The organism is Myroides sp. DF42-4-2 (assembly GCF_030326445.1).
Classification (GTDB): Bacteria; Bacteroidota; Bacteroidia; order Flavobacteriales; family Flavobacteriaceae; genus Flavobacterium.
In genome coordinates this window covers 57672-111430 of record NZ_JACAKI010000002.1, presented here as the reverse complement: position 1 = coordinate 111430, position 53759 = coordinate 57672, and the positions used below count along the sequence as shown (strand labels likewise).

Annotated in this window: 50 protein-coding genes, 1 tRNA gene and 1 CRISPR repeat array (1 of these 52 only partly in view); of the genes, 11 read left to right on the top strand and 40 right to left on the bottom strand. The window is 36.8% G+C overall.

The features are described from left to right. The 15 genes from HX062_RS03285 to HX062_RS03215 form a co-directional block, all read right to left on the bottom strand. A partial coding sequence (locus tag HX062_RS03285; protein WP_502888498.1) for a phage tail-like protein occupies window positions 1-848 on the bottom strand: 848 nt, incomplete at its 3' end. A 620-nt stretch (window positions 849-1468) separates the two neighbouring features. Beyond that, entirely contained in the window at window positions 1469-3421 is a 1953-nt protein-coding gene (locus tag HX062_RS03280; protein WP_286466396.1) for an OmpA family protein, read from the bottom strand. A 12-nt stretch (window positions 3422-3433) separates the two neighbouring features. Further along, the gene (locus tag HX062_RS03275) at window positions 3434-4366 is read right to left on the bottom strand and encodes a PorP/SprF family type IX secretion system membrane protein (RefSeq protein WP_286466395.1); all 933 of its coding nucleotides are present in this window, start codon (window positions 4364-4366) and stop codon (window positions 3434-3436) included. Window positions 4367-4377: 11 nt separating this feature from the next. Continuing rightward, entirely contained in the window at window positions 4378-5691 is a 1314-nt protein-coding gene (locus tag HX062_RS03270; RefSeq protein ID WP_286466394.1) for a T9SS type B sorting domain-containing protein, read from the bottom strand. 135 nt (window positions 5692-5826) lie between these two features. Beyond that, window positions 5827-6537 (bottom strand): hypothetical protein, encoded by a 711-nt coding sequence (locus tag HX062_RS03265; protein WP_286466393.1) that lies wholly within the window; start codon window positions 6535-6537, stop codon window positions 5827-5829. A gap of 1 nt (window position 6538) precedes the next feature. Continuing rightward, window positions 6539-7228 carry a hypothetical protein gene (locus HX062_RS03260; protein WP_286466391.1) on the bottom strand — a complete coding sequence of 230 codons (690 nt, stop codon included), beginning with the start codon at window positions 7226-7228 and terminating at the stop codon, window positions 6539-6541. 11 nt (window positions 7229-7239) lie between these two features. Then, entirely contained in the window at window positions 7240-7944 is a 705-nt protein-coding gene (locus HX062_RS03255) for a hypothetical protein (RefSeq protein ID WP_286466390.1), read from the bottom strand. Window positions 7945-8090: 146 nt separating this feature from the next. After that, window positions 8091-9995 carry a phage tail-like protein gene (locus HX062_RS03250; protein ID WP_182626210.1) on the bottom strand — a complete coding sequence of 635 codons (1905 nt, stop codon included), beginning with the start codon at window positions 9993-9995 and terminating at the stop codon, window positions 8091-8093. Window positions 9996-10647: 652 nt separating this feature from the next. After that, the gene (locus HX062_RS03245; RefSeq protein WP_182626211.1) at window positions 10648-11286 is read right to left on the bottom strand and encodes a helix-turn-helix domain-containing protein; all 639 of its coding nucleotides are present in this window, start codon (window positions 11284-11286) and stop codon (window positions 10648-10650) included. 1656 nt (window positions 11287-12942) lie between these two features. After that, entirely contained in the window at window positions 12943-13644 is a 702-nt protein-coding gene (locus HX062_RS03240; protein ID WP_182626212.1) for an SIMPL domain-containing protein, read from the bottom strand. Window positions 13645-13784: 140 nt separating this feature from the next. Next, window positions 13785-14531, bottom strand: a complete 747-nt coding sequence (locus HX062_RS03235; protein WP_182626213.1) for a phage tail-like protein — start codon at window positions 14529-14531, stop codon at window positions 13785-13787. A 26-nt stretch (window positions 14532-14557) separates the two neighbouring features. Beyond that, complete coding sequence (locus HX062_RS03230) at window positions 14558-15292, bottom strand: phage tail-like protein (RefSeq protein WP_286466389.1); 735 nt, start codon at window positions 15290-15292, stop codon at window positions 14558-14560. A 27-nt stretch (window positions 15293-15319) separates the two neighbouring features. Further along, window positions 15320-16936 (bottom strand): hypothetical protein, encoded by a 1617-nt coding sequence (locus HX062_RS03225; protein WP_286466387.1) that lies wholly within the window; start codon window positions 16934-16936, stop codon window positions 15320-15322. A 23-nt stretch (window positions 16937-16959) separates the two neighbouring features. Further along, window positions 16960-17553: a hypothetical protein gene (locus HX062_RS03220; RefSeq protein ID WP_182626216.1), complete on the bottom strand. Its 594-nt coding sequence runs from the start codon at window positions 17551-17553 to the stop codon at window positions 16960-16962. Between the two features lie 699 nt (window positions 17554-18252). After that, window positions 18253-18900, bottom strand: a complete 648-nt coding sequence (locus tag HX062_RS03215) for a rhomboid family intramembrane serine protease (protein ID WP_182626217.1) — start codon at window positions 18898-18900, stop codon at window positions 18253-18255. A gap of 103 nt (window positions 18901-19003) precedes the next feature. Here HX062_RS03215 and HX062_RS03210 point away from each other — a divergent pair, with 103 nt between their 5' ends. Together HX062_RS03210 and HX062_RS03205 are read left to right on the top strand one after the other, a co-directional pair. After that, window positions 19004-19912 (top strand): lysophospholipid acyltransferase family protein, encoded by a 909-nt coding sequence (locus HX062_RS03210; protein WP_182626218.1) that lies wholly within the window; start codon window positions 19004-19006, stop codon window positions 19910-19912. A 66-nt stretch (window positions 19913-19978) separates the two neighbouring features. After that, entirely contained in the window at window positions 19979-21757 is a 1779-nt protein-coding gene (locus HX062_RS03205) for an aminopeptidase P family protein (RefSeq protein ID WP_286466386.1), read from the top strand. A gap of 48 nt (window positions 21758-21805) precedes the next feature. Here the strand turns inward: HX062_RS03205 and ung are convergent, their stop codons facing one another. The 7 genes from ung to HX062_RS03170 all read right to left on the bottom strand — a co-directional run bounded on the left by ung (window position 21806) and on the right by HX062_RS03170 (window position 27092). Beyond that, window positions 21806-22477 carry a uracil-DNA glycosylase gene (gene ung / locus HX062_RS03200; protein WP_286466385.1) on the bottom strand — a complete coding sequence of 224 codons (672 nt, stop codon included), beginning with the start codon at window positions 22475-22477 and terminating at the stop codon, window positions 21806-21808. Then, entirely contained in the window at window positions 22477-23217 is a 741-nt protein-coding gene (locus HX062_RS03195; protein WP_286466384.1) for a hypothetical protein, read from the bottom strand. Before HX062_RS03195 ends, ung begins: the two co-directional genes overlap by 1 nt. A 221-nt stretch (window positions 23218-23438) precedes the next feature. Next, entirely contained in the window at window positions 23439-24332 is an 894-nt protein-coding gene (locus HX062_RS03190; RefSeq protein ID WP_286466383.1) for an endonuclease I family protein, read from the bottom strand. Window positions 24333-24346: 14 nt separating this feature from the next. Continuing rightward, on the bottom strand, window positions 24347-25561 hold the full coding sequence (locus HX062_RS03185) for an RsmB/NOP family class I SAM-dependent RNA methyltransferase (protein ID WP_182626222.1): 1215 nt from the start codon (window positions 25559-25561) through the stop codon (window positions 24347-24349). Between the two features lie 85 nt (window positions 25562-25646). Continuing rightward, window positions 25647-26078, bottom strand: coding sequence for a hypothetical protein (locus HX062_RS03180; protein WP_182626223.1), 432 nt, complete (start codon window positions 26076-26078; stop codon window positions 25647-25649). Between the two features lie 7 nt (window positions 26079-26085). Beyond that, entirely contained in the window at window positions 26086-26499 is a 414-nt protein-coding gene (locus HX062_RS03175) for a hypothetical protein (RefSeq protein WP_182626224.1), read from the bottom strand. A 44-nt stretch (window positions 26500-26543) separates the two neighbouring features. After that, entirely contained in the window at window positions 26544-27092 is a 549-nt protein-coding gene (locus HX062_RS03170) for an RNA polymerase sigma factor (protein ID WP_182626225.1), read from the bottom strand. Between the two features lie 167 nt (window positions 27093-27259). On the opposite strand from HX062_RS03170, the gene HX062_RS03165 reads away from it, so the two are divergent. Both HX062_RS03165 and HX062_RS03160 read left to right on the top strand, forming a co-directional pair. Beyond that, window positions 27260-27928 (top strand): HAD family hydrolase, encoded by a 669-nt coding sequence (locus tag HX062_RS03165; RefSeq protein ID WP_182626226.1) that lies wholly within the window; start codon window positions 27260-27262, stop codon window positions 27926-27928. Between the two features lie 101 nt (window positions 27929-28029). Further along, window positions 28030-28545, top strand: a complete 516-nt coding sequence (locus HX062_RS03160; RefSeq protein WP_182626227.1) for a DUF2892 domain-containing protein — start codon at window positions 28030-28032, stop codon at window positions 28543-28545. A 60-nt stretch (window positions 28546-28605) separates the two neighbouring features. On the opposite strand, the gene HX062_RS03155 is transcribed toward HX062_RS03160, so the two are convergent. Both HX062_RS03155 and HX062_RS03150 read right to left on the bottom strand, forming a co-directional pair. After that, on the bottom strand, window positions 28606-29298 hold the full coding sequence (locus HX062_RS03155; RefSeq protein ID WP_286466380.1) for a sterol desaturase family protein: 693 nt from the start codon (window positions 29296-29298) through the stop codon (window positions 28606-28608). A 36-nt stretch (window positions 29299-29334) separates the two neighbouring features. Next, window positions 29335-30339 carry a 3-oxoacyl-ACP synthase III family protein gene (locus tag HX062_RS03150; RefSeq protein ID WP_182626229.1) on the bottom strand — a complete coding sequence of 335 codons (1005 nt, stop codon included), beginning with the start codon at window positions 30337-30339 and terminating at the stop codon, window positions 29335-29337. Window positions 30340-30469: 130 nt separating this feature from the next. On the opposite strand from HX062_RS03150, the gene HX062_RS03145 reads away from it, so the two are divergent. Continuing rightward, window positions 30470-32893: an alpha/beta hydrolase family protein gene (locus HX062_RS03145; RefSeq protein ID WP_286466379.1), complete on the top strand. Its 2424-nt coding sequence runs from the start codon at window positions 30470-30472 to the stop codon at window positions 32891-32893. Between the two features lie 55 nt (window positions 32894-32948). On the opposite strand, the gene murA is transcribed toward HX062_RS03145, so the two are convergent. The 3 genes from murA to HX062_RS03130 all read right to left on the bottom strand — a co-directional run bounded on the left by murA (window position 32949) and on the right by HX062_RS03130 (window position 35355). Further along, a complete protein-coding gene (murA, locus tag HX062_RS03140) occupies window positions 32949-34262 on the bottom strand; it encodes a UDP-N-acetylglucosamine 1-carboxyvinyltransferase (RefSeq protein WP_182626231.1) in 1314 nt (437 codons plus the stop codon). After that, complete coding sequence (locus HX062_RS03135) at window positions 34262-34996, bottom strand: DUF4290 domain-containing protein (RefSeq protein WP_182626232.1); 735 nt, start codon at window positions 34994-34996, stop codon at window positions 34262-34264. Before HX062_RS03135 ends, murA begins: the two co-directional genes overlap by 1 nt. Before the next feature lie 74 nt (window positions 34997-35070). Continuing rightward, window positions 35071-35355, bottom strand: coding sequence for a DUF493 family protein (locus HX062_RS03130; protein WP_182626233.1), 285 nt, complete (start codon window positions 35353-35355; stop codon window positions 35071-35073). A 196-nt stretch (window positions 35356-35551) separates the two neighbouring features. Between HX062_RS03130 and HX062_RS03125 the strand changes: the two genes are divergently transcribed. From HX062_RS03125 to HX062_RS03105, 5 genes are all read left to right on the top strand, one after another. After that, entirely contained in the window at window positions 35552-36085 is a 534-nt protein-coding gene (locus tag HX062_RS03125; RefSeq protein WP_182626234.1) for an AAA family ATPase, read from the top strand. Window positions 36086-36159: 74 nt separating this feature from the next. After that, window positions 36160-38064, top strand: coding sequence for a RecQ family ATP-dependent DNA helicase (locus HX062_RS03120; RefSeq protein ID WP_286466378.1), 1905 nt, complete (start codon window positions 36160-36162; stop codon window positions 38062-38064). Continuing rightward, on the top strand, window positions 38064-39014 hold the full coding sequence (fmt, locus tag HX062_RS03115) for a methionyl-tRNA formyltransferase (protein WP_286466376.1): 951 nt from the start codon (window positions 38064-38066) through the stop codon (window positions 39012-39014). The genes HX062_RS03120 and fmt overlap by 1 nt, the downstream gene beginning before the upstream one ends. A 155-nt stretch (window positions 39015-39169) precedes the next feature. Next, window positions 39170-39445: an HU family DNA-binding protein gene (locus HX062_RS03110; protein ID WP_002986040.1), complete on the top strand. Its 276-nt coding sequence runs from the start codon at window positions 39170-39172 to the stop codon at window positions 39443-39445. A 97-nt stretch (window positions 39446-39542) separates the two neighbouring features. Continuing rightward, window positions 39543-40106: a YqgE/AlgH family protein gene (locus HX062_RS03105; protein WP_286466375.1), complete on the top strand. Its 564-nt coding sequence runs from the start codon at window positions 39543-39545 to the stop codon at window positions 40104-40106. A 141-nt stretch (window positions 40107-40247) separates the two neighbouring features. On the opposite strand, the gene HX062_RS03100 is transcribed toward HX062_RS03105, so the two are convergent. Further along, window positions 40248-41093 (bottom strand): aminotransferase class IV, encoded by an 846-nt coding sequence (locus HX062_RS03100; RefSeq protein ID WP_286466374.1) that lies wholly within the window; start codon window positions 41091-41093, stop codon window positions 40248-40250. 54 nt (window positions 41094-41147) lie between these two features. Then, window positions 41148-41534 (bottom strand): START-like domain-containing protein, encoded by a 387-nt coding sequence (locus HX062_RS03095; protein WP_182626239.1) that lies wholly within the window; start codon window positions 41532-41534, stop codon window positions 41148-41150. Between the two features lie 149 nt (window positions 41535-41683). Here HX062_RS03095 and HX062_RS03090 point away from each other — a divergent pair. Further along, window positions 41684-41757 (top strand) — tRNA-Met (locus HX062_RS03090). Window positions 41758-41861: 104 nt separating this feature from the next. Beyond that, window positions 41862-43537: direct repeats of the CRISPR family, unit length 30 nt; unit sequence ATTTCAATTCCTGTATGGTACGATTAAAAG. Between the two features lie 58 nt (window positions 43538-43595). Here HX062_RS03090 and HX062_RS03085 read toward each other — a convergent pair. From HX062_RS03085 to HX062_RS03035, 11 genes are all read right to left on the bottom strand, one after another. Further along, window positions 43596-44402 carry a DUF6602 domain-containing protein gene (locus HX062_RS03085; protein ID WP_286466373.1) on the bottom strand — a complete coding sequence of 269 codons (807 nt, stop codon included), beginning with the start codon at window positions 44400-44402 and terminating at the stop codon, window positions 43596-43598. Continuing rightward, the gene (gene csm5, locus HX062_RS03080) at window positions 44399-45784 is read right to left on the bottom strand and encodes a type III-A CRISPR-associated RAMP protein Csm5 (RefSeq protein WP_286466372.1); all 1386 of its coding nucleotides are present in this window, start codon (window positions 45782-45784) and stop codon (window positions 44399-44401) included. Before csm5 ends, HX062_RS03085 begins: the two co-directional genes overlap by 4 nt. Further along, complete coding sequence (csm4, locus tag HX062_RS03075; protein WP_286466371.1) at window positions 45774-46814, bottom strand: type III-A CRISPR-associated RAMP protein Csm4; 1041 nt, start codon at window positions 46812-46814, stop codon at window positions 45774-45776. Before csm4 ends, csm5 begins: the two co-directional genes overlap by 11 nt. Beyond that, a complete protein-coding gene (gene csm3, locus HX062_RS03070; protein ID WP_286466370.1) occupies window positions 46804-47514 on the bottom strand; it encodes a type III-A CRISPR-associated RAMP protein Csm3 in 711 nt (236 codons plus the stop codon). Before csm3 ends, csm4 begins: the two co-directional genes overlap by 11 nt. Before the next feature lie 14 nt (window positions 47515-47528). Continuing rightward, window positions 47529-47939, bottom strand: coding sequence for a type III-A CRISPR-associated protein Csm2 (gene csm2 / locus HX062_RS03065; RefSeq protein ID WP_286466369.1), 411 nt, complete (start codon window positions 47937-47939; stop codon window positions 47529-47531). Continuing rightward, window positions 47923-49503 (bottom strand): type III-A CRISPR-associated protein Cas10/Csm1, encoded by a 1581-nt coding sequence (gene cas10, locus HX062_RS03060; protein ID WP_286466368.1) that lies wholly within the window; start codon window positions 49501-49503, stop codon window positions 47923-47925. The genes csm2 and cas10 overlap by 17 nt, the downstream gene beginning before the upstream one ends. Before the next feature lie 3 nt (window positions 49504-49506). Next, window positions 49507-50298 carry a CRISPR-associated endoribonuclease Cas6 gene (cas6, locus tag HX062_RS03055; protein WP_286466367.1) on the bottom strand — a complete coding sequence of 264 codons (792 nt, stop codon included), beginning with the start codon at window positions 50296-50298 and terminating at the stop codon, window positions 49507-49509. 164 nt (window positions 50299-50462) lie between these two features. After that, window positions 50463-51332, bottom strand: a complete 870-nt coding sequence (locus tag HX062_RS03050) for a DUF3592 domain-containing protein (RefSeq protein ID WP_286466366.1) — start codon at window positions 51330-51332, stop codon at window positions 50463-50465. Window positions 51333-51349: 17 nt separating this feature from the next. Further along, window positions 51350-52162, bottom strand: a complete 813-nt coding sequence (locus HX062_RS03045; protein WP_182626243.1) for a hypothetical protein — start codon at window positions 52160-52162, stop codon at window positions 51350-51352. A gap of 431 nt (window positions 52163-52593) precedes the next feature. Further along, window positions 52594-53325, bottom strand: a complete 732-nt coding sequence (locus HX062_RS03040) for a hypothetical protein (protein WP_182626244.1) — start codon at window positions 53323-53325, stop codon at window positions 52594-52596. 53 nt (window positions 53326-53378) lie between these two features. Continuing rightward, on the bottom strand, window positions 53379-53759 hold the 3' portion of the coding sequence (locus HX062_RS03035; RefSeq protein WP_182626245.1) for an acyl-CoA thioesterase. The gene runs 30 nt beyond the window's last position; 381 of the gene's 411 nt are visible here — the last part of the coding sequence; the start codon falls outside the window, past its right edge; it ends in the stop codon at window positions 53379-53381.

The window sequence follows — 53759 nt, the reverse complement described above, 5'->3', positions numbered from 1 at the left end:
TCAATAAACTCGTTATTATTTGTAATGTGCTCAATAAACTCAATATTGTCACCTAACTTGGTAATAAACTCTTGGTTGTCCACCAAATTCGTAACGAACGTACTGTTGTTGGCAATTTCTGCTACGTCTAAACGAACAGCATTGTTGTCTGAGTCTGTAATAATCAACTGATCGTTGAGCAATTCAAAACGAACGTTGGTCGTATTTAATGTAGACCAATCAATTTCGTGTTCTACGCCATGCTCATCGTAATACACAAATGTATTTGTAGTCGAATTGTAGTTTACATTTCCATAGGCTCCTTTTAGTTCCTTGATAATGTTCTCAATAAACTCGTTATTATTTGTAATGTGCTCAATAAACTCAATATTGTCACCTAACTTGGTAATAAACTCTTGGTTATCTACAAGATTGGTAACGAACGTACTGTTGTTGGCAATATCTGAAACTGCTAAATATACACTGTGACTTTCACTATCCGTAATCACTAAGGATTCCTCTCCATTTTTTGAGGGATTTCCTTCAATTGTAAATGTGTTGTTTTTGCGATCTTTGTATGTATCGCCAGAAAGTAAAGGTGTCCATTCATTAGATTTCCAATAATAAAACCCTGCAGTTAAATTCGCACTACCTGTGTGATATACGAGTAAACTTTCTACTTTTTCCCCTTCGATAGGCGAAAAATCACTTTTGTTTCTCAACTCTACTCGAGGAAGTAAAACTCCTTTTTTCAGCGCCACAATCTCCAATTGTGCAGAACTAGCTGCTTTTCTGGTACCGATACCAACTTGAGCCATTGCTGAACTACTTAACATTAGTACTACTAGTGGGATTAATCTTCTTATCATATCCAATTTTTTTGTTATACAACTCATAAAATCTTGTTATACAAATTTACAGCTATTAAATATATTCTTATAATAAATCTTAATATTTACAAATAAAACAAGCAATAACACAAAATAATTAAATTATCTTCATGTAATTGATTAGAAAACAAAGAAAACGCATAGCGCCAAAAAAGTTAATTATTCGCATATAATCACTTTTTTAATGAATTAAATCTTCTTAGCAGAATAAATTGAAAAACAAGGAATTTTTGAACAAAAACAATCTCAAAACGAGTAGGTCAAAAAATAAAAAAAAAATAAATTTTTCGCATCGCCATTTTTTCTCTTTATAGAGAGAAGTTACACATTATGCATTTAAAAACGTCAGACGTTGATGTTTTTAGAAGAAGTTCACCATATTCGATCTTTAGCTAAAAAACAACGAATTTGCTGTTATGCATGCATATAAAAATATACCTATTACGCTGTGCTTTTCAGCAGGAACAAAGTCGCAAAAAATGAATAGATCAAAAAAAAGGGAGCCTTTTTGGGACTCCCTTTGATCTAAACAAAACTATTTACTACTTTATAAACTTATATTTCGTGTATAAAAATTAAATTCTATGAGGTAAAACTACTTACAGATTCATAATAATGAATTCACTTCGTCTATTGGCTTCATGTTCTTCATCCGAACAATCTACCCCATTGCTACAACGGTTAATTAGTTGACTTTCACCATATCCTCTACCTGTTAATCGGCTCTCCTCAACTCCTTGACTAATCATCCATTTCATTGTTGCTTGTGCACGTCTCTCTGATAAACTCATGTTGTACTCATCATTTCCACGGCTATCGGTGTGGGAACGAACGTCTAACTGAATTTTTGGATGTTGTAGTAATACATCGACTACTTTTCTCAATTCAACTTGCGCATCCGGGCGAATAGTTGCAGAATCAAAATCAAAGTGGATTGGAGATAATTTCAATTTCTTAAATAAGTCATCTCCTTTTTCAATCAATTCAATTTCAATATTTACGCGTTGTTTAACATCGCGATTCGTATCTACCGTAAACTCTTTTGAAAAATAACCTTCTTTGTTCACAAGAACGCGGTATTCCCCTCCACACACTAATTTATCTGTACTATAATACCCCTGTTCATTCGTGTAAACTTTGTCAATTAGCTTGTTGTACATATCGAAAACTTGAATTTCTACCTCTACAATTCCTCCTTTAGAATCGACATCTGACACAAGCCCCTCCATGATTTGATAGCAGGGTTTTTCAACGAAGAGATAGATATCATCTGCGCCGTATCCTCCAGGTCTGTTCGAACTGATGAACCCTTTTTTCGTATTTGCATCAATATAAATTCCAAAATCGTCATAAGGGCTGTTGATGTCTGGTCCTAAATTAACAGGAGTTCCTATCTTTCCATCTGCATTGATCTTAGCTTTATACAAATCTAATCCACCAAATCCAGGATGTCCATCACTGGCAAAATAGAGCACATAATCTTTAGAGATAAACGGTAAAGTTTCTCTTCCACTGGTATTGATTTGTGTTCCCAAATGTTCTATTAAACCAAAGCGACCTGTCTCAAAAACACTTACGCGAAACAAATCTGACTGTCCTAGACCTCCTTTTCGATCTGAGACAAAATACAACCACTTCTCATCTGGAGTTAATGCGGGATGTGCCGTATTGTACTCGTCTAAATTGAAGGGTAACTCTTCTACTGCTCCCCAGCTTCCATCGGCTTGCTTTCTCGCTTTATAAATTTTTAGCAAAGAAGCTTCATCTTCATTGTATTGGGCGCGTTTTCCTCCTTTTGTCGATCCATAATTACTCGTAAAGTACATGGTTTTACCGTCTTTAGTAAAAACAGCGGTCCCCATATTGAGTTCCTTAGACGCTATTTCTTTGGCAAATAACACAGGCGCTTCAAAACTTCCATCTTCACCGATTGTAGTTGCATACAATTTAGTAAAATGTTGATCCGTCCAGGAGTGCACTTTATTCTTCATTTGGTCATTTGCACGAGAGGAAGTAAAAATCAAACGATTCTCAAGCAAGGTAGCTCCATAATCTGTAAAGGCGCTATTAACTGTCAAGTTAGCTATTGTAAAACGAGAAGCTGGCAAAGTTTGATTCACGAGTTCTTCATTGGTAATAAACAATTGAGAACGAGAATCTGAAGCCTTTAATTGGGCAAATTGCTGCAAAATTTCATCCGCTTTTTGAATGAAATTCATCGATTTAAGCGTTTGTCCGTATCGATAGTAGTATTCTTTGTCTAGGCCTGCGAGGTCCTTGTCCTCATAGGTACCATTAAACAATTCGTCATACCATCTGAATGCTTCTTCAAACTTGGCATTGAAGTAATAAGAATCTCCTAATTTACTAAGTATAGAGGCATTCACTTGTCCTCTTGCGATCATCTCTTCATACACTTTGATCGCATCTACATAAGCAAACGTATCAAATTTGTGATCTGCTTTTCGCTCCTTTCTAGTTTGTCCTATACTAGGTAAGCTGAACAAAATAAAAAACAGCACAAAGCTATTGAATATATATTTTCTAACCATAACTGCTTTCGTTTAGAAGAATCGTGGAGCGATTTTTCTCTTATTATTACTAAATAATTCGAACTTCATGAAGATTTCATGAGAACCAGAGTGGTATTTCGCCAATTTACTAGTATCGGCATCATAAGTATAACCAATAAACAAGCCATCTGTTACCTGAAATCCAGCTAATCCACTTACAGAAGCATCCCAACGATAGGCAGCTCCAACGGTAAATTTCTCATAAAGCAGGAAATTGGCTGTTAGATCTACTTGTAGAGGAGATCCTGTCATCACCTTGACTAAGGCAGCAGGTTTAAATTGTATCTCTGGGTTAATCTCAAACACATAGCCCCCCATAAGGTAGAAATGTGCTTTCTCTTTCATTAGTTTGTAATCACTATGGTTGTATATATTACTAGACAAGATCGTTGGTGCTGAGAGTCCTACATAGGCTTTATCTGAATATAGATAAACCCCAGCCCCTACGTTTCCGGAAAATTTACCACTGATATTGTCTGCAGCAACCGGATCTGTACCATCGTAAATTTGTAATTTGTTGTAGTCCACATCTAGTAATGATCCAGTTCCTTTCAATCCAAAAGCCAACTTATAGTGGTAGTTCAATTCTACGGTATACGCTAAATCAACTGCAAAACTATTTTGATCAACAATCCCTAAGCGGTCATTCTTAAAGTGAAAGCCCATCCCTAGGCCCGAATCATTCAATGGAGTCGTTCCTGATAAATACGCTGTTTTTGGTGCACCATCAAGTCCTACCCATTGGGTGCGATACAAACCAAAAAGCTGTAAATTACTCACACTACCCGAATAAGCAGGGTTGATCGCCCCAGGGTTATACATGTACTGTGTATATTGAGGGTCTTGTTGTGCAAAAGCGGAAGGAACAGAAATCAAACCTAAAATTGCAAAAATTACACTGTATATTTTATTTTCTATTTTCATCTCTTGCCCGTTTAATTATTTTCCAAATGGAGGTTAGCGGCTTTCTTTATCATGCGACTGCCATTAGCATCAGTGTACTCATAGGTAAGTACATAATAGTACGTCCCACTAGGTAGTTTACTCCCTTTGTCTATCGTAACATTTCCTTCAGAATAGCCTCTAAATACGTTACTACTTCCATCTCCATTAGGATCATACCCCTTAGTTTCATAAACGCGTGCTCCCCAACGATTGAAAATTTCAACTTTACTATTCGGGTAATGCTGGATATTGTCGATAATAAAATAATCGTTTTTACCATCTCCATTTGGACTAACCATATTGTAAATCACAATACCTCCATCTAATACCCAATCTTTCTTCACTGTTGCTAAAGTGAAAAATCCATACCCTTTCACAGTCGCTACAGTGGTTACTTCGCGCGATGACATATCTACAACTCCTCCTTCATCTACCCAAATCTGTTGCTTGTCGTCCCAACGCACAATGTGCAAATCTTCTTCTGGTGTTTTCAAAACATCAGCATCTGTAGTTGATTCATCCCAACTTAAAGTTAACAACACATCACTTGTATTGTCTTTTCCTTGGTCAATCAACCAATATTCCTTTGTATTCAGTGCTTTTATCACCCCTACTTTAGTCGTACGGGACTCGAAAAATGCCTGATCATTATAGATATATTCGCCAATAAACGCATCTTTACTGCTCTTAGGAGCCGAGATACGCGCATAGCGATATTTACCCTGATCTCCAATTGGATAGGTAAATATGTCTTGCCCTATTTTTTCAATAACTCCATCAACATGTGCCTCATTGCGGACATTCAATGTGGTAGATCCATTTTGAAAGGTCATCATACCATAAGATACCCCTGTTAGTGGATTTACTGCAGGATCAACTTTAACAATGCCCTCTTGAAAATCTGCAGCCCCATATATATCTATATTCTGCTTTAAATCAAAAGCAACACCTTGAACAGGATTGTTAAACTCCACATCGTAAAAAGATGCTATTCCGTTACCTGTCAGTTGTTTTACCACATTAGTTGTGCTATTTACGGTAAAAATAGTTCTTGACGTTTTATTGTTTTCAGTAATTCCATACCAACCATCGTTGATGAAATGTTGAAAATAAACCACAGTTCCGTCGTTGGTGACGTCCCCTGATTCTTGATTTTCAAATGTCCCCTCAAAAGAAATCAGATCTCCTGAAGACACAGACAGAATCCCTTGGTTGCTAATCAACAACGGGTCTTCTTGCCCATACATTATTAAACCACTACAAAATGCGGTTAATACTGTATATAAAATTTTTCTTTTTTTCATGCTTTTCTTTTTTGGTTCGTTAGTTTAGTTACACCGTAACCAATACTTACCTATCATATAAAGTAATCTGTAGTAGGAGTCATCGATGGTTATAGCGCAGGTACATGACTTGTCCTATTCCTGCTCCTTTTCAGTTTACTTTATTTTTTTTTCGTATACTTGAACAAGTAAAATACCTGTTCCGAAATTTTCTCTTCCATCTGTAAAGTCTCCAAAGTAAACTATTCCAGCACCTCCTTCGATATAGGGTAAAGTGGAATAAGTAAACGACATGGTATTGGCCGTTTTATTGACTACGATATCAGTAGCCTTACCCGTAACTGGCATAGAAGCAATGTAGTATCCATCAAAAGTAGTTCTTGTGTCAAAACTGGTATATTTTCTAGATCCTTCATCAAGCTCCTCCCTTCTGTTGTTAGCATTGTTTGTTTTCATCAACGTAATGCCCGCATAACTTGGAGCCGACCTCCACATGGTTACCGGAATATTGTATTCAATAGCTATGGCCACTTCAGTAAAAGGTTCTACCTCAACTGTAATATCTAAACCTAAACGGGAATAGCCCGCATTGCTTCCCCCGGCATTTACCACCTCAGGGTCTATCATCTTGTAAAAGATATCTTTTGCTTCATAGTTATCCGCCCCTTTAGGGATATACCCTAAATCGCCATTTTCATTGGCTACTACTACTTTGGTTGAAGGTAGTGTAGTGTTAATGGCACGAAGGCGAACTTCTCCGTCTACATCCAAATCCGCTTTAGGTTGCTTTACGCTAATTCCCACTTGCGCATAGGTCATTCCTGTACACAATAAAAAGCATACTACTTGTAAGAGTTCTTTTACCATCTTAATAATCAAAAACATTAATATTCATTGATCCTCTTCCCCAATTGTAATTATTTCCTGTTCCGCCAGCAAACATTCCAAATTGGGTTGGTGTACCTTTGGTTTCCCCATACATGCGGTAGGTTATCTTTATCGGAGTATTAGAGGGATTCTCAATCGCGTCATAATAGGTGTTGGCAACAGCTCTACCATTGGCGGTACCTGTTCCGATATAGGCGCTAGGTGGACTATAACCGCGACTTGCTTCATTTATAAAGGCTTCCGTAGCGGTATTGATTTGACGGCTTACATGTACCATCAAATTACCATTAGTACCAGTCATAACCGGAACACTATAGTGAAGTTCAATCAGAAATTTTGCATAAGGAGGAACCTCAATCGTAATATCTGCATTTAAATTTATCCGATTGGGTGCTCGAGCAACTATTCGCGCAGGCATTTTTGAGAAGTAACTCGTGCGATAAATAAAATTTCCCTCTTCTTTTACTTTTGCTCCTACATATCCTTCTTGATCCAAAAAAAGAAAATGATTGTATTCTTCTTGGCGATCACTTACATCAGGCAATCCACTAAACTTAGTTTGTACGTTGATGTCGAGGGCCGCTTCTGGCTGGGCCACCCCAATTCCCACCTGAGCAAAAGTTAAGGTAGACATAAGCAATAGGATTGCTAAACTATATTTATATTTCATCTTGATTCGTTCTACAGTGCTTTAAAAAATACCATGCTTGAGAATACACCTACACCAAAATTTTGGGCTGTAGCGGTATCACTAAAATAAAAGGAAGCCACATTTGCATTCTTACTTTCGATAAAACCTTGGAGTGAATAGGTCACACTTTCGGTAGCAGAAGTAGTATTTTTAACAACATCTACGTATTTCCCATCGATGTAAGAACCGCCATGAGAAGTAGCATTTGGAACACTATAGGTGGAAGGAAAAGTAAATTTTCTCGCCCCCAACGGCAGATGTCCTTCTTTACTAGAGATCAATTTGATTCCCGCATAGTCGGGCAACGTAGCTATTGTATTGGGTAGTTTATATACCGGAATATTATAGGTGAGCACCACGATGATCTCACTAAAAGGGGGAACATCAACAGTTAAACCTACCCCTAAATCAACACTTTGATTCGGTTCCACCAACACTGGAGGTACGAATTGCTTTTTCAAACCATCATAGTAAAAGCGTTCTTTAACTACTTCTGAAGCGGTTAAATTACCCGCATCATCACTTGAAAGTTGTCGCGATAACGCTCTATTATTGTCTAGATTTTGAAAGCGAACTGTTCCTTTTACTTCGAATTCTTGCGTTGGCTTACTAATTCCAATTCCAACTTGTGCATGTGAACACATGCCTATCAGTAGAAAAAAGGAAAAAATGGTCGTGTTTAATTTTTTGCTCATAATCCTATTCGGTATAGAAGAAAACCTATTTACTGCCTTGTAAAATAAAAGAGAAGTCTCTTTTTTAACACAAACTAGCATCCCTTGTACAAAACAATAAATAGGTCTCTTTATTTCAGTCAATTTGTTCGTATACGTTGTTTCTCTTATTTGATATATTCTAAGATCAAATAGTAAGATCCTTCAGGATACACTGTAGTTAAAGAGTTAGCTACACCAATAGTTATCAAAGTCTGACTACCAATGATTTCTTTACTTACAATTCCTTCGTTAATTGCATTAGTCGCTTTATTGATTAGACGAACTTGCAAAATAACCTCGTTAAGCACTTCATTAATTAGCACTTCATTTGTTTTTTCAGCCAATGTAATATCCCATACGCGTTGTGCAATTTTCTTATTTGTGCCCAACCATTTTTCTTCTTTGATAGTCTCATCATAAGTATAGTCAACGATTGCTGCTGATGTTGCCTCATTAACAATTGTTTTAAATACTTGGTTGTCTCCTAATTTGGTAACAAACTCATTGTTCTGTGCTAAATGAGTAACAAACTCACTGTTCTCTGCTAAATTGGTAACAAAAACCTCATTCTTCGCCATGATCTCTCCTAAGACATCCATAGACACTTGGAATTCAACATCATCTGTATCAGTGATAGTCAAGAACTCCGTTGTTGCTACAAACGATTTGATTTTTGTATTTCCTAAAACATCCCAGCTAATTGCAACTTCATTGTATTCCTCGTCATAGTAGAAGAAGGAAGCACTTGTTACGTCATAACCAACGTTTCCGTATTTTCCTGTTAACTCCTTGATGATGTTTTCAATGAATTCGTTATTGTTGGTAATTTTAGTTACAAATTCAGCGTTTTCAGTTAATTCAGTAATAAACTTCTCATTCTTAGTTAAGTTCGTTACAAAGACATCATTCTTCGCCATGATCTCTCCTAAAGTATCCATAGACACTTGGAATTCAACATCATCTGTATCCGTGATAGTTAAAAACTCCTCTGTTGCAACAAACGTTTTGATTTTTGTATTACCTAAATCATCCCAGCTAATTGCAATTTCATTGTATTCGTCGTCATAGTAGAAGAAGGATGCACTTGCTACATCATAGCCCACGTTTCCGTATTTCCCTGTTAACTCCTTGATAATGTTATCAATGAATTCGTTATTATTGGTAATATTAGTTACAAATTCAGCGTTTTCAGTTAACTCAGTAATAAACTTCTCATTCTTAGTTAAGTTCGTTACAAAGACATCATTCTTCGCCATGATCTCTCCTAAAGTATCCATAGACACTTGGAATGCAACATCATCTGTATCCGTGATAGTCAAAAACTCCGTTGTTGCTACAAACGATTTGATTTTTGTATTTCCTAAAACATCCCAGCTAATTGCAACTTCATTGTATTCGTCGTCATAGTAGAAGAAGGAAGCACTTGCTACATCATAGCCCACGTTTCCGTATTTTCCAGTTAACTCATTGATGATGTTTTCAATGAATTCGTTGTTCTCTGTAATCTTATTTATAAATTCACTGTTGTTGGTAATATGCTCAATAAATTCAACATTATCACCTAATTTTGTAATAAACTCCTGATTTTCAGTTAAGTTAGTTACAAACGTCGTATTATTTGCAATATCTTTAACTGCTAGAGAAACACTATGTCCTTGCGTATCCGTAATAATTAATGATTCCTCATTAGTAACGGTATCCATTCCAAGAACGAAAGTGTTGTTTTTTCTATCAACAAAGGTTGTTCCTGAAAGCAAAGGCGTCCAGCTATTGTCTTTCCAATAGTAGAAACCAGCTTCCATTGTAGGAATACCAAGGTGATATACTAATAAACTCTCTACCATTTCACCCTCAATAGAAGTACGGTCAGTAAGTCCATTTAACGTTAAGCGAGGAAGTAAAACCCCTTTATTTGATGCTACAACATCTAGTTGCGCAGCGGCTGCTGCTTTTTTAGTACCGATACCAATTTGAGCAAATGCTGCTCCACTTAACATAAGTGCGACGAATGGAATAATTCTTTTTATCATATTCTATTTATTGATTTATTTAACTTTTAATTTTCCTTCACAAAGATACCTCCATAACATTATATTCAACAACACCTTGTAAATATTACGAATAATTTAATTATTTAGTTAAATTAAAAGTTTACATTTTGATTTTATTGATTTTTATTAATTTTAACACAAAGTCAAAAACCACAGTTTTAATCGCAAAAATTCACTACAGCTAGCTAAAAAAATCTAGCATAAAGAATAGTAGGTATTTTTTAGGTACAGTTTAAGTAACACAATCACAAAATGTAGGGGAGTAAAAACGAAAACAAAAATTAATTTTTCTCATCGCTTTTTAGAAGCAAACCCCTTAAAAAAAACAGCTTTTTCAAAAAAAAACGTTAGGTAAGTGATAATTTTACGTAAAACCAATCAAAATTGTCTCTTAAAAAAATGATTGGATTGGAATGTAACTGCATGAACTAGCCACCTGACAACAAACTACTGTTAAAACAGTACGTTTTTATCAAGATAGAATGCTTTTTCTTTAACTAAAGAACAGCAACGCTAAAACAAGGTGATGATTCTGTATAAGTCAGGTAAGTTTAAAAATCCTTACCCCTTTATATCGGCCGGATTACACAAGAAATGGCAAAAACGGCGATACGTTTCATGCTAATCTAACTTAGTAATCCGTCAGATTCTTAATATTAGGTAAGAAAGCTCCGCGAATACAAAAAACTTCTCTTACATCTTTAGGCTCAACCGAGAAATTTTCAAAAGCAGGGTTATCACTTACAAATAAAAGTTCGCCTGTTTCTGTGTGACGTTTAAATCGATAACACAAAATTCCTTTGCCCTCTACAACTAATAAATAAATATGCCAGGGTTTCATTTCAGTTAACTCAATTTGTTTTGTCAACACATAAGAACTTACCTTAATCGTAGGGTACATATTTTCAACCCCAATTTGAAAGGCCATATCAATTTCTTCTTCCGTTGGAAAAACACAACTCGGTGAGGTTCCACAACATTTTTCCGGATTGAGAAAATATTCGATATGGTGATCGACCGAAATCATCTTTACTCTTCTGTTTTCCAAATCAACATTGAGTACAGAATTGGGATGAGCCAAAAACAAATCGTTTAAGTCGATTTTGTGTTTTTTACACACCTCTATTATTTTATCATAACGCAAAGTTTCTCTTACTTTCCAAGATGATAACGTATTCGGTTTTATACCTAACAAGTTCGCTAGTTCTAAATCGTTCTTGTAACCGAGTAGTTGTTTTAATCTTTTAATTACTTCGTTTGCTTGTAACATAGTTTTTTTCTTTTCTCTTTTTCTCTTTTTGTATATGGAGAATATTGTTCTATTCTCTAAATTCCAATTATCTTGCCAAAAAAATCGCACACCTTGCATTTATGGCAAAAAAATAGGTAAAAAAAATCAAATTAAATTACAAACAACTGATTTTCAATTATTTATAATTTTATTTATTTATTTTATTTAACTTTTTTTTAAGATTATTTTTTTTCATTACGCAAATAAATAAGGCCAAAAAATATATTCCAAACCTAAAAAAAGGCTTCAAATTGAAGTAAATCGCAAAATATCACTAAAACTTATCCTGTTGTATTCAGAATTGCGTATGTAACAGTATACTTTTTGGGAAGTGCAGTATGCGCCTCATACACCTAAACCGAAATGCCAGTACATACCCCTTATTGGCCTCTAGTTTATTATTATAAACAAAACAAACAAATTTAAACAATTAACAAATAAATCGTAGCATACATCTTATTTTTACCACTAACACTTTATTTTATAAGAAATATCATAATAATTAAACATAGTTTAATAAATAATAAACAAAGTATCAATTTATATTTATTCTAAAAACCCTAAAAACTAAAGATTTAGACGGTATAAATTCGCTAAATGCCATTTTTAACAGTAAACTCCATATACACCTTCACTTAAATCTCGTAATGTGAGAAAATAATCACAACCCTCGAATTTGAAAAATAAGTAGTAGCCCTATAAAAAAAGAGCCTCATTTTTAGATAAAACTCCCCAACAAGAAGCGAGTTTGTAAAAATCTGCTCCTATTTATAGCCAGAAAAGATGATGAGCAGCTGAAGTTTGTAGTTTTCCAAAAGTGTGAAAGCGAAAACAGTGCTAAAAAAAGTACTCCATTCAAAGTAAAACCAAGAGGAAGAGCGGTTTACAATACACCAAAGAAATTCCTCTCCTCTAAGCGCTCGTTTTACTCTATATTGTGCGACACATACTGCATCAGCAACAAGAACGTCTTATTGTTCCTATTTGTTGTTCTAGAACTCCCCTATCGCCCGCTTTGAAGTTACAAGCTATTTCCTTAGGGTTGAAGGCCGGAGGTATACAGTACACCTCCATCGTGAGTTCATGCCCCCTTTATTACAAACAACCGTATGAATAGACTCAGCTCGAACAAAACTCGAACGAAAGCAGGTGAAAACTATACGCATCCAAAAAAGAGGCTGTCTAAAAAGCCTAAAAAACAAAACCCGATTGCGCGGATTTTCAATCCGTGGGATCGGGTTTTGTTTGAGTCTTGTTCGGGTCATGTTCGAGTCAGCTTCGGTAAATCGAGGATAAACCCCCGTAAATACATAGGTTTACCGAAGAAGACCCGAAGAAAAGTGAAACCAAAGCAAACAAACAACTGAATAACAGCTGTTTGTGCTGTTTTTTGAAGGAAAAACAACACCATTTGTGCTATTGTTTACCAAATAGTGGAAAAACGCGAAAGGGGTATTGCTGGTTGATTTCGACTGATGTAGGTTGATAGTGTATTCCCGATCGCGCGGATATGATAATCCATGCGTTAGGTATTTGTAAATCCGCGCCATCAGACGAAGCTCGAACAACAAAAGCCAAACACACCCCAAAAAAAAAGAGTGTCCATTGGGGACACTCTCTTTATCTAGTTCTATTTTATTTTAATTCGAAACTAATCGAAACGGAAGAATTTATCTCAATCTCACCAACAGCTAATGTTTGATCCATTTCGCCATCTGCTGTGGCTGATTTTAACGCATACATCGGTCTGAAAACAGGGGGTGGCATGGAGCCTCCACCATCAGTAACGCTTAGTACGCTACCTACTTGCTGTCCTAACGCCTCTGCATAGTCCTCCGCTTTTTTCTTCGCCTCTTTTACGGCTAATTTGCGCGCTTCTGTTTGATACGACGCCAATTGAGAGGATTTGTACTCTACTCCATCAATGCGATTGACTCCATTTGTCATCACTCCAGCGATTAAGGCTTCGTATTTTGACAAATCTTCTACAGTAACTGTAATCGTCTGAGTCGCTTGATAATAGTCTTTTTTATCGGTATAATCCGTATAGGAATAAAAACTTAAACGTTGTGTTTGAATGTTTTTTTCTGGAATTTTATTGGCTTTCAAATACTTTAAAACGCTAGCTACACTCGTGTCATTTGCTTTTTTAACTTCATCCGCCGATTTTCCTTTGTGTTCTATGCCTAAGCGAACAACCACCTGATCCGGTACCGCCTGTACTTTTCCTACTCCTTGTACTTGTATTTGTGGCACACTGCTAACCGCTGCGCTTTGCGCTTGGCCCGAAGCTCCTACTAATAGGGCTACGCTTCCTATCCATACTTTGTTTTTCATGCTCTCTTTTTTATACTTCGTTTATAACAAATATAAAAATTCCAACGGGCATAAATCGTACTTTTTTTGGATTAACGCAAGTTTAAGACAAACAAGGCAGTACTACCTCGCCGACGGTAAGCCGTTCCGAATCGACCCGTTTACCTTTTTACTATGAATAAAATATTAAAATAGGATTTACTGCTAGTATGCGTACTACTCACGTCAAAAGTCAATTTACCGTCATTGCTAATAGAAATTGTATTGGGATTGATAATGCTTTCGTCAAAATCCGTAATTACGTAATCCAATTCATTGCGTTGATATAGGCGATCAGTTCCTGCAATTGGCAATACGTCGAGGGTATAACCTGGGTTTGATATAAAATTAGCATTTAAACTACGGGTAAACTGTCTTTCATATTCTGCATATAAATCGACTTCTTTTCTTTGGTTGGCTTGAATAGAAATATTAAACGAAGGCAGGTAGAAGAAGTAGTTAATATTTTGAACGATGTCTTCTGTAGGTAAATCTTGTTTTTCCCACTCCACTCCATTCCAAATATACATTCCCTTTGTAAAACCATTGGTTGTACTGAGGTTATATACTTGTAGTCCGATATGTTTTTCTTTAATCTTAGAGCTTGCATTGTTTACCCACTCCGCATCTGTTGTTGCAATAAAAGGCTCTAATGTTGTGCTATTTACCAACAGTACACGAGGCAATAAGAGTCCCCCAGTTGTAGCTGTTTCGTTATTGATGCCTGGCGTAATTCGATCCTTGATATCCAACAGGGCAGCGCGATTGGCAATACCTTCTGAACCAATAGTAACTTGCGCCCATGCTGTAGTGGACAAACCAACTAAAGCGGTAAATAAAACGATGATATAAGTGGTTATTTGTTTCATTATAATTGATGTTTTTATTCGAATTGTTATTGTTTTTCTTTTCCTTTATGTACAACAAGATAAATGTTTAAGAAGGACGATGAATCTGGGTTTATATTGTGAACAGTATACTCCATAACTCCTTCATCACTAATGCCGTGTATGGTTATAATATTCGGATCATAATGGGTAACGACGTAATCTAATTCATTCCTTAGATACGTATTGCTAGACAAGAATGCCCCTTTATTTGGTATAGTCGTAATAAAGTAATTGGCATGCATATTCTTCACATATACTTGATACAGGTCAACGCTCAATCGTCTAGTAGAAGCATTATAAGGATCAATTAATGGTAAATTGAAAGCTGGCAAAGGAAAGACAATGCGATTAGGTTCACGTATGATCAATTCTTTCATTACCTTTTCCCATTGGGTGCCATTCCATACATAAGCTCCTGGTTGAAAGGCCGTCGTACTACTGAGGTTATACACTTCTAACCCGATATGTTCTTGCATTAATTCACTTTTCTTCCCTGCATCCGTCCATTGGGCATCATTTGTATTTATAAAAGGCTCCAACGTATGCAAATCCACTAAATTAACGCGTGGCAACAACAATCCGCCAACGGTGGTCGTTGTATTATCGCTTGATGCCTTTTGACTTTTGAGATCCAAAAGCGCAGCGCGTTCGTTTGTATGTTCCATACCAATGGTTATTTGTGCCTTCACTGCTGTGGTAACACAAAACAACAAACAAAGTATTCCTATTTTATATTTCATTATCATTTTTTTTAGGGTTGTTCCAAACTAGTATTCCACATTTTTTAAATTGTGATTGACAGGTAAATAACAACTGTACACAACCGTATACACCGATTTTTCTTCCTCTGGAATTGGTTGTCCTGAAGTGTCTAATGGACGTACGCGAATCAGATAGTTTCCTGGTTTTTTGAAGTAGTGTCTCAATTCACGAGCACTCGGAATAATTTCTGCCCCTCTTCCTTCTCCGAAATCAACCTCTATATAAGAGGAGTTTGTATTCAGTACAAATACGGCTTCTTCACCTACACAAAGGGTTGAAGGACCATCAAATCCCAAAAAGAATGAGGAAGCAAAAGTAGGCAGTCCCAATCTGGTTCCAGAAATTCCATCACCTCCCTGTTCGGGAGTTCCACTATTTCCAGTCCCTGGTGATAGATTTTCTAAGGCATATATTTGCGTAGTCAAAGGCTCATTAGGTGTTTCAAACATATACATCAACGAAGTCACAGGCTCGTTAATATTACTAGAGCGCATCATGGTCATATACATTCGCATATCCGGGCCTAATTGCATGGCTCCAGGCCAACCTATACGGGTGGAGGTTCTATAGGTTTTTAAAATACGTGTATCTCCTTGTAACAATTTTTCAAATTCAAAAACATAAGCGATGATTTCTGAATCAATATTCGTTCCTCCTGTTGCAGCTGTACTGATGTATAAGTATTTCCCATCAGGCGAAAACTCCCCTCCGTAGGTTTGAAAAACAGGGCGAGGATAAGGAATAAAAGCACGATAATGGTTCATATTGCTAAAAACCCCTGTTTCATTGTCAAACTCTCCCCAAAGAAAATCGTCCTTTTCATGGAGCATTAAGGCAAAATGATCGCCTTGAGGAGATATTTTGAGATAGCCGTAGGCTCTTTCCGTTGCAGACATTTTAAGATTTGGAATTTCCGATACAACAGGTGTATTGGAAACACCGTCCTCTGTCACTAACCAAGCGACCAAATTACTCGGTTTCAACCTTCCTGCTCGATCAACAGCGACAATCCAGTAATCTAGACCATTGGCGTGTCTTGTAGCCATAAGCGATTCAGAGAAATTTTCTTTTACTGTTCCAGGAGGAAAAGTGAATTGGCGATTCTTTGGCAACACAATTCCGCCTGCTCCTCCATTTGCTTCACTGTCTAGTATACTATAAGCAAATCCACTAGTAGTATCAGTCGCCGTTCCAATCGTAATGACAATATATTGGCTTCTGTGACGAGGATAAGGAATAACAACCCCTGCTTGAGCGGCACTATAATTACCTTCTAAGTCAGTGGCTCCAGGAACAACCTCGTGATTGCGATTGTAAATCGTGCTTCCACTAGAATAAAACATTAAATTCCCACTTGGGTCAGACAACGTAAAACAACCTTCCCTTGTGCTCATTGGAAACATTTCTGGTCGTTCGCTCACTGGCTCATAGCGGGTTGGAATACCCGTTAGCTGCACTTTGCGATGTGGTGCATTCATTACATACGCTTCAAAGGTTTGGGTGCGATTCCAAGTAATTCCTTGACCAGATCCATAAAACCAGTTAAAAGCTTCTCGTTGTGCTTGTGTTGATAAGCTGATCAACAGAAATACAACAACAGTATATAGGTGTATTTTTTTCATTTTCATTTTTTACGATTAACAGACTATTCAACGATAACCTTGTGAATATTAGGATTCACAGGTATCTCAGGTGACACAGGAGCCGTACATGCCTCTACAACAACATCGATCTTTTTATCTTCATCCGCTGTTGGCACATAGCCACTTGTGAAAAATTCTACTTTAACTTGGTATACCCCCGGAATATCATAAGTGTAACTCGTTGTTAAAGTACCTGCCCTTGTCGGTATTCGTACAAATTTTGGCGGTTTTCCGTCTCCAAAATCCCAATACGTTATATCTGCTTCAAGGGATTTAAAGCGAATATCTAAGGTATAATCGCGTTCTACATCTCTACAGGCTTTTTGGACTTCTTGCGTCATAATGCGATTTTGAGCACGCCCAGCCTGGCGGTCCGGCAAAGCTTCGTAATACTCCATCCGATCTTCCGCATTTAAGCGGTTTAATTCGGCGATTTCTAACTCTTTTTGCGCCTGAATTAACTCAGGAGTCAGCCTTGTCGATGACTGCTGCCGAATAACAACAGTTACGTCCTTTTCTTGTGCATAGCAGGCACTTTGTCCAGGAAGACAAATAAAAATTCCTCCCATAAGGAAGAATAATAGACTTTTTTTCATAGTAATTTTATTATGATAGTTGATAGGATAACACTTATTTTTCACGTCCACAGCAAGTGGTGATTGATGTTGATTTTTTACGCTAAATACCTATCAGCTAATGAACAACGAAATTACTACTTTTTTTTACCTTTTAATGACACCGAAAAAGCCAACACTAAGAAATTAAGGCAATTACAGTTACAACATTCTACACAAAAGGCAAAAAACAATATTCGCACCTCGTGGATTTTAAAACAATCGCCTTATTTATACTTGCTTTTTGCGATATGAATACCCTAGTACTTACTAAAAAACGCAACCTAAAAAAAACGGTTAAGACGGATAAAAACCACCCTATTTCACCTATTTTTTTATAAAATTTATGTTTTATTTAACATAATTGAGCGTAAAAACAGCTAAAATTCCATACGAATTATGCTGCATATTTTGAAAATCCCTCTCGTTTAAAAGTTAGACTTCTAGCTTTTAACCTAAAAAAAACTAAAAAAATGAAAATTTATAAAAATTAACACAGAAAAAGTTAGTATTTACCGCAAACCATGGCCCACAGTGCGATTAGCCGACAAAAACCAAGTTGTAGAGCAACTGCGGTTGCTAAGGGCTGTAGTAGTTGGATTCCCCTTGTGAGAAAAAATAAACAAAAAATCTTCTACCAAACAAAAAGACCGTTCTTAAAGGGCTTAGGCATACTAAAAACTAGAGTTTGTTTGTGCGCACCATAAGTAAGAGTAGCGCGATGGGTATCAAGAGTAAAAAGATCAAAAACGCTTGTTGTTGCAAGAGCATAGGATAGCGAACTAGGGTAAGGACTAAACCACCAATTGCCCCTCCAAAATGAGCTGCATGCCCTATATTGTCACTGTTCTTTTTCATTCCATACAGGCTGTACAACAAGTAGGCAATCGCAAAAATATAGCCTTTAATTCCAATGGGAATAAAGAATAAATACAATTTTAAGTCGGGATACAGCAATATAGAAGCATATACCACACCCGTAACACCACCTGAGGCCCCTACTGCGTAGTATTGGGTGCGTTTTTGATACAATTGATAGGTCAAGATATTGCCAATGGCGATACTCAGCATATAGATCAAAATAAAGTAAAAACTCCCACTAATAGCTACGACAATACCTGCAAACATATATAGGGTAAACATATTGAAAGCGAAGTGCATCCAATCTACATGCAAAAAACCAGAAGTAATCAACCGATACAGCTCACCCTTTCGTATGCGATCTAAGTCGAAATTGTACTTGCTAAAAAAAGAGTAGTCTTGCAATCCTTTATACGTAACGAGTCCCGTTGCAACCAAAATAACTAAAATAATTGGGGCTATATCCATCTTCTACCGTTTAAAATCCATCCACCTCCTTAATTTATGTGTGGATTAACGGGCTAAAAATAGTCTAAATCCAGTATCTTTGCTAGTAAATTATACCAAAAAAATGAAGTTAGTAATCTACTATATCGCTTATCCTATTCTCTGGCTTATATCGAAATTACCATTTCCTATCTTTTACTTTGTATCTGATTGCTTTTTTGTACTGCTCTATCACATCGTGCGCTACCGCCGCAAAGCGGTAACCGAAAATATAAAATTGACGATGCCACACTTATCGGATCACCAAGTTCAACAAACAGTCAAACAGTTCTATAAGCATCTGTGTGACATTTTCTTAGAAATGATTAAGACCTTTACGATCTCAGAAGAAGAGCTGAAAAAACGCTTTCAATTTACCAACCTTGACACCATACTCGAGGTGGAAAAACAAGGGAAAAGTGCGCTGCTCTTCTGTGCACATTACGCCAATTGGGAATGGCTCATTATTTTGGATAAATTCATCAGTTTCCAAGGATATGCGGTATATAAAAAACTGGCAAACCCTCACTTTGACAACCTATTCCTAAAAATACGCACCCGATTCAATACGCGCTTGGTGGAAATGAAAGAAACCATACGCGTAATCCGCCAAAATGAAGTCAATAAAAATCACGGAATATACGCCTTCATCAGCGATCAATCTCCGATGATTGGCGATGCCAATTATTGGCAAGACTTCATGGGGATTGAAGTTCCCGTTTTTACGGGTGGTGAAGCACTGTGTAAAAAATTTGACATGGTGCCTATGTACCTCAAAGTAGACTATGTGAAACGCGGGCATTATCAAGCGACATTCGTTCCTCTTTTACAACCTGGTGAACAAGTTAAAGAGGTACCGAATTACGAGCTGACTAACCGCTTTCTACAAGAAGTGGAAAAACAGATTAACCAAGCACCTGCTTACTATTTCTGGACACACAAGCGATGGAAACACCGCGGTAAAAAACCCGCCAATATTAAATCCTTTCACTAAAAAACACCTGAGTTATACGCTGTTTAAAATTTGCATTTTGTACCTTTAACTGAAATTACGCATATTATGACACATATAGAAAAGCTAAACGCAATACGCTCTTTAATGAAAGAGCAAAAGATAGACGCTTATATCATTCCGTCTTCGGATCCACATATTAGCGAGTATCTACCGGAATACTACAAGTGTATTGCTTGGACTTCTGGTTTTACAGGATCAGCAGGAACGCTGGTAATCACCCAGCAATTTGCTGGTTTATGGACCGATTCTCGCTACTTCGTACAAGCCCATGATCAGTTGGCTAATACGGGCTTTGAACTAGTAAAGCTACGCGTACAACATATGCCGGAATATGTGGAGTGGATTGCCACTCAATTTACAACGGGTGGAACTGTTGCTTTTGATGGAAACCTCGCTTCTTTAGCCGTGGCTAATGCCATTCAATCAACCTTGATTCCCCTCGGTTTTACCATTGACGGACATGTAGATTTACTAGCGCCTATTTGGAAAAATAGACCTGCATTACCAACAGAAAAAGCCTATACTTTACCTGTTTCTACAACGGGAGAAAGCACAGTGGATAAATTGGCGAAAGTAAGAGCTATCCTCAAGCAAAAAAGAGCTACTTGCCATATTGTATCTTCCCTAGATGATATCGCTTGGCTCCTCAATATACGCGGAACGGATGTTCCTTGTAATCCGGTAACCTTAAGCTTTTTTTATATCGATGCAGAAAAAGCTACCTTGTTTATCGATGAGACAAAATTAGACGAGGCCACCAAACAAGAACTAAACCGTTATGGAATTAGCCTTGGCGCGTATACAGCGCTACCACAAGCAATCGCTACAATTCCTGCAGGAAGCACTATCTTATTGGATCCTAAACGCACCTGCTTTGCAACCTATGACAGCGTGCCGTCTACCATTACAATAAAAGAAGACCTAAACCCTTCTACCTTGTTAAAAGCAATTAAAAATGAGGTTGAAATTGCCCATGAGAGAAAAGCCATGATCAATGACGGGGTAGCCATGACTAAATTCTTCAAGTGGATTGAAGAAAATGTTGCTTCAGCTACCTTAACCGAACTGAATATTGCCGATCATTTACTCCAATTACGCGCAGCTCAACCTGGTTTTAAAGACATCAGCTTTAATACAATTGCAGGATACAAAGACCATGGGGCACTACCCCATTATTCAGCAGATGAAAAGAGTAGCTACGACCTAAAAACAGAAGGTTTACTCTTAGTAGATTCGGGAGGACAATACGAAACAGGAACTACAGATATTACGCGAGTTGTTGCCTTAGGAACACCAACACAGCAGGAAAAAGACGATTACAGCATTGTATTGCGCGGTACGATTGAAGGTTCAATGGCCATCTATCCAAAAGGAACGAGAGGATATCAAATCGACGCCATTACGCGTAGACCCATTTGGGCTACCTTGAGAAACTATGGACATGGTACGGGACACGGTGTTGGATTTTTCTTAAACGTACACGAAGGACCACACGTATTTAACCCTACTCCAACGGATATCGCAATCGAAAAAGGCATGATCACCTCTATCGAACCCGGACTATACCGCGAAGGTAAACACGGTATCCGAATTGAAAACCTAGTTTTAGCCAGAGACCTTGAAGAAAATCAATTTGGTGATTTCATGGACTTTGAAACGTTGACTATTTGTTATATCGCTACGGACTTAGTGGATAAAAAGTGGTTGGAACAACCCCATATTGATTGGTTGAACCAATACAACGAATGGGTGTACAACAGCTTAAAAGATCTTTTATCACCAGAGGAAGCTGCCTGGTTAAGAGAAAAAACAAACGCTATTTAAGATAAAAAAAACCGCCTCAAAAGGGCGGTTTTTATATTATATCTCATTTTAAATCTGCCAATTGATCGGTGATTTTCCTACCTCAACTAAGTAGGTATTGATCTTGGAAAAAGGCTTACTCCCGTAAAACCCTCTATAAACCGACAAGGGAGAGGGATGAGCCGTTTCAATCACAAAATGCTTGTTGCGATCAATCATCTTTCCCTTTTTTTGAGCGTAACTTCCCCATAGCACAAAAACAACGTGCTCATGAGCACTGGCTACACGCGAAATTACCTCATCCGTAAATGTTTCCCACCCTTTTTTTTGATGAGATCCCGCTTTAGATGCTTCTACGGTTAATGTTGCATTGAGCAATAAAACACCTTGTTTCGCCCAGCTGGATAAATCGCCATGGTGGAGATTTCGAATGCCTAAATCGTCTTCTAACTCCTTGAAAATATTCTTTAAACTCGGAGGAAACTTCACCCCTTGATGAACAGAGAATGCCAATCCATTGGCCTGAAACTCACCGTGATAGGGATCTTGACCCAAAATCACTACTTTAACCGCTGAAAAATCAAGGCACTCCAACGCGTGAAACACCTGTTCTTGCGGTGGATATATCGTCTTTTCCTCTCGTTCTTGGGCAACAAATGCCGCTAATTTTTTAAAATATGGTTTGTCGAATTCATCCTGTAAAACCGAATTCCAACTTTTATTTTGTATGCTAAAACTCATTATTCTATATACACCGTTCTTCTATAAGAGACTACTTGGGACGCGTCTCTTGCTTCTATTAATATCTGATTGTATTCGTTTACCCCCTTCTTCGGATTGATAATCTGTTGACGAACCACCCAGAAAAACTCTTTCTTGTCTGGATCAAATTCAAATGACACAAAATCAACTGGTTCAAACTTCGTTTCGGTTTCTTTGGCTATTTGTAAAACTTTACACACATTCAAACTGTAGTCGATAGCCAATTTCTCCTCTGTCTCTGGGAAAGGCAAAGGTGAAATAATCTGTTGGTAGTCGTTTAATGCAATGCCTACACAAAAATTTACACCCGCTGTCGGTTGAAAATCGTAGTAAAAAAAATACTTCGTCATGCATTTCGCCATATCCACAACAGGATAACGGGATTCAAATTTACGAATACTATCGTACGCACTTATACTAACACCTTTAAACTTTAGCTTGCTCACCAGCTCTTCCCCTACTTTAGTTACCAAAAGCGCTTCTAAGTTTTTCTTTATCTCTGCAAATTCATTAGGCACCATAGTCATCGGTCTATTGCTATAATGATAGCCCGTCGAAGATTCTTCCGCATCAACAAAGTAATTGTAATAAGGACAAGGATCAATAAATAAATCACTTTGATAACTTCCCCCTATTTTTACTTTACTTTCAGCTAAACATTGGGCCTGTATTTGAAAAATACTTAAGAAAAGTAAAAAGACCGATAGATATAATTTCATGATATTAATATTTCATTAAGAAATCAAAAATATAAAACTTTTCAAATATTCCATGCGATTCAACATTTAATTTCTCAAATAGTGAATTGTTGCGGTAAGCTGTCCAACGTAAACTCTTCCTTCTCAGGTAAAAAAAAACAACATAAGAAGGTGTAGAACGACCTCTATGTTGTCTTTTTTTATTGTATTCTGACAAGTCATTGTGTATCAGATGATCTTGACTAGTTAGCTATGTTCCATTTATTCTCTGCCTCAGGACCACCCCATAGTAGGGTAGCAAGATGAGGGTTGTCTATAAAAGGGTTTCTATTTCCTTGAATGTCTGGTTTGCTTAAATACTCATTGCGCTGTATTTCAATGGTTGAAACGGGATCTGTTGCATTCCATTCCAAGAGCAAATCAATCATATTTGCATCGTTTTTATTGGGTTGACCGAGGGCCACATTTTTGGGCAAACACTGATCTGGATAGCGGATGTACATATAGAGCATCATACGCGCTACATCTCCTTTCCACTCGTCTCCAGGATACCATCCTCCTGGAACATCTCCAGCAGCTCCCGACCCTTGGGCAAATTTTTTATTGCCTCGTTGGGCATTCCACTGCACATCGGCAGGTCGGATGTGATGGGCATCTTCATTTGCGCCTGTGCTTGATTGTTCTAGCTTAGGCGTCCCCAACGAACGCGCATAGGTGTGCTCTCTATTCCATTGATGCTGTCGTCCTCCATGTTGATTCTTACCTCTAGCATAGGCATTTTTCCCCTTCAATACTCCTTTTTGACCATAAAGCAGGTAAACTTCATTGGCAGCCGGAGTGAGATCGGTAACCTTTAACACCTCCCACAATCCGCCATACGAAAGACGATGGGTGTGCTTTGCGCGAGTGAGATGAGTTAGATCAGCCTGTAAACTAGCCTGATCTTGATTAAAATTGACCTCACTATAGTAAGACGCAATAGCATCGGGAATAGCATAAATTGCTGCGCTTTGTTTCGTTGAAACAATGGATTGCATCTCATTTTTCGCTTCAGTGGAATGGGTACCTTTTTTAGTACATCCACAGCTCAAAAGCACAGAAGTAAACAAAACAACCGCCAAATACTTTCTCATCATCAAGGAAATCTCTATTATTTAACGCGTTCTAATAAGGCCATGTAAAAACCGTCAAATCCTGTTTGGTGAGCCAATACTTTATGATCCTTAATGAATTTGAATCCTTGTCCTTGTTCAGAAGCTAAGAATTTTTCAATCTGTTTCTCATTTTCAGACGGCAAAATAGAACAAGTAGCATACACAACTTGTCCGCCTACTTTTACAATTTTTGTATAGTCTTGTAAAATCTGCTGTTGCACTTGTTTAATTTCCTCTACAAACGCTGGTTGTAATTTCCATTTTGTATCAGGATTACGCTTGATTACGCCTAAACCACTACACGGTGCATCAATCAATACGCGATCAGCTTTTTCGTGTAATTTTTTAATGGTTTTAGTTCCTTCAATAATGCGGTATTCAATGTTAAAAGCCCCATTTCGTTTGGCTCTTATTTTGAGTTGTTTTTGCTTGCTCTCGTAAATATCCATGGCAATGATTTGCCCTTTGTTTTCCATTAACGAAGCCATATGTAGGGTTTTTCCTCCTGCACCTGCACAGGTATCTACCACGCGCATTCCTGGTTGAACACCTAAAAAAGGAGCCACCAATTGAGAGGAAGCATCTTGTACTTCAAATAATCCCTCTTTAAACGCATCTGTTAAAAATACATTCGCTCTTTCTTTTAGGATCAACGCATCTGGATATTCTTCAGGCTGAAGCGTCTCAATGTCCAGATCCATTAAAATAGCATGTAATTTTTTACGTGTTGTTTTTAAAGTATTCACGCGTAAAATAACTTGTGCTTGTTGATTTTGAGCTGCAATTTCTTTAGCCCATAGTTCTTCACCCAGTTCTTTTACCCCCAATTCATCCATCCAATCGGGAATCGCCTCTTTGAATTTTCTGATTTTACTTAGTTCGTCAAATCTACCTTTGATTCTGCGAAGTGGTGCATTTTCAAAATACTTCCAATCCGGCAAGTTATATCCTCTTAATACAGCCCAAACCGTAAAAATACGCCATGCATCATCGCGAGTATAAGGTTCCTTTACTTCTGCAATTTCGGTGTATAATCTCTTCCAACGCACGATTTCGTATATCGTTTCTGCAACGAATTTGCGGTCTGCACTTCCCCAACGCTTGTCTTTTTTCAAGGCACGCGCAACGACTTTGTCCGCGTATTCCCCTTCGTTGAAAATTAATAAGATAGAGTCAATAACGGTAAAAACTAAGTTTCTGTGTAATCTCATTATATAATTAAATAAAATAGCCTACAAATATAGGTCTTTTGTAGGCTAGGTTTGGTAGATTTTGCTATTTTTTATTTATAGCTTATTATTTGTCTTTATACTTTTTGAGTAATTTTCGATTAAAATCGTCTTCTGCTTTTTTGAGTAAGAGAATTTTTTTGTTCGATAATATCTTCTTACAATCAACAATAAACTGTTTTCGAACGGAACAATAGTCCTCTTCAAAGGTCTCTATCGCTTGTACTTTTTCTGTCGCTTGTTTTTCTGTTAGGTTTTCAATATCCTGAGTCTCATTAGATTTAAGATAATGAATAACCGCTGAATGTCTTAACTTGGATATCTTACTGTCATAGGTATTATAAAGTGGCCAAAATTTCTCAGCTTCCTCAGTTGTTAGATTCAAAACAGAGGTGATATGAGCTATTTTTAATGATTTTATTTGATCCGAGGAGTGCTGCTGCGCAAAACTGATAGACGAAAAGCTTAATAGGATAAGTAATAATAAAAATCTTTTCATAGTATAATTAGTCATTTAAGTAATAGTCAAGATCGATATTGGTTTGAACATACTCATTAATCTCATTTTGATTAATTTGAATGCTTTGTTCAAGTTCTTTAATGTCTGCTTCGTCAAAAGCCTGAATAAATTCGTTGGACAACGTATAGGAAGGGTTGTACTCTAAATACGTTTCTAAATCTTCATGGCTAATAGCGGCATTCAGTTGTATTTTGATAAATAAACCCACCCCTAGTAAAAGCGCTATGGTAGCAGCGATAGCAATAAAATAGGTCGGTGTGAATGGAATAATACCCTTTGACTTAGGTTTTTTCTCTGCGATAATTCGCTCAAAAAGACGCTGATCAAAGGATTCCAAGTACCCATCAGGTAGGTTGAAACCGTCTTTTCTATCGTTAGGTGCATTGTGGTTCGTTATCATTTTTATATGCTTATACTATTTAGACTGATTTTTTGCACAAAGGTTTAATGCGTTTGTAAAAATAATTCTATTTTTTTTACTGCGTGGTGATAGGAAGCTTTTAATGCGCCCACAGAGGTATCGAGAATTTCGGACATTTGGTTGTAGTCGAGTTCTTGAAAATAGCGCATTTTAAATACCAACTGTTGTTTTTCGGGTAAGGAAGCGATGGCTTGATGCAGTAAGGCTGTTGCTTGATCCCCGTTAAAATAGGGGTCAGCTTCCAGCTCATCTACTTTTTGTTGGTTGTATTCTTCTGATGTAATTTTGTTTAACCTGCTCTTTTGTTTTAAGAAATCCAACGCCTGATTGGTGGCAATTCGGTACAACCAGGAGGAAAGCTTGCTATTGCCTTTAAAACTTTCGATGTTTTGGAATGCTTTGATAAAGGTTTCCTGTAAAATATCATCCGTATCGTCGTGATCTAACACCAAGGAACGAATGTGATAGTAAAGCCTTGCCTTGTTTTGCGTAACAAGATCGCGAAATGCTGCCTCTTTCGTATTGGCATGTTGCAGTTGTTGTACGAATTGTTCTTCTTCAGATGCAGACAAGGTGTAATGTTTATTTTTTATAGGTAAGGTGTGAACGTAAAAATAGTAAAAAGCACGTAGGCAACGTTATAAATTTCGGAATATTTCGTTTCAGCAAGACAGAATGGAGTCACAAGACTACGTCAATGGGGAAAAACCTCTTACCTTTACGCAAAAAAATAGAAGATATGTTACGCACGGTTATTTTTGATATGGACGGGGTAATTGTAGATACTGAACCCGTACATCGTTACGCTTATTATTCACATTTTGACGAATTGGGTATTGAGGTAACTGAAGATATATACACCTCTTTTACGGGATTATCTACCAAAAATACCTATCAAAAAATAAAGGAACTCTTTCCGGTAGAACAAGAGGTTTCAGACTTAGTCTTGCGCAAACGCGCTTTGTTTAACGCTTCTTTTGATACAAAACCGGATTTGGAACTCATCGAAGGGGTAAGAAATCTTATTGTTAGCCTACACCAATGCGATATTGAATTGATTTTAGGGTCTTCGGCATCAAAAAGCACGATTCACCGCGTATTTAATCGCTTTGAATTATTTCCCTATTTCACACATATCGTAAGTGGAGAGGATTTTCCGAAATCTAAACCCGATCCTGCTATCTTTATCCAAGCGGCTTCGTTGGCAAAAGTAAACGACAAAGCACATTGCTTGGTGATTGAGGATAGCACAAATGGCATCAAAGCAGCCAATGCAGCAGGTATTAAAGTATTGGGATATAAGAGTCAGAACTCCAAACAACAGGATTATAGTACCGCTGATTTTGTTGTGGAATCCTTTTTAGACCTCCAACCCGATCAATTAATTCATTTGTTTCAATCCCTTTAGAATCTCAACGAATAGAAATAGGCTGTAGGTTTATGTGGAATAATTTTTATACTACGCTTATTTTTTTAATTTTGCATTCTTAATGAAGTTAATTCTAGCATATGTTTCATAGGTATATTAAATTAGGTATCGCAGCACTATTACTAGCAACGGCTGTTTGGCAATTTTCAGAATCAAATATTGGAAATGGAATTTTTCTCTTGTTCTTGATGGGGCTTGTTATACTCTTGTATTTTAAAAATGAGTTCATCCTATTGTCTTTCTTAAAATTGAGAAAACAAGATTTTGAAGGAGCAGAAAAATGGTTGAAGCGAATTAAAAATCCTGAAACAGCTTTAGTGAGAAAGCAAAACGGATACTATAATTACTTAATGGGTATTATGACCTCTCAAACCAATCTAAATGCTTCTGAAAAATACATGAAGAAAGCCATTGAATTGGGATTGAATATGGATCAAGACTTAGCTATGGCTAAATTGCAATTAGCGGGAATCTCAATGACCAAACGCAGAAAAATAGAAGCGACGAAGTTATTAAGCGAAGCACAAAAATTAGATAAACAAGGCATGCTAAAAGATCAAATCAAAATGATGAAGGAGCAAATGAAACGCCTTTAAATATAAAAAACCACTTGTTTTCAAGTGGTTTTTTTTGTTTCCTATTCTAAAGGAGAAAGCTTAGGAACGATGATTTACCTCATTCTTTTCTTTTCGAACAAACATCAGTTCTTTCACTTTTTCTTTGTCTTCTTTTTCCTTTGTCAGGTCGAACATCGTTCCAAAGACACGATCCCAAAACGTATTGCTCACGCCGAAGCCCAATTCTTCATTTTTATAATGATGTAAATGGTGGTTTCTCCATAAGGGTTTCATAAATTTAAACGGGGGTGCAAAAGCGTGAATGGCATAATGCATGGAAGCGTACAACAGATACCCTATGATAAAACCAGGATAGAAACCAAACGTATAGGGTCCTAGGAGTAAGTATTGCAAGCCAAACAAGAGAGAGGCAAGGATAATGCTCGGTACGGGAGGCATAAACAGACGCTGTCTATCACGTGGATAATGGTGGTGATTGCCGTGCATGATATAAGCAATACGCTGTAGATTTCGTTTTTCGCTAATCAGGTGAAACAAGTAGCGATGGGCTAAATATTCAAAAAACGTCCAGAACAACATTCCACCTAAAAAAAGTAAAATGAGGTTCTGAACGGATAATTGATAATCGGTATAACCTAAATAAACCACATACGACAAAAGTGGAATATACATCCCCCAGATTACAGCGGGGTGTCCTTTTGTCAACATTTCTAAATAGGGGTTTTCAAATAGTCTCGCTTGTCCTTTGTTGTTTATTTTGTCAAATTTCATATTTCTTAACTACTTTTCTAGCTAAGATAAAAAAAATTACCATTTTAACACAACACTTCCCCAAGTAAAACCACTTCCGAAAGCGGCTAAAACGACTAAATCACCTTTATTAATTTTGCCTTTTTCCCAAGCTTCAGTTAAGGCAATGGGCACTGATGCGGCTGTTGTATTACCGTATTTTTGGATATTATTGTATACTTGATCGTCTGAAAGTCCAAATTTTTGTTGGATAAATTGAGAAATTCTCAAATTCGCTTGATGTGGAATCAACATATCAATATCGGATACTGCTAACTTATTCGCTTCTAATCCTTCGAGGATTACTTCGCTGAATCGAACCACTGCATTTTTGAATACAAATTGGCCATTCATATGAGGCATATAGCTCAAATCATCTGGATCGTTGTCTTTCAAAATATCAGACACCCATCGTCCACCCATACCTGGTGCGAGTAGAGCTAATTCTTCCGCATGTTCTCCTTGGGAGTGAATATGCGTAGATAGAATACCGGATTCATCGTCAGATCGCGTTAAAATCGCCGCTCCTGCTCCATCACCAAAAATCACAGATACCGAGCGACCTCTAGTCGTCATATCTAATCCGGCTGAATGTACTTCAGATCCTACCACTAAAACCGTTTTATACATGCCCGTTTTAATGTATTGATCCGCAATAGACAGGGCATAAATAAACCCCGAACACTGCGCACGGATGTCCAAAGCAGCCACAGTATCTAAACCTAATTCCTTTTGCAAGAGCACACCTGGACCAGGAAAGTAATAATCAGGACTCAACGTAGCAAACACAACAAAGTCGATATCTTTAGCTTCTACTCCTGCACGCTCCATCGCCTTTTTAGCAGCTTTTACACCCATACCCGAAGTAGTGTCCTCTGCTAAAAGCTTATGTCTACGCTCATGGATTCCTGTTCGTTCAACAATCCACTCGTTATTGGTGTCCATTATTTTTGACAAATCGTCATTGGTCACTACGTTATCGGGTACATAGTAACCTAGACCCGAAATCTTTGATCTAAACATACTTATCTGATTTAATTTGTTAAAGCAAAGGTAAGTTTTTTGTGTATTGTAAAAAACATCCTCACAAAAAACGGTTTCTTTTTTAAATATTCCACGTATATTGCTCATATAAACTAAAACAAACAAAAAAATGAAGATTTTAAAAACTTCTTTATTCTCTCTTTTTTTAATTACATCTATGTTTGCACAAGAAAATGTAACCTATCAAAAGCCTTCACAAGAAATTTTGCAACTAGCAGAATTCGAACGTGCCCCATCCATCTTTATGGATAGCAAAATGGAATACATGCTTTTGAGTTACCGCAGCACCTACAAAACGCTCGATGACTTAAACGTAGAAGAAATGCGATTAGGCGGTTTACGAATCGATGTAAACACCAATATTTCCAGCACTTTAACCTATATTGAAAACTTAAAAGTCAGAAAGGTAAAAGACAAAAAGGAGATTCAAGTGAAGGGATTACCCGCTAATCCGAGAATTTCCAACGTGACGATTTCTCCTGATCAAACGAAAATAGCGTTTACCAATACAGTAGCTACAGGCGTTGAATTATGGGTATTGGACTTCAAAACCGCTGAGGCAAAAAAGCTAAGCCAAGCCAATTTGAATGCCAATTTAGGGAATCCTATCACGTGGATGAAAGACAATGAGCAAATGCTAGTTAGCGTAATTCCTGCGAATAGACCCGCTTTAATCGATACAAAAAAGAACTTACCTACAGGACCGATTGTATCGATCAGTGAAGAGGGCGTTGTTTCTCAAAACAGAACCTACCAAGATTTGTTGAAAAACAAAACAGATGAAGCTAATTTTGAAACCTTGGTAACATCTGAACTGTATTTAATTGACTTAAAAGGAAATAAAAAACTTTTCAAAGAGGCTGCGATGTATGCTAGTGAATCGTTTTCTCCTGACGGGAACTATCTCCTAGTAACAACCTTAGAAAAACCGTTTTCATACCTAGTACCCCTAAACCGATTTCCTATGAAAACAACGGTTTACAAAGCAGATGGTACTTTGGTAAAACAAGTAAATGACGTTCCTTTAAGCGAGATTATGCCCAAAGGTTTTATGGCTGTTCGCGAAGGAAAGAGAAATATGCAATGGCGTGCAGATCAACCGGCAACACTTTCATTTGTTGAAGCTTTAGACGGTGGAGATCCTGCTAAGGAAGCGGAATTTAGAGACGAAGTATTTACGTGGGAAGCACCTTTTACATCAGCGCCAAAATCACTGGTGAAATTAGGACAGCGCTATGCGGGTATTATATGGGGGAATGACCAAGTTGCTGTGGTTGCAGATCAATGGTATGACACGCGAAATATCAGACAATTCTTGCTTAATCCATCAACTTCTAACCCCAATCCTATTAAAATTGAAGATCGCAATGAACAAGATGTGTACAGCGACCCTGGAACATTTGAAACTAAGCGAAATGAATACGGCCGTTATACCTTAGCTATTGAAAACAACAAAATGTTTTTACTTGGCGATGGTTATACACCCAAAGGACAATTCCCTTTTATCGATGAGTTCGATTTAACCACGCTTAAAACAAAGCGCCTTTACCAATCGACTTATACAACGAAAAAAGAGAACATTCAATCGATTCAAGACATCAAAAAAGGATTGGTATTAGTTTCGATTCAGTCGCCAACAGAATATCCGAACTACTACTTTAGAAACATCAAGAAGAAAAACGATTTGACTCCGATTACGGACTTCAAAAATCCATTTGAGAGCTTGAATGGGGTGTACAAAGAAGTAATCACCTACAAACGCGAAGACGGACTGGAATTATCGGGTACACTCTACTTACCAGCCAACTACGACAGAAAGAATAAAACAGAAAAATTACCTTTACTCATTTGGGCTTATCCGACAGAATACAAGGATAAAAACAGTGCAGGACAAGTTACATCAAACTCAAGTGAATTTACCTTCCCTTACTATGGATCATTTGTGTACTGGGTAACGAAAGGCTATGCGGTATTGGATGATGCAGCTTTTCCTATTGTAGGAGAGGGAACAGAAGAACCTAATGACACCTATATTGAGCAATTGGTAGCTAATGGTAAAGCTGCTATTGATGCTGTAGATGCTTTAGGTTATATTGATCGTTCAAAAGTGGGTGTTGGTGGACATTCTTATGGTGCTTTTATGACGGCAAACTTATTGACGCATTCGGATTTATTTGCTGTGGGTATTGCGCGTAGTGGAGCGTATAACCGAACGTTGACTCCTTTTGGATTTCAAACAGAGCAACGCAACTATTGGGAAGTGCCACATGTGTATAACACGATGTCACCTTTCATGAATGCAGACAAAATGAAAACCCCTATGTTATTAGTGCACGGAGAAGCCGATAACAACCCAGGAACCTTCACTTTACAAACAGAGCGTTACTTTCAAGCGTTAAAAGGATTAGGAGCACCTGTTCGCATGGTCATCCTACCAAAAGAAAGCCATGGGTATGTAGCCAAAGAAAACATCTTGCACTTGCTATGGGAACAAGATCAGTTTTTAGAAAAATATTTAAAGAACAAACAATAGAATAAAAAAAGCTCAGCAAAAATGCTGAGCTTTTTTTATTCTATTGTTTGTATTGTTATTCATCAACGCGTTCAATTTTGGCACCTAATGCACGTAAACGTTCGTCAATGCGTTCATATCCGCGGTCAATCTGATCGATATTCTGAATCACACTTGTTCCTTGAGCAGACAATGCAGCGATTAATAAGGAAATTCCTGCGCGAATATCTGGTGATGACATACGCGTGGCTTTCAATTGAGATTTAAAATCATGTCCTATTACAACGGCGCGATGTGGATCACATAGGATGATCTTCGCTCCCATATCAATTAGTTTATCGACAAAGAACAAACGACTTTCAAACATTTTTTGGTGAATAAGTACCTCACCTCTTGCTTGTGTAGCTACGACGAGCAATACACTCAACAAATCAGGTGTAAGTCCTGGCCATGGTGAATCGGCAATGGTAAGAATCGATCCATCGATGAAGCTTTGGATTTCATAACCCGCTGTATGGGCAGGGATATAAATATCATCCCCTCTTTTTTCCAACTGAATCCCCAATCGTCTAAACGTATTGGGAATTACACCTAAGTGCTCCCACCCTACATTTTTGATTGTCAATTCACTTTTGGTCATAGCGGCTAATCCGATCCACGAACCGATTTCGATCATATCAGGCAAAATACTGTGTTCGCATCCTTTTAGGCGTTCAACCCCTTCAATCGTAAGGAAATTAGACCCTACTCCTGTGATCTTTGCTCCCATGCAGTTTAGCATCTTACACAGCTGCTGCAAATACGGTTCACAAGCCGCATTGTATATGGTTGTGGTTCCTTTTGCCAATACAGCTGCCATAATAATGTTAGCTGTACCTGTAACAGAAGCTTCTTCTAACAGCATATCAGCACCCACTAATTGTTGTGCCTCAACCCCGTAAAAATGTTCTTCTCTATTGTATCTAAATGTTGCGCCTAATTTAATAAACCCTTCAAAGTGAGTATCCAATCTACGTCTTCCAATTTTATCTCCTCCTGGTTTTGGGATATACCCTTTACCAAAGCGACCTAAAAGTGGTCCCACCATCATGATTGACCCTCTCAATGCCTTTCCACCTGCTTTAAAATCATCTGAAGTTAGGTACTCCAAATTGAGATCATCCGCCTGAAAAGCCATTTTATTTGGTGCCAATCGCTCGATTTTCACTCCTAGGGACTCCAACAATTCGATTAATTTATTGACATCAATAATATCGGGAATATTGGAAATTACCACGCGCTCCTCTGTCAACAAAACCGCACAAAGTATTTGTAAAGCCTCATTCTTAGCGCCTTGTGCATACACCTCTCCTTTTAGTTGATGCCCTCCTTCAATTCTAAATGTACTCATTACTTTTTACCTTTTGCTTGATAATTGTGCTTGTTGTATTTTTTACTGTTATTGTTGTTGCTGTTGCTACCGCCTTTTTGATTGTTATTATTCGCATTGTTGTTGGTATTGGAATAATTACTTTTATTAGACTGCTTGCGATTCACCTGAATCAGGTTAGCCGTAGTCGACAACTCCTCTTCTTGTTTTGACAGATTGATTTTTCCTCCAGAAAGTTCGGCTAAATGTTCAAAGATCACTTCGTCTTTTACATTGTCCTTATTCCAGCTGAGGTAACTTTTTTTCATGTGATTTGCGATTACAATGATTAACGCATCTCTCATTTCTCCTTCTTCAAACTTCAATGCTTCAGCAATCATACTTTTGATGTTATTGCCATAGTAACGATAGTTCAGCTGTTTTTTAGGATAAGGCAGTACTTCTGGTTTTGCATACACAGTTTCTCTCGTCGCAATTGGAAAAGGACAAGGGACATCTAGTTTAAAATCGGAAATCATAAAAAGCTGATCCCATAATTTATGCTGAAAATCAGGAACATCACGCAAGTGTGGATTCATATCCCCCATCACGCGAATGGCGTAATTTGCGGCTTTATTTCGTTCTTCTGCATCTTCTATCAAAACGATTTGTTCAATCATTATCTGGAGATGGCGTCCATAATCGGGAATAACTAGTTTATTGGTGGCTGTATTATAGCCTAAGTGTGTTACTGCTTCTGCGGAATTAAATTTCATCTAATCTGTGTTTACAAAGTTTGGTTCATTGTACTAGCTATAAAAGTAGGAAACTTTCTAGGATAAAGCAATTTTTACAGCGACAATAACCCTTCAATAGTTGATAGCTCAATATACTTATCAACGATAGCTTGTGCACTTGTCATATGCACTTTTATCGATACACTGGTAAAAGTTCCCTTGCTTGAGTTTCTGAAGTTTATTGCGGGATTCATACCGTCAAAAGCGCGTTCAATTTGTGCAATTTTACGCTCGTCAGCTGGGACAATAAACTTAAATAAGTATTCATTTGGCCACGTTCTTTCAAACTCTAGCTTCTCTTTTAAGCTCTCATAAAATTCTTTTGTCTTAGTATCCATAAAATATTTTAATGCAAATATACGTATTTTCTACCTTTTTTCAGGCTTTGTTGTTGGGGTGATTTGTTTGTTGCTTGTCCGTAAGTCGTTTGCTCTTTCCCACTTTAACCTTATCTTAATAGTAAAGAATCTGAGAAAAGTCGTGCTATCCCGACTTTTTGTTCTATTTTTGCCCCTTTCTTATTTTTAAGTAGAAATGAATACAAAACTCGTTTTAATAATCGGAGGCCCAGGATCTGGTAAGACAACCATAATCAATGAATTAATTGAGAAAGGGTATACGTGTTATCCTGAAATATCAAGGGAAGTTACAAAGAAGGCACAAGAAAAAGGAATTGATCAACTTTTTTTAACGGAACCGTTATTATTTAGTCAACTATTACTAGAAGGTAGAATAGATCAACATAAAAGTGCGGTTGCAGAAGACGCTAATCTCGTTTTTATCGACAGGGGGATTCCCGATGTATTGGCTTATATGCATTACAAAGGAGACGCCTATCCCGAAAGTTTTGACCAGGCGTGTAAAAATCACTTGTATCATCAAATTTTCTTACTACCTCCTTGGGAGAATATATACGTGAGTGATGATCAGCGTTATGAATCGTTTGAGCAGGCGAATCTCATTCACCGCTATCTCGTGGACACCTACAAGAGCTACGGATATGATTTGATTGAAGTGCCCCGAGAAACTATTGCGAAAAGAGTAGAATTTATCTTAGATCGAGTATAATATAAAAAAGGATTGTTGTTGCAATCCTTTTTACATTTTTGACTACCTTAGTCAAAAGCTAAACCTGCCCTTCTATGACAAAAAAGCCGATTGATATCCTTCAAAAATACTGGAAACACACTTCTTTTAGGGAGCCACAAGAAGAGATTATCACATCTGTTTTACAAAAAAAAGACACTTTTGCTTTACTTCCCACGGGAGGTGGAAAAAGTATTTGCTTTCAGATTCCCGCCTTGCTTCTTCCAGGTACCTGTTTGGTGATTTCACCACTCGTTGCTTTGATGCAGGATCAGGTCAACAACCTCAATGCACTCGGCATTAAGGCTGCCGCTATTGTTGGGGGAACTTCCATAACGGATATTGATGCGATTTTAGACAATTGCCTTTATGGGGATTATAAATTGTTGTACCTCTCCCCAGAACGATTGGAGCAAACGTGGTTATTGGAGCGCATAGAAAACTTAAAAGTGAGTGTAATCGCCGTAGACGAAGCACATTGTATTTCACAATGGGGAAATGATTTTCGTCCTGCTTATCTCAAGATCAACCAATTGCGAAAGCTATTTCCTTCCGCACCTGTTATCGCCCTTACGGGATCGGCGAATAAACGCGTCATTTCTGACATTTGCACCCATCTCGAACTCAAAGACGTAGCGCTATTTACCAAGAGTTTTTACCGCAACAACCTCATCTATGGCGTATATAAGGTTGAAAATAAAGAAGCTATCGTTGAGCGCATTTTACAAAAACACCCTTTTCCAGCGATCATTTACGTACGCAGTAGAAAAGAAACTCAACTATTGGCCCAACGTCTTAACCAAAAGAATTTTAACGCTAACTTTTTTCACGGTGGACTACATGCCTTTGAGAAGAAAAAGCGCTTAGAAGACTGGGTTGCTGAGAAAACGCCAATTATGGTGGCAACTAATGCATTTGGAATGGGAATTGACAAAAAAAACGTCCGCAACGTCATTCACCTCCAGCTGCCTGAAAATCTAGAAAATTACTACCAAGAAGCAGGTAGAGCAGGTAGAGATGAATCCAAAGCTTTTGCTTCTCTCCTTGTCTCGCCCAACGAACCAAAATCTGTAGCTGATTGGGCCAAAGAAAATCTCTTTGACAAGGATTTTCTAAAGTTAGTCTACCGCAAACTAAACAACTACTTGAGTATCGGACTCGGCGAGGGATTCAACACCGCTTATTCTTTTAGTTTTAATCAGTTTTGTCTGCAGTACAACTTCCCCTATACGCTCACCTATAATGTCTTGCAGTTTTTAGATCGCCAAGGAATTTGTAAGTTAACCCCAAATTCAAATAATAAAACGCAACTACAATTCATTGTTAGCAGTAGTGAATTGCTGGATTACGTCTATGACAATGAGCGACAAGAACAAGTATTGTTGCAGATTATCCGCCATTATCCGGGTATTCACGAATACAATACGCCAATTAACCTAGCCTATCTGAGCGAACAGACGGGTGAACCCCTGTTGTTTATTCAAGAATGTTTGCAACATTGGCATCAGGAAGCATTGTGTCTCTTTACCCCAGAGGAACACGACCTAGAGCTCACCTTTCTTGAAGCGTGGGAGGAGGACAAAACCATCTATAGGACGTTTCCCTTTTTGGAACAGCAAAATAAATTAAAACTAGACCAATATCAGGCCATTTACTTTTACGCACAAAATGACGATATTTGTAAAAACAAAATCATCTTGCGATACTTTGATGAAACCTTGGAGCAAGATTGCGGTAGCTGTTCCACTTGTTTACAGGCCCAACAAAAAAAGCCCCAAGTCAACATCTCTCAAGTAAAAGAACGCGTAGTACAGCATTTACAACACGAGCAAGCAGCCTCTGCCCTTGAGTTGGAAACAGCACTGAATCTTGCCCTGCCAGATCTTCTTCTGGTATTGCAGATATTGTTGGAACAACAGAAAATTAAACTGAATAATAAAAATCAATATAGCTTAGTATAATGAAAGACTTACGTATCATTTTTATGGGAACCCCAGACTTTGCCGTTGGGATTCTCGATGCGATGTATCAACATAACTTCAACATTGTAGCGGTGATTACAGCACCAGATCGACCTGCAGGAAGAGGACAAAAACTGAAGTATTCGGCAGTAAAAGAATATGCTTTAACTAAAGAGCTCCCTATTTTACAGCCAACTAATTTAAAAGACGAGGCTTTTTTAGAAGAATTAGCCTCCTACAAAGCCAATTTACAAGTAGTAGTAGCTTTTCGCATGTTACCTGCGGCGGTATGGCAGATGCCTGCCTTAGGTACCTTTAACCTCCATGCCTCACTCCTACCGGATTACAGAGGGGCGGCTCCAATCAACTGGGCCATCATCAACGGAGAGACCAAAACAGGCGTAACAACCTTCTTTATCGATGAAAAAATAGATACAGGAGCGATTATCCTAAAAAAAGAAACCCCCATTGGACCGAAAGAAAATGCAGGTGAGTTACACGATCGCCTGATGGTTTTAGGCGCCGAAACTGTAGTGGAAACCTTGCACTTAATTCAAAAGGGAGAGGTAAAAGTAGTACATCAACCCGCTGAAGACACAAAAACTGCGTATAAATTAAACCGAGACAACTGCAAAATCGATTTCAGTAAAACGGGAGTTGAAATAGAGCAACTAATCCGAGGGCTAAGCCCGTATCCAGCTGCTTGGTGCATGCTTGAAGACCGCGATTCTCAACAAGAATGGAACATCAAAATCTATGAGGCTCACTTCGAAGAAGAAGAACATCAACTACCTATAGGACAAATAATTACAACCAAAAAAACAATAAAAGCAGCAGTAAAAAACGGCTTCTTAAACCTCGTAAAATTACAATTACCAGGCAAGAAAATGATGTTAGCAAACGAAGTATTAAATGGACAAAATTTTAGCGAAAACACTATCGTATTATAAATGCTTTTCCCTTAATAGAATACTTCACATAGAACCTTAACACAAAAAAAGATATTCTAATTCGTTTTTTTTTTTGAAAAAGCTTGTTTTATAACTTTATAACCCTAAATTTGTAAGAAGAACGTTAATAAAGTTAACCTTTAAAAAAAATTATTATGAACAAAACAGAATTAATCGATGCTATCGCAAAAGATGCAGAGATCAGTAAAGTTGCAGCTAAAAAAGCTTTAGAATCTTTCTTATCTAACGTTGAATCTACTTTAGCTAAAGGAGACAAAATTTCATTAGTAGGTTTCGGTTCATGGTCAGTATCTGAAAGAGCTGCTAGAGAAGGAAGAAACCCACAAACTGGAAAAACAATCAAAATTGCTGCTAAAAAAGTAGTTAAATTTAAAGCTGGGTCTGAATTAGAAGGATCTGTGAACAAGTAATTACTGACTTTGTTTATGTAGATAAACACATCAAAATAGTAAAAAATTAAAAAAGTCTTATTATATTGTATAATGAGACTTTTTTTATGCCTATTCTATGACACAACACGAGATCAACAAAGGGGATTATTTAATTGCACTACCCTCTGCCTACAATCCCAATGATGTAGAATTTAATCAATCGGTGATTCTGTTAACAGATCACAATATCGATGGTTGTATGGGCTTTATTTTAAATAAACCAACTCCCTATATACTCAGTGAGCTTGTGCCCGAAAGCAATGGTGCCTTTACAGTGTATCACGGAGGTCCTGTAGAATCCGATCGCCTATTTTGCATTCACAAATGCCCCGATCTTATTCCTGATAGCATCGCAATTACGGATCAACTGTATTGGGGTGGTGATTTTAACAGCATCTTCTCCCATATCGAAACGGGACTACTCACCCATTTAGACCTGCGCTTTTTTATGGGATATGCCGGTTGGGACAACGGTCAGTTGGAAATGGAACTTTCCAATCAGCACTGGATCAAAACCCAATCCCTGCGCTTTAATCCCCTAGAACAACCTACTAAAACATACTGGAAACAAGCCCTACAAACACTAGGGAAAGATTTTAGCATCTGGTCGAATGCACCAGAAAACCCCAATTTGAATTGATTTTTTATTGGTGATGCGTGATACGTAAACCGTTAACTGTAAACAATATAACAAGAGATGGCTTGCAATTGCAAGCCATCTCTTGTTATATTCAGATAAATGTACTCATCTCCCTTTTCTCATCCCTCATCACCCAAAAAACTACATCAATCGAATTTTCGCATTTAAGCGATCCAATAACTCTTTAGACACTTGTGTGGTAAAAGTTTTCTTTCTGTATTTGGTTACAGGTTGGATTCCCACAATTACGTTGGTGATGAAGATCTCATCTGCTTTTTGCAATTCAAAAGGCGAGATCGGACTCTCCTCTAAGGTCAAATTAGGGTGTTTTGCGAGCAGTTCGATGATTTGCTTGCGCATTATACCTTTGACACAACCTTCGTCTAAAGGCGGGGTTTTAATTGTGTTTTGACTTACGACAAATAAATTTCCGTTGACTGCTTCGATGATATTTTTTTTATCATTGACCAACAAACAGTTTTGGTAGTCGTTTTCTGAGGCGAAAATACTAGCCAATACATTTACGGCGCGATTGGTTGTTTTTACGGTAGACAACAGATTGGCTGCCACGTAAAAATCTTTGTATAGTTCTACCTCATAGGCTTGGTCTTGGAAAGTGTATAAGGCTTCCTCCAATGCTTCTGCTGTAGCGACAAATCCGATGGTTTTATTTTCTTGAGGCAGGTACTTACCTGTTGCGTCGCGATAAACGGTTAGGCGTACGCGAAAAGCTTTTGCTTGACTTGCAGTAGCCTCTACTGTTTTTATTATTTCTTCTTGGAAGTTTTCTAAGGTAAAGTGCATGGGAATTTCCATGCGCATGATTCTCATGGAAGACATCAATCTAAAGTAGTGATCTTCAGCGAATAATACTTTTTTATCGAGAACTCGAACTGTTTCAAAAACAGCGTCACCATATAAAAAACCGCGGTTGTTTTCTATGGCTAAGTCTGTAGTAGAAACAAGTTTGCCGTTAACATTAATCATAGTTCTAATTTGTGATTACTATTAACGGCAAATATAAGTTATATTTTATGGAATCTAAGCAGATCCTAGGACTTGTTTTAAATCCATAATTTGATTTTCCCACAATTGTTTTGATTCATCTATTTCATCTGCTACCGCAAAATCAGTTACGATAATGGTGACATCTTTGGTCAACTCATCGCGTATTATTTTTATTTCAAAGTAGTACTCTGTGTCTTCTCCATCTTCATCTAACCATCTGTAACGCACTCTTTCGTCCGTTTTTCGCGTAACTACTCTTGCTTTTTCTTCTGAATCCCCCCATATAAAAGAATAAACCTCTCCTCTTGAATTCACGTTATCCGCAAACCATTCGCTTAATCCTGAAGGATCTGACACGTATTGATATAACAATTGAGGGGATGAATTTATAGAAAATTCTAACTCATATTTTTCTTTCATAGCTGTACTTAAAAAGTTATAATTCCTCGAATATAAACATATTTTGCTAATAAAAAAATATTTTTTAAGAAGGCTTCTCTTTGGTTTGTTTGAAAATTATAGTAACTTTGCACTCGCATTCCCAAAAAAGGAATAAATAACCGAAAAATGGCGAGGTAGCTCAGTCGGTTAGAGCGCAGGATTCATAACCCTGAGGTCACGGGTTCAACTCCCGTCTTCGCTACAAGCAAAAAAGACTTAATCGAGAGATTAGGTCTTTTTTTGTTTACACTTGTATGGTACGATTAAAAGGGCTGCGCTAGGTAGTGTACTTGCATCGTGTTCAAAATTTCAATTCCTGTATGGTACGATTAAAAGATTCAATTTCCGTTAACTATAAAGGTTGAAAATAAATTTCAATTCCTGTATGGTACGATTAAAAGTATAGAAGAGAAAAAGGAAGTCAGTTGCAATCTGCATTTCAATTCCTGTATAGTACGATTAAAAGAGGGGTTTTAAGACCTTTTAAATAGTGTTTAAACAGATTTCAATTCCTGTATGGTACGATTAAAAGAGCAGAAATTTTATCGTTTTTGAACATCCCTTCTGAATTTCAATTCCTGTATGGTACAATTAAAAGTTTCGAACAAGTATTCACAGAGCTTCTAGTGTCAAAATTTCAATTCCTGAATGGTACGATTAAAAGACAGCTGGTTACTTTAAAAAGAAAATACCTCGAGTAATTTCAATTCCTGTATGGTACGATTAAAAGTAGCTTTAATGGATTTGATACAATTCGGTTCAAAGCATTTCAATTCCTGTATGGTACGATTAAAAGCTATGTATTCAACATTTCTCAAATAGAAAATTTTGAATTTCAATTCCTGTATGGTACGATTAAAAGTTATTTAGGAGTTAACACGATCTTTCACGTACACGAATTTCAATTCCTGTATGGTACGATTAAAAGCTTCCTAGTAACAGTAATCAATTCAACTTAAGATTATTTCAATTCCTGTATGGTACGATTAAAAGGGGAGTTGATGACTTTGTCAGCTCACTTTTAACTAATTTCAATTCCTGTATGGTACGATTAAAAGTTACCATATTATTTACACCCTAACAATTTAGGATAATTTCAATTCCTGTATGGTACGATTAAAAGGAAACTACAAGAATCTAATGCAGAGATGGAGAAAGTATTTCAATTCCTGTATGGTACGATTAAAAGATTAACAAATAATGGTGTTAGAATATATTTTAATAAATTTCAATTCCTGTATGGTACGATTAAAAGGAGAAGATCACATCTACAATTAATCTGTTTCGTTTAATTTCAATTCCTGTATGGTACGATTAAAAGTCATAGTAAACAAATGGAGCTTGTTCAGTTTGTTGGATTTCAATTCCTGTATGGTACGATTAAAAGAATAGACGTTGGCTTGTATTTGAGGTCGAAAGCATATTTCAATTCCTGTATGGTACGATTAAAATATTTTAAAGTGTATCAATGAGCAATAGGGTAGATGTATTTCAATTCCTGTATGGTACGATTAAAAGATAATTTCGAGAAGAACGGCGATTTAAAAGCGTTCTTATTTCAATTCCTGTATGGTACGATTAAAAGTGGGAATCACTTTAAAAACATGGCGACACTATGGCTAATTTCAATTCCTGTATGGTACGATTAAAAGATTACTGCGAATAGAGGGAGCTTTACCGTTACCAAATTTCAATTCCTGTATGGTACGATTAAAAGTTATTTCGAAGAGTTAAAGTCCTTCAATCCTAACAAATTTCAATTCCTGTATGGTACGATTAAAAGCCACCTAGAGAAAGACGAAAGGCTCGGATTAGTGTAATTTCAATTCCTGTATGGTACGATTAAAAGTAGAATCAGAAGGTTTGGCTGAATACTGGAGAATTATATTTCAATTCCTGTATGGTACGATTAAAAGCCATCCCAATTAAAGGAGTATCTTTTTCAAAATAAAATTTCAATTCCTGTATCGTATGATTAAAGTAGGTTTTCAAACCCCGAGATTCATTCAATATGTCAAAGAGCTTTATATTTGTTTATAACTACTTACTCGATGCTCCATTAAACATCTTCACATAGGCTTCATGAGGAAATAGCATTGGGTTATTAATCAACATCAACACTTGATTTAATTGAAAAATTAAAGACAAGATTGTATTATCCTTTACTCCTAATTCTTCTAATTTTTTCTCTAATCGATTATCCTCATTAAACAAAGTTTTAGTACTTTCTATATCTAATCCATTAAATTTTAAAAAACAATCTTTTAATGTTTTTAATTCTTTATTCCATTCTACTTGTAAACCATCATTATTTCCTAATGCTTTAATAAACAAATCTAAAGAGTCTAGTTCTTTGAATTCATTTTCCAAACAACACAGTACTGTTATCGGTTTCGTTGCTTTTTGTGTTGTTGGAGTTTTTGATATAAAATTTACCATTCTAGCTATTCCACCTTCGACTGCACTTAACTTAGTAACAGATTGTAACCACCCTAAAACATTTGTTTTATTTAGGCTTCTGCTTTTACATTGAATCACCATCGCCACAGCTTCAATCGGTATAAAATATATGTTGCCATAATTGAATATATAAGGCGTGTATTGCTCATCAAAAACCGCTAAATCAACTTCTTTGGAAACTTCTCCTTTTGAATCAATTAAAAACACGCCTTGTCTAATTGCGAACTTCATCGGAATAATTTGTCTAAAAAAATCCATCCAAATCACCTCTCGATGATGCCCTGCTGTCAAGTGATGATTTTTTACCTCAAAATTCAACTGTCTTACTATTGATTTTTCTAGGTTCTTATAATTATCTTTAATATCTCCTATAACATTATCTATCATTTCTTTTCAAAATAAAAATCGTTATTTCTCCAACAAAACACACATTTACTTCCAACTTGTAAGGTATTGGGTTGTTCTTTCAATAGTGCTTTTGCTCCTTTTACTACATATATTTGTTCTTTTCCTTCCACATTTACGCGTACTTCTGAATTAGGCTTACCTATACTTTGTATAATTCCTTCAATTGAATTACCTGATTTCAACATTGATTCATCATAGGTCTTATCATTGACTTGTACATATTTACTCTTTGCTAAATCACTTATTCTAATCATACCCAAACACTGTCTATTAATATAGGAAATAGAGTTAGGATAGTCCTGATAATTTTTTCCTTTTTCACGCTGTAAAAACGTTCCAAACACTTGTTTAAATCCACCACCATTTTTTTCAAAATACTTTCGAATGGCTAATAATACTGTTGTCTTGTAGATTCCCTTATTCCCACCAACATACAAAATTGCCTCATTAGAGTTTATATGAACCTTAGGTATTTCTAAATTAAATCCACCTGTAAATTGCTGTAAACTATTGTGATAATAATTTAACACACTAAAGAAAACTGTTAGATTTTCTTGGTTACTTTGCATTTTAGATACGAAAAAATTAGCTTGATCAAATGGTTTCCAATCCAATTCTGTTTGATGTATACCCAAGGTAAAAGAAAGCTGTGCGCCTTCTTTAATGTATTCTTGTGTATGTAAATCCCAGTCCTCTACTTTATCATTCAAACTTTGTTTTACAACATTCGCAACAGCAATATTTTCAAATGTTAGCGAAGTTGAATCACTTACTAAAAGATGGCTTGATGGTTCATATAAATAGCCTTCACTGCTACCAAATGCTTTTTTTTGAACTTCATCAACAAAGTTTTTTATTAGCGCTTTTTTATCTCTTTCATTAAATGAATTTCTGAAACGAATTACAAATTTTTCAAGTTCCTTTTGCCCTGTCTCCTCTTTTTCTAACCAATAATATAAAAAGGCATTTTTTATAGCTCCTTTCAATGAAGATCCTGGTATATAGGCTTTTCCCTTCGACTTTATAATCGTCTTAAAACTCAGTGTTTTTTCTCCGCTAAACTCAACTTTTTTCTCACTGCTAATACGAGCTAATTTTTCTCTGGATTGTACAACCTGAATTAAAAAATCATCAACCCCATCTTTACCAGCTTTGAGAAGTTGGTGCTCATATCGATTCGCAACCACCTCATCTTCTGCTAAAAGCTTTTGAAATTCTTTTTCATCTACATAATGCAACACTTCATCCAATACAAAGTAATCTGCTAAAGGAGACAAAGTCTCACCATCATTAATTGCAACAGGAGATAATACTTCTATGTTTAAATTATATTTTGTTTGTATTGTCACTTTATTCTTCATCGACCAAATTATTAGATAATCCTATACAAAATGCCTTTCCATTGCGTAAATAACTCCTATTTTCCTCTATTGAAATATCGACTAAATGACCTGTTATACCTTTTTGCACAACTGCACCTTCATTTAACATTTCTACGGATTTTAAAGTTCCCTTGGTTGTTTCCCTTCCTCCTCTTATGGAATGCGTATAATAAGTTAATAACTCCATTTCTTCTTTCTTTGGAACGACTTTAGAAAGTGTCATCTGCACCCCAGCATGCTGTTGATCAAAAAAGCGTTTCGGTAAACTATGTATCGTTTCGATGGCATCAATTTTTCCATACCCACTGCTTCGTTCTCCTCCTATCCCGTTATAAGACAACAATTCCACAGCTAACTCAAAATCACTTTCATACTTTGAATCTAATACCTCATATAAAAAATAAAAATGGACTAGTAATCCATGCTCACTTAAATCTGAAATACTGATATAACTCACTCTAAATGGTCCACCCGTATTGATCGTTATTTCCTCTGACTTATTTCTAATACCTACATGTGTTGCAATGCCTTTGTGATATAACGATAGATCTTCTTCGTTTCCCCCTAATGTTGCAAGAGAACTTGGATCTATTGCAAAAGTAGAGTTGAGCGTCCAATCTCTACTTTTTTTATCCAACAAAGCAATATCGATAAACTTAATACGCTTTACCTGTTTAATCTTATCATACTCATTGATATCAACAGTATTCACACTATGTACAGGGCGGGGCAAGAAGAATACATACTGCTTCTCTGTATCTGTAGTTTTTTTATCTTCTAAACAATAAAATCCGGAAGATATTTTAATATCTCCATTTTCAAAACCCAAAATAAACTGATCAACTTCTTCCTTGCTCTTTACCGTGGATAAATTATGAATCAAGGCAGAAAACAACACATCGGAATGAACAAATTCATCTGTTTCTGTCAAGGAAGTATCACTATCCGTCATCGGTCTTCCAAAGTGAAATCGACTACTAGGTTTTAATTTTAAAAGCTTAGCCTTCATTGTGACAGGAATTAGTAAATTTAAAATCAAAGGAATGATCTACTAAACTTTTTTTCGCTTTATCAATTACTAAAAACTTAGTTATAACTACATGTGTCTGTACTCTACCATTTCCTCGTGTACCTCCTCCTCCAAGGTAATCTTCTTGCAATAATTCTAATCCTAAATCTAATAATGCTAAATGCTCCTTGGCAATTTCCAAATCATACACATCTAAGCAAAGATCCATTTCGAATACTGTATCAGGCAATACGCGTTCTATTGGTCGTGGAGTAGCCTTCCCTGTCACACGGTCAATGGTGTTCTCTGTCTTCTCTTCTGTTACCTCTTCAAAGCTGCTGCCTGCTTTTATAAAACTATCTCTTACCTTTAAAAGAGCTTCTTGTGCAGTTTTATCTTTTGAGGTTGGTGTAAATCCAAAAACACTTGCTAAATACCTAAATTCAGATTCGTTTGAAGACATTAAGTTTTTATCATCTTCTACATTCTTACTTCCAGCTGCTTTAGCCAAAAGTGATCTCAGCTTCCCTTTTAAACTACTCCCTGGGATATAAGGCGTATTAATATTCCCTTTTTTTATCTTGATTACAGGGTTATCTAATGCCCCAATATCAATACCCGATTTATTTCCACCTATAGCCAAACCAGTTAGCACCTTCAACTCTCCTTTTATTATAATTTTCCCTATTAATGGTTCCATAACTTTTTCTTTTTTTATTTTACAGCATAATACTTATGATACGCTAATACTGTTTCAATATACTTTTTTACAGCATCCAATTCCGCATCATTTTTCACCTCAAAAGCTACTTTTGACAAATGAAGAAGATACTCTTTCCCTATACCTGTAAGACGCCCCGCTGTATACATCAGCTTTGGTTTTATCATGTTCATTTGCTCAACTGTATCACAACTTTTAATCAAATCAAAAATATTGCGCATCTGAGTTTTAGATATGCTTTTCAATTTAGTTTGCACAAGTGTATCTAAACCATCTAGTAGAAATTTTTGATATTCACTAGTATCATTTTTTCTATTCAAAATCAATAGATTTTTATCATCAAACGGATTTACTCTCTCCTTGCTGTAATATTTCTTTTCTTTTTTATTATTCTCTCGTGTCATAGTTTAATTTGGCTTTTGTTAATAGTTCAGTTACTCGTGCAATAGCAGGATAAATAGCTACATTATAACTGTATTTTGTTTTTTCATTTAATAAATTAGCTTTCAATGTTTCATAGTAAGGATCAAATAGCTGATCAACGATAGTCCCCAGGCTTTCAGCATTTTTACTTAAATAATATTTAAGCTTATAGATTCGATCAAAATCTGCTCCATTTGTATTTTGCAATGCATTAAATCCCTTAGCACTCTTGCGTATTTTATCTAGATAAGCTCTACTTATCTTATTAACTTCCATTTCTTTAGCTAAATTCTTACTCACTGTAACAATATGGCTAAATTCTTCCCATGTAAAAGTCAAATCAAAAATTGTAATCTTATTCTTTCCATTATTTTTAGCTTTTGCTAAAGCCTCCTCTGCTAACTCTGAAAAGGAACTCACAGGATAAGTAGGGTCAACCAATACAATACCTGCCGAAATAGTTAGGCCTTCTCCGTTTTTTAATTCTATTTTTTTGGCAATTTCATCGATAAATACTTGCTGAAAATCAAGAGCAAAACAAAGTACAGCATCCCATGAACCAATAACAAAGCAATCATCTCCTCCTGAAAATATCGGATACACATTAGCATTATATCCTTCTTCTATATCATTAATTTTGAATGTTTTTTTATTAAACAGTGTTTCGAAGAAGTATTCATTAAAGAAATCAGATAGTTGTTGCGAATATTGTTCGCCTTCTTTTTCGTTTACTGTTTGTCCAAATAACTTCCCTAAATTATCAACATCTAATTTGAGAACTGCTATTTTACTAGTACCTGTTCTATGTTTTGCAAAATCACCAAACCCATCAAAATCAACTACATCTTTTGCTTCTAATTTTAGAGCTCCTGTATAGTCTAAAGCATTCGCGATTCTTACTTGTTGATACTCTTTTAATGCAGAATAATTATCCCATATAGGTATATTACTTTCTAATGAATTTGCATATACAGTAAACTTATCGATATAATCAAATAACGATGTATTAGCCTCAATTTCAAAAATTTCTTTTAAGCTGTCATAAATTGGTATCGTTTTTTTTATTTTCAGTTGTTCCAATAGTTGTTCTATCCTACTATCATTTTTATTTTCTCTTTGCTTAACTCGAAAAAAAGGTTCAAAAAAATGTTCATTAGTACTACTATACATTAACTTCTTTATATTGACTTCTTTTCGCAAATCTGACCACGTTTTTCCAAAATCAGTAATATCTAAGGGTACATATGCCATATTCAGATACAAACCATAAGATGAAAATATCGTTTTTACTTCTAGCTCCACTGTTCGGAAAAAATCTTCTATAGAAATCTCATTATCAAGTTTAAAACGAATATAAAAAACGCCTCCTCCTTCATAATAAATCTTTGCATCAGGTAATTTCTTCACCGTATATTGACAAGCCATAAACCCTACTAATTGTATATAATATGACCTTGCTTTTAGAGCTTTAGCAGCCCCTTTTGATTTTACATTGAAGATAAATTCCTGTATTCCAGAAAAATCTCCTTTTACTAAATATCTCATTATCTATTTTTTCTCTTCAACAATTTCTAAAAAACCCATACCAAGGGCGTTGTACAACCCTCCACCTGCATTGAGTAGAAGTTCTACAAATCGTCGTTCTGCTTTTATATCCAATTTAAACTTGACATATCCTCTTATCTTTGTTTCTTCTTTTGTATCACTTTTTACTGTAATTAGTCGAGAGCGACTGGGGTGATTGTAAAAAACAACTGATGCCAATAGCAACGCACTAGATGCCAATTCATCCCCATAAGCAGCCTTAATCTTTTCTCTCCAACTGTACAAAAACATTTCAATGTATCTGGGGTGTTCGGGATCTAAATAATCGTATTTCCACATCTCGTGTTTCAATCCAAGGACTAAAGGAGATTGGGGTCTAAGGACAACGTTTATAATTTCATTTTCCTTATAGTTTGACAAGCTCATAGCTACACTTTCAATGGTTTTAACCCTAAAATCTTGTTGAGATTTCTTATCTGCAATTGTAATTTTTTCAGAAGCAAATAATCCTTGTACAAAATGTTGCATGGCCTCTGGCAAATGAAAAGACACCTGCACTTCTACTTCCGCTTGTTGAAGTAGTAATCGATCGCCTTCAATTTGAAAAGGAGTTTTTATATCGCTGAAACAGAAAAATTTAAATCCTTTACCATACCCTTTTTCATGCAAAAAAGAAGCATAATCCCTACTTCCTTTGCTGATAATCTTATAAATAGCAGCAGATAGTGGATATTGATAATTAATAGGCAATACCCGCTCACCTCCAATAGCTTCTAATTTTATCTTAAATCGCATATTCTTATTCGTTACTTCATAAACATACTAAAAAAAACAAAAGCTTTTACTTAATTTAAATAAAAAAACGCCACTAATTACACTAGGGCGAAACACATATAAAACAAAGTAGTACAATAAATAAGCAGCTGGTTTTCGAACTAAATTTAAACCTTTCTTTGTGTTTAATTCCTCTTCATCCACCCTCCTATTTCCTTCTTTGTCTTTTTTGGCACTGGATGACCGCCCCAACTGGCAGGACCTGTTTGCTCCCAAGCGATATCATGAGTAAAGATCATCTTGATATAGCCCCAAATGGATAAAGAAAGTACGAGGATAAAGAAAACGAGAAGAGCTGTCACAAAAAAGGGCACTTTATTTCCGTAAAATAAGGCATAGATTAGCAATCCATCAAAGAGGATCATCAGCAGAGGAATAAAAAAAGTAACCCCGATAAACTTAGCTCGCTGGAAGTAATTGGTCATGTCGTAATTCATTGCGTATAGCAAAACACCCCAGAAGACGAATACTAAAGTGACCATAAAAATAAGCGCCCCTACAAACAGCGCCAATGCCCCAAATCCAAAACTCATGCCCTTTTGTGTCACCTCGTCATAATACACGGTAACAAATTCCCCTATTGTTGGTTTACTACTGGAGGAATAGGATACGGTATGCTCCACCAACTGACCAGACGCAGTTGTAAACTCAAGCGTTGGCGTAAACATTGTGGTTGTGGTACCCGCATCGCTATCGTGACTTTCATAGGTGGTATACGATATGACTTTGGCTGGATAGCGTTGACCATGCAGCAACAGTTGGGTTGATTTATAGAGGGACGACCCCACCCCTATAGCACTTCCAATGGCAAAAACCATCAGAATAGTAACCACGAGAAAAACATAACCAAACCCGAGACATCCCAACGATTCCTTGCCAGATTGCACGCGTCTTTGTCCAATTTTATAGGTAAGTAACAAGCCTACAAGCAGTGCTACAACTCCACTCCACCCATAGGTAGTTAAGGCAAGCGGAACTCCATGAAATAAAAGCATACTCCTTGATTTTTCTTTTATTTATAACGGGAAGTCTCATGTTTAAACGTTCGCTTCTCTCGTTGAATCAAATCGTTATCGTGTTTACTTGCAGTATCGACTATAGTTACACTGTTATCCAAAACAGTAGTTGTATTTTCATATTGGGTTGTATTTCTCGGCATTTCGGGTTGATTGCCCCAATATTTTCGCGCCTTTTGTATACGCGAAAGCACCACAATTAAAGAGTAAAGCCCATAAACGGCTAAAAAAGCAATAAAAAAAGTTTGCTCTTCTTCGTATGCAAAAATTCGGTATTGATAAAACACAGCAAGTACATAACCAAAAGTGAGTAAACGAAGGGGTTTTAGTAAAAGCCCCAAGGCTATTTTGCTGTTTCGAACTGCTTTTATAGTAGTATTAGAAACAAGTACGAGAAACGACAACAAAAGAGAAATTAGCAATCGAAGCACAAAAAAGCCAACCAAAAGGATCGCATAAGCAATTCCCAAATCTTCATAGGTGATCCAAAAAGTTGCCCCTGTTTCATCCATCAAAACCACTTGATCACCTTGACTAAAATAGTCCATGGTTAGATCACTCACTCGATCAGCCACAATACCCCACGGAGATCCGTCCTCTTTTTCAAAAGTAATACCCCAATGGTTTTGCCCATAAGGATCTCGTAGCTGTTCAAATTTCCCGGTATATGGTTCTCCATTGAGGAGTGCAGTTGCCATTTGCAAGGGAATACGCCCTATAGAAGACAATAACGAACTCCCATACGACAGGAAGACCAGCACAATAACAATAAGGAAGAAATTAATTCCTTTTCCTTGGTTCTTACTCATAGCACTTATTTTTTCTTTTTCATTTGGAGGCAAACAAATGTGATGCTTCCTCTCTGCAAGGTAACACAATAAAAAAATATATTTCCATATTCTGCCAAAAAGGCAAAAAAAAGAGGCTGTTTACCCTCTTCATTCGCCTTTAGAAAACCAAGGACTACTTTACAATTGACCATAATCATTCACGAACGAGACACAACCCCTGCGCTATGACCTAGGATTAGCCACTATTGTTGTACCGATGCAGCGGAATGCGTGCAAGCGACCATGCTTGAGCAACAACAAGGACCAAGATTCCTTAGCGCATGCCAATGTAAGGCTGTAAAGCCTTTGGTCCACAGCACAAAAAACCCCACCTAAAAAATAGATGGGGTTATATTTGTTAGTCTTTTTAGACAGCCTTTTTAAGTGTAATAGAATAGTTTAAATTTATTTTACTCTTCTTTGATAAACGTCAAAAACTCGTCATAATACTGCGCCAATAAGATTTGATATCCCTCGCTTCGATCTACCTTTATTTTATCAGTATCCGGTTGAGAAACAAAATAGATGACAAAAGCATCTAGGTGATATTCAGGAATACCTAAGTCTTTCATTAGATCTTCTCTTGGATATTGTTTGTAAAACGAGGCCATATTCATTTCAATACGCTCGTATTCGATCATTTGTAGATCGCGTTTTCGCGTTCCGTTGAGTCGATTGATGATTGCATCGATGGTAATTCCCATTTTTAAATCGCTTGTTGCCATGAATACGCGATTATTTCTATTGTATCGCTTCTCTGCGGGAGTCAATTTTTTAGTTCCGAAATCCATCTCACCTTCCCCAAATTCTTTCTTTACGATGATAATCTCCTCCAATTTTTGTCCAGGTTTTACCAAAACAGGTGTAATGCGTTTGGTTTCCAAATCTCCCTCATCGATCACATACAACATCGTAGCACTATATTCACTGGAGAAACGAAGGGTATCTCCCAAATGGGTTTGAATCAAGAAATATCCGGTTTGATCGGATTGAGTTTTTTCTTTCGTATTTTTATTTTCGATGGTAACTGGAACAATTTGTCCATTATACAATCGAACGCGCCCATCTAGTAAAGTAGCTCGTTGAGCATAAGCGCTCATGCCGATACACAACAGACTCAATAGTGCCAATAGCTTTTTCATAGTGTTTTGGTTTGTTTGGATAAAGATATAATTACTTCAAAGAATAAAAAAAATTATTCCTCTGCCATCTCATTTATTTTCTCCAACACATAGGCAGGAGGTACAGTAGGGCGTCCCGTTTTCATATCGACAAACACCAACATGGAATATCCCGTTGTTAATAACTCCCCTTGTTGGTTAAAGATTTCATAATCGAATTCTATTTTAACGCCTGTGCACTGTTTAAAAATAGTGCGAACACAAAGGTCTTCATCGTATTTTGCTGGCTTTTTGTAGTTCATAGTTAGTGACACAACGGGCAACATAATCCCCAATTCCTCCATTCGTTTGTAGGAAATTCCCAAATTGCGCAACCATTCAACTCGCCCAATCTCAAAGTATTGCGCATAGTTCCCATGATATACAACGCCCATCTGATCTGTTTCAGCATAACG

Excerpts from the sequence above, each read along its gene's own strand:
- HX062_RS03280 (WP_286466396.1), bottom strand. The coding sequence starts at position 3,421 with ATGGTTAGAAAATATATATTCAATAGCTTTGTGCTGTTTTTTATTTTG.
- HX062_RS03275 (WP_286466395.1), bottom strand. The coding sequence starts at position 4,366 with ATGAAAATAGAAAATAAAATATACAGTGTAATTTTTGCAATTTTAGGT.
- HX062_RS03270 (WP_286466394.1), bottom strand. The coding sequence starts at position 5,691 with ATGAAAAAAAGAAAAATTTTATATACAGTATTAACCGCATTTTGTAGT.
- HX062_RS03265 (WP_286466393.1), bottom strand. The coding sequence starts at position 6,537 with ATGGTAAAAGAACTCTTACAAGTAGTATGCTTTTTATTGTGTACAGGA.
- HX062_RS03260 (WP_286466391.1), bottom strand. The coding sequence starts at position 7,228 with ATGAAATATAAATATAGTTTAGCAATCCTATTGCTTATGTCTACCTTA.
- HX062_RS03255 (WP_286466390.1), bottom strand. The coding sequence starts at position 7,944 with ATGAGCAAAAAATTAAACACGACCATTTTTTCCTTTTTTCTACTGATA.
- HX062_RS03250 (WP_182626210.1), bottom strand. The coding sequence starts at position 9,995 with ATGATAAAAAGAATTATTCCATTCGTCGCACTTATGTTAAGTGGAGCA.
- HX062_RS03245 (WP_182626211.1), bottom strand. The coding sequence starts at position 11,286 with ATGTTACAAGCAAACGAAGTAATTAAAAGATTAAAACAACTACTCGGT.
- HX062_RS03240 (WP_182626212.1), bottom strand. The coding sequence starts at position 13,644 with ATGAAAAACAAAGTATGGATAGGAAGCGTAGCCCTATTAGTAGGAGCT.
- HX062_RS03235 (WP_182626213.1), bottom strand. The coding sequence starts at position 14,531 with ATGAAACAAATAACCACTTATATCATCGTTTTATTTACCGCTTTAGTT.
- HX062_RS03230 (WP_286466389.1), bottom strand. The coding sequence starts at position 15,292 with ATGAAATATAAAATAGGAATACTTTGTTTGTTGTTTTGTGTTACCACA.
- HX062_RS03225 (WP_286466387.1), bottom strand. The coding sequence starts at position 16,936 with ATGAAAAAAATACACCTATATACTGTTGTTGTATTTCTGTTGATCAGC.
- HX062_RS03220 (WP_182626216.1), bottom strand. The coding sequence starts at position 17,553 with ATGAAAAAAAGTCTATTATTCTTCCTTATGGGAGGAATTTTTATTTGT.
- HX062_RS03215 (WP_182626217.1), bottom strand. The coding sequence starts at position 18,900 with ATGGATATAGCCCCAATTATTTTAGTTATTTTGGTTGCAACGGGACTC.
- HX062_RS03210 (WP_182626218.1), top strand. The coding sequence starts at position 19,004 with ATGAAGTTAGTAATCTACTATATCGCTTATCCTATTCTCTGGCTTATA.
- HX062_RS03205 (WP_286466386.1), top strand. The coding sequence starts at position 19,979 with ATGACACATATAGAAAAGCTAAACGCAATACGCTCTTTAATGAAAGAG.
- ung (WP_286466385.1), bottom strand. The coding sequence starts at position 22,477 with ATGAGTTTTAGCATACAAAATAAAAGTTGGAATTCGGTTTTACAGGAT.
- HX062_RS03195 (WP_286466384.1), bottom strand. The coding sequence starts at position 23,217 with ATGAAATTATATCTATCGGTCTTTTTACTTTTCTTAAGTATTTTTCAA.
- HX062_RS03190 (WP_286466383.1), bottom strand. The coding sequence starts at position 24,332 with ATGATGAGAAAGTATTTGGCGGTTGTTTTGTTTACTTCTGTGCTTTTG.
- HX062_RS03185 (WP_182626222.1), bottom strand. The coding sequence starts at position 25,561 with ATGAGATTACACAGAAACTTAGTTTTTACCGTTATTGACTCTATCTTA.
- HX062_RS03180 (WP_182626223.1), bottom strand. The coding sequence starts at position 26,078 with ATGAAAAGATTTTTATTATTACTTATCCTATTAAGCTTTTCGTCTATC.
- HX062_RS03175 (WP_182626224.1), bottom strand. The coding sequence starts at position 26,499 with ATGATAACGAACCACAATGCACCTAACGATAGAAAAGACGGTTTCAAC.
- HX062_RS03165 (WP_182626226.1), top strand. The coding sequence starts at position 27,260 with ATGTTACGCACGGTTATTTTTGATATGGACGGGGTAATTGTAGATACT.
- HX062_RS03160 (WP_182626227.1), top strand. The coding sequence starts at position 28,030 with ATGTTTCATAGGTATATTAAATTAGGTATCGCAGCACTATTACTAGCA.
- HX062_RS03155 (WP_286466380.1), bottom strand. The coding sequence starts at position 29,298 with ATGAAATTTGACAAAATAAACAACAAAGGACAAGCGAGACTATTTGAA.
- HX062_RS03150 (WP_182626229.1), bottom strand. The coding sequence starts at position 30,339 with ATGTTTAGATCAAAGATTTCGGGTCTAGGTTACTATGTACCCGATAAC.
- HX062_RS03145 (WP_286466379.1), top strand. The coding sequence starts at position 30,470 with ATGAAGATTTTAAAAACTTCTTTATTCTCTCTTTTTTTAATTACATCT.
- murA (WP_182626231.1), bottom strand. The coding sequence starts at position 34,262 with ATGAGTACATTTAGAATTGAAGGAGGGCATCAACTAAAAGGAGAGGTG.
- HX062_RS03135 (WP_182626232.1), bottom strand. The coding sequence starts at position 34,996 with ATGAAATTTAATTCCGCAGAAGCAGTAACACACTTAGGCTATAATACA.
- HX062_RS03130 (WP_182626233.1), bottom strand. The coding sequence starts at position 35,355 with ATGGATACTAAGACAAAAGAATTTTATGAGAGCTTAAAAGAGAAGCTA.
- HX062_RS03125 (WP_182626234.1), top strand. The coding sequence starts at position 35,552 with ATGAATACAAAACTCGTTTTAATAATCGGAGGCCCAGGATCTGGTAAG.
- HX062_RS03120 (WP_286466378.1), top strand. The coding sequence starts at position 36,160 with ATGACAAAAAAGCCGATTGATATCCTTCAAAAATACTGGAAACACACT.
- fmt (WP_286466376.1), top strand. The coding sequence starts at position 38,064 with ATGAAAGACTTACGTATCATTTTTATGGGAACCCCAGACTTTGCCGTT.
- HX062_RS03110 (WP_002986040.1), top strand. The coding sequence starts at position 39,170 with ATGAACAAAACAGAATTAATCGATGCTATCGCAAAAGATGCAGAGATC.
- HX062_RS03105 (WP_286466375.1), top strand. The coding sequence starts at position 39,543 with ATGACACAACACGAGATCAACAAAGGGGATTATTTAATTGCACTACCC.
- HX062_RS03100 (WP_286466374.1), bottom strand. The coding sequence starts at position 41,093 with ATGATTAATGTTAACGGCAAACTTGTTTCTACTACAGACTTAGCCATA.
- HX062_RS03095 (WP_182626239.1), bottom strand. The coding sequence starts at position 41,534 with ATGAAAGAAAAATATGAGTTAGAATTTTCTATAAATTCATCCCCTCAA.
- HX062_RS03085 (WP_286466373.1), bottom strand. The coding sequence starts at position 44,402 with ATGATAGATAATGTTATAGGAGATATTAAAGATAATTATAAGAACCTA.
- csm5 (WP_286466372.1), bottom strand. The coding sequence starts at position 45,784 with ATGAAGAATAAAGTGACAATACAAACAAAATATAATTTAAACATAGAA.
- csm4 (WP_286466371.1), bottom strand. The coding sequence starts at position 46,814 with ATGAAGGCTAAGCTTTTAAAATTAAAACCTAGTAGTCGATTTCACTTT.
- csm3 (WP_286466370.1), bottom strand. The coding sequence starts at position 47,514 with ATGGAACCATTAATAGGGAAAATTATAATAAAAGGAGAGTTGAAGGTG.
- csm2 (WP_286466369.1), bottom strand. The coding sequence starts at position 47,939 with ATGACACGAGAGAATAATAAAAAAGAAAAGAAATATTACAGCAAGGAG.
- cas10 (WP_286466368.1), bottom strand. The coding sequence starts at position 49,503 with ATGAGATATTTAGTAAAAGGAGATTTTTCTGGAATACAGGAATTTATC.
- cas6 (WP_286466367.1), bottom strand. The coding sequence starts at position 50,298 with ATGCGATTTAAGATAAAATTAGAAGCTATTGGAGGTGAGCGGGTATTG.
- HX062_RS03050 (WP_286466366.1), bottom strand. The coding sequence starts at position 51,332 with ATGCTTTTATTTCATGGAGTTCCGCTTGCCTTAACTACCTATGGGTGG.
- HX062_RS03045 (WP_182626243.1), bottom strand. The coding sequence starts at position 52,162 with ATGAGTAAGAACCAAGGAAAAGGAATTAATTTCTTCCTTATTGTTATT.
- HX062_RS03040 (WP_182626244.1), bottom strand. The coding sequence starts at position 53,325 with ATGAAAAAGCTATTGGCACTATTGAGTCTGTTGTGTATCGGCATGAGC.